Here is a 57671-nt window from a genome sequence, read left to right as displayed (position 1 = left end):
AATGTTTCAGCTTGGTCTGAGCCAAGGCAAAGATATTCTTCGAATCGAGGAAGAGCTGCTGCACGTCAAGCATTATATGACTCTTCAGCAAAAATGCTATGAGGGTAAGTTCGATTTCATTATTGATGCCGAGGAAGAATCAATCTTAGAGCTGGAGATCCCTAAGCTAATTTTGCAGCCTCTGGTGGAAAACTGTATTCTTCATGGATTTAAGGATCGTGAGGAAGGCGGTCTTATTCGGATAGTGCTGAGGAGAACGGAGCAGGTATTGTACTTTTCGGTTGAGGATAACGGCATGGGTATGGATGTGAGCAGCTTGAAACGTTCTATAGAGCAGCCTCTAGTCTCCAACAAGGGCTACGCGCTGCGGAATATCGCTCACCGGCTTCAGTTATTTTACGGGGAGGGAGCAATGATTGAATATGACAGCAAACCGGGGATTGGCTCCAAGGTTCAACTGATCATTTCGCTTCGGGAGGGGGAGAAGGTGCATGCAAGCAGATAACTCAATGTTCAAACTATGTGTGATTGACGATATAAAAAGCACGGTGGAAATGATTGCTACCAAAATTCCATGGGAAGCTTATGGGATTGAGGTTGCAGGTACCGCAAAAAACGGAGAAGAAGGACTTCGCCTTATTCAAGAGGTTCGGCCTGATATTATTCTTACCGATATCCGTATGCCCCGAATGGATGGACTGGAGATGATTGGCCGCATTATTGAGCAGCTTCCTAATTGTAAAATTATAATTCTCAGTGCTTATACGGATTTTGAATATGCGCAGCAAGCGATCCGTCTGGGGGCTTTGGATTTTATGAAAAAGCCGTTCTCCATTCAGGAGATTACGAAGGTAGTGCTGAAGGCTAAGCAGGCATTAGAGAAAGAACATAATAAGCATGAGCAGTTTCAGAAAATGGAGAAAAGGGTTCAGGAAAGCTTACCTTTATTGCGTCAAGAATATTTCAGCCGATTGCTGCAACACCAGACCCGGAGAGAGGAGACTGAGTCATACTGGAATGAGCTGAAAGTCGATATGGAGCTGGAGCGGTTCGTAGTTCTGATCATCGAAATCGATCAATTTATGGACAAATACGCCACACAGCCCATTCACGAGATCGAGCTCGTCCGCTTTGCTTTACATAATATTATCGAGGAAACGATTAGGGGGACTACCCAAGGCATTGTATTCCGTGATGGACAGAGCTATTTCACATGTATCATAAACAGTGATCATTTGGCGGATGTGGAGCTTCTTGCCCGCGAATGCTGCGCTAACATTGCTGGTTGTACACGGTTTACCATCTCAATAGGTATTGGATCCATGGTCCGTGAAATTCACGAGCTGCCATTCTCTTATAAATCGGCTTTATCTGCGCTGGCGTATCATTTCTATACAGGGGGGAACGGTGCATTCAGTTTTACCGATGTGCCGAAGGAGCGGGAAGTTTTCCCTCGGTACTCACCGGCTAAAGAGCAGGAGCTGCTCATTTCCCTTCGGGCAGGCAATCTGGACAAGTCGTTACAAGAGCTGGAGTGTATCTTCGAGGAAATGAATCATTTAAGTCCTCTCCCTGATCCGAATTATATTCGTAGTCTGTATTATGAGCTTGCCTTCATCATGCTGCGTGTTCTCTACGAGCTGGTTCCATTCTCCAGCTTACAGGAATATGACCGTAAAATCCGAGACCGCAGCAATCAGGAGCTGATTATGATACAGGAATTTCAGCAGGTGCTTAAGGATATCAGTAGGGTAGGATGCGCTTGGATTGAGAAGGAGAAAGTAAGCGATTCTACCAAGCTGATCTATCGGGCTATAGAGTATATTCGCACGAACCTGCACTTGGATTTATCAGTGGAGCACTGCGCGAGGTTCATGAATATAAGTGGAGGGCATTTTGCCAATCTATTCAAAAAGGTAACGGGAAATACGTTCAATCAATTCGTGACTAACGAGCGGGTTGAGAGGGCGAAGAGACTGCTGATTGATAACTATCAGGTGCAGGAGATTGCCCAGTCTTTGGGATATGAGCATAGGCGCTATTTCAGCGATGTATTCAAAAAGCACACCGGCCAGACCCCCTCGGAATTTAAGGATGCATATTTAGGGCAGAAATGATGGATTTCTGCCCTTTTTCTTCGTTTTGCCGCATTATGCCGTATCCTTTTATCCACTACAATAAACAGCAAGAGCTAGACAATTGCTTAACAAACGAGAGAATAGGGAGGTCTTCGGGGATGAAAAAGACGGCTGTAACGGCAATGAGCGTGCTACTATCGATGAGCCTGGCTGCATGTGGAGCAAGTCCGGAGGAAGGGAAGAAGGAAGCAGCGGCGGGAAGCAAGCCGGGAGAGAAGACGAAGATTACGTATTGGACCCTCGATCGTCACGATGCAGATTATATCAAAGAAGTGATAGAAAAATTCAACACGACGAATAAGGACAATATCGAAGTGGAGCTGGTCGTGAAAGCGGACGATTATGCGCAGGCGCTCGATTTGGCTTTTGCGGCTGCACAGGCACCAGACGTTTTCAGGGTGAAGGAAGGCTCAGTGATTCAAACGTTTTATAAAAAAGGATATATGGCTCCGATAGATAGTTATTTGACGGATGAGCAGAAAAAGAAGTACCCAGCTATGCCCGATCAGAATTTGTTCGACGGTAAATTGTACAGTCTGCCTAACTATGGAAGCACTATGAGGCTTGTATACAATAAAGATTTGTTCGAGAAGGCAGGAATCGCGAAGCCGCCGACCACGTTTGCAGAGATGGTGGAGGATGCCAAGAAGCTGACGGCAGCCGGTAAAGCAACAGGGGCATATGGCTTTGCATTGCCGTTCAAAACACCTGCAAGCGCTTGGAACCGTTCAGCGAGAGTTATGGCCGAGCTAAGCGGCTATGGTGGCTTCGGCTATGACTTCAAAACTGCGCGTTTTGATATGAGTGGATTCAAAGAAGTTACGAAGGCATTCAAACAAATGCGCGATGATGGGAGTACTTTGCCTGGAATGGAAGCGCTTGATATTGATCCGCTGCGCGCTCAGTTCGCAGAGGGTAAGATTGGCATGTACTTGTCCTATTCATCTGAGCCCGGCGTCTATAAGAGTCAGTTCCCTGCCAAAATCAATTGGGCAGCAGCCCCTGCGCCAACTATCGATGGCACAGTGAAAGGTGCATCCGGCTTCCTTGGAGGTCAATGGCTTGCGATTAATAAAGACTCGAAGAAGAAGGACGCCGCCTGGAAGTTCATCAGCTATATGAATGGTGATGACATTTTACAGACTTACCACGAGAAGGGTTACGGTATTTCAATGGTTCCTTCTATTATTGCCAAGGCGAAAAAGCCTGAAATTAACGGAATCGAAGGCTTCCTGCCCAATAAATACGATGGGGTATGGCCGACTCAACCGACCGTGAACGTACAGGGAGTAAAATACGAAGATGCCTTTTGGAGATATATTCTGGAGGGTGGAGATTTGGATAAAATCGTGGCTGATCTGAACAAGCGCTATAACGAAGCACTGGATAAAGCCGTTGCAAGCGGTGATGTAAAAGTAACGCCGGATCCAAGCTTTGATCCTGCCAAAATGCAAGGCTCGTTTGCGAAATAACGAGAGTCATGGAGCCTGTCAGAGTCAGTCAGATTCATTCTGCTGCTGCAGGCTCCCCTTTTTTAAATATCAGACTTTATAAGTTTCAGCGGAGCTGAGCAAGTCTGATATAGCAAGAAAATCTACATTTATATCGCGGTCGCTCATCCTTGAATGGCCTCGATATAGGTTTTCTTATCAACAAGAGAAATTAGGAGGAGGGCTGACAGATGAGAAAATTGCGGCTGCAGCTAGCAGGTTACGGGTTTACATTACCCAGCTTGATCTTAACGCTCGTATTCGGAGTATACCCCATAATATGGGCGATGAGGTATATGTTCTATGATTACAAAGGCTACGGCAAAGAGCGTTTCGTCGGCTTAGATAACTTTACCCAATTATTGAAGGATCACTCCTATTGGGATTCGGTCGTAAATACCTTCGTGTACGCAGGAGGGAAGCTAATCATTACGCTGCCGTTATCGCTTATCTTGGCTGTGATCCTTAATAAGGGGCTGAAGGGTAAGCATCTGCTTCGGGCTATTTATTTTATGCCAACCATCGTAAGTACTTCGGTCATTTCCATTGTGTTCTTCATTATTTTCAACTCCTATAACGGTATTCTCAATCAATATTTAACCCGATATCATATCATCTCCAAAAGCATCGACTGGCTTGGACCCAATCATGCAATGCTTATCGTCATTATTATTGCGGTATGGGGTGCCGTAGGGAATTATATGCTTCTTTTTATTGCCGGGCTGCAAAACATTCCGAATGATGTCTACGAGAGTGCTTCGCTGGATGGGGCCAATGCGGTACAAAAGTTTTGGTATATTACGATTCCGATGCTTGGTCCGGTGCTGCAGATGGTCATCATGCTCGCTATTATCAACTCCTTGAAAGGCTATGAAAGCATTATGGTGTTGACTGAAGGCGGCCCAATAGGCAAAACAGAAGTGATGTATCTGTACGTTTACAAGCTATTCTTCCCGCTTACGTCCTCAGGCTCAGCTGTGGAGCAGCAGATCGGCTACGGTAGTGCCGTCGGCTTTGTAACGGCTTTAATAGTAGGGATCATCACTCTAATGTATTTTTATGCATCCAAACGGATGAACAAGGTGTACTAATCACTGCTTACAAAAAGCCTAAACTCATAGGAGGTGTGCAGATGGAAACGGAAGCAGCAGCAAAGCTCAACTCCACAGTCAATGGATGGTCGGTCAGCTCCGCCGCTAAAAGATTGGCTTTATGGGTCTTTCTAATTATCATAGCCGCAATGACTTTATTTCCTATTTTGATGGCATTGTTAGGCTCATTCAAGTCTAATGCGGAGCTAACGGCAGGAGCAACGATTCTACCGGATATTTGGCACTATAAAAATTATGCTGAAGTTTGGGAACAAGCCCATTTTTCCACCTACACGTGGAACAGCCTGTATGTTAGTATCATTACGACTGCCGGGACCCTTATAGTTGCTTCCATGGCAGCCTATGCCGTAGATCGGCTCAATTATTTCGGGAAGAGCTTTTATGTCGCCTTACAAGCTTCGACGATGTTTATTTCTATTGGGGCGGTGGTGCTTCGACCACAGTTTGAATTGATGGTTAAGCTTCAGCTGCATACGTCTCTGACAGGTGTCATACTAATTCTGATCAGCGGCCATGCCTATATTTTCTTTATCCTGCTTAGCTTCGTTAAGGCGATTCCGAGGGAATTGGACGAAGCAGCGATGATCGATGGATGCTCTAAGGTGTGGATTTTTACTAGAATTATTTTTCCTTTATTAAAACCAGGGCTTGGCGTGGCAGCGTTGTTTACCTTCCGAAATGCTTGGAACGAATACATATTGCCGCTGGTGTTCACGATGAGCCAGCCGAAGCTGCAAACCTTAACGGTTGGTTTGGCGGGCTTGCGGTATGGCATTGCTTCTGCGGCCCAAACGCATTATATGATGGCAGGTGCATGCCTGTCGATTCTACCGCTGCTAATCGTTTATGTGTTGGCTAATAAGACATTCATGCAGGTTACATCGGGATCTGTCAAAGGTTGACTCAAGGGGGAGAGCTTCCTCCTATTAATATTTTAGGAAAGAAGGGAAATCCATGGATGTTCTCCGATTGGAAAAGCTGCTGAGTAATGCCGCTAATCCCAGCTATAGCAAGGCGTTGGAGCAGCTTCATGTGCTCTCCATAAGAGCGCAGGAGATCGACTATAAGATCACCGAAGGGGAACGTGGTAATTGGACTCATTACTATTACTGTCATCATGACGGTGCACGACTTCACTTCGATTGGAGCTGTCCCAAACAGCATGTATGTCCCGTCTGCTCTAAGACATGGACAGGGGAGCCGTTCGATGCGGCTTGGGTGACGCTGGCTCACTCGCAGCTCGGCATTGGGATGAAGCATCTCGCATTAAGCTGCTTGATTGACGATGATATAGAAGCATCGGGCAAGGTCAAGGCAGTGCTGCTCGATTATGCCAAATATTACGCCAATTATGAGATTCACGGAGATATTCCATACAACGGACCGGGAAAGCTGTTCGCCCAAACGTTGGATGAAGCCCATTGGATTATCGATATTTGTTATGCGTACCGCTTTGTCGAGCGCATGCTTACTGACGAAGAGAAGCAGCTGATTCACAGCGGCTTGCTGCTGCCCTGTGCGGAATTTCTTATCGAGTATAAAGAAAAGCAACTGCATAATCATGCGGTTCTGATCACTTCCGCGATAGCGATGCTTGGTTTTCTTCTTGAGGATGAAGCCATTCATCTGGCCGGCTTGAAGGGAGAGTATGGCCTCCTTGATCAAATTGACCGCGGTGTATTAGCAGACGGGATGTGGTATGAAGGGGCTTTTCAATATCATTTCTATGGATATCACTCGCTTCTGCAATATGCCATTTTGGTTGAACACACGGAATGGGATCTTAAGGCGCACCCTACCCTTAAGAAAATGTTCGATTTTCCTCTTGGATATATTTTACCGGATGGTACACTGCCGAATCTCAATGATGCGAGTCATACGGCAAACATTCAGAGGCTGGCGCCCTACTATGAAATCGCTTTGGATTGGTACGGAGATACCCGATATGGCGAGCTTTTGCGGTTGGCATATGGACTTGATAAAACGAATGAGGAGCAAAAGGATTCTGGTGAAAGTAATTGGCAACAAATCTGGAAGATTCCTTCAGATGCTCCTGCAGATCGTGATTCTCTTGAAGCGCTTTGGTTTGGCGAAGAATTGGACAACGGGCAGCATGTGAAGGCCTCCACAGCTCATGTTGCGGGTACCGGAGATCGTTCTCTGACTCAGATCCTCATGTCAGACACCACCTCAGATGCCAGCGGGTTGACCAAGCTTGTAAACCGCAAGGGCTGGCATTTGCTGGTTAAGCACAGCAAGTTTAGCGGAGAGCATGATCATATGGATAGACTTGGGTTGTCATTCGGAGCCGGGAGCGTGCCGTTGTTCATCGACCCAGGCACCACGGCGTACGGGGTTCCAGCGCATTACGGATGGTTCAAGCATACGTATTCCCATAATACCGTGAGCATTAATGGTAAGGACCAACCACCGGCTGACGGAAAGCGGCTTCAATATCATAAAGAGGACTGGGGCTCTTGGATCGAAAGTGCAGTGGACTGGAACGATTCGCCCTATACGGTCAAGGACTCCATTATTTTGCCCAAGGAGATGTGCCCCTGGGATGATCAAGCCTATGACGGGGTTAGCCTGCGGAGAGTGAACATTGTTACTGAGCACTTGCTGCTGGATATGGTTAAGATGACGGTACCGGATGAACGGACCATCGATTTGTTATATCATTTGAGCGGCGAACTGGCGGATAACAGCTTATGGCAGTCTTCCGATGCTGAACTTAGCGAGCTGGGAGAGCATTGGCTTCAAGATAAATGGAGTAAGCAGCTAGTCGCTGGGCAGCACTTGGAATGGAAAATGAGAGAAGGTGTGTTGCAGCAGGTAAGCTGGTGCTCGAGCCCAGTTCAGCTGATTACTGCACGTACAGTTGATAACCCGCCGAACCGGTCCAGGCAAACACTCGTTCAGAGGGTTAGCGGCTCTAGGGAGCGGGAAGTCTTGTTTATTAATGCGTTCTCTTATGACAATGAGATGGATCGACAGCAAGGACAGATTTCGGGACACTTGAAGCTGAATGTTGGGACAAAAAGCGCTGGCAGCTTGCTGCTGGAGCTGACTGCTGCTGCTGTGGAGTTAAGTTTTACATTGGATTGGAAAGGGGAACAGGCAGTACTGGAGCAGGTGAAATAGAGTCTTTGCCAAAATGATTGCTTCCGCTGTGAGGGGCGTTAAGCTGCCAAATCATTTTAAGACGACAGAGTAAAGGAAGGGGGATACTACTATGAAGCCCAATATACTGCTAATCTCAGTAGATCAGATGCGCGGGGATTGCCTCAGTATATTAAATCATCCAGTAGTAGATACGCCTAATCTGGATCAGTTGACTCGCAGCGGCGTCTTGTTCCGCAACGCCTATTCCGCGACGCCAAGCTGTATTCCGGCTCGTACGGCGATGCTCACAGGGATGAGTCAGCGCAGTCACGGAAGGGTAGGCTATCAGGATAAGGTTGCATGGGATTATAAGCATACGCTTCCCTCGGTTTTGGTTGAGGCAGGATACCATACTCAATGCGTAGGCAAGATGCACGTATACCCAGCGCGCAATCTGTGCGGGTTTCACAATGTTGTGATGCACGATGGATACCTGCACCACAACCGGATTCGTTCGGCGAATACGGTGACGGAGTCATTCGACAGCTGTGATGATTATTTGCCATGGCTCCGAGAGAGGGCAGGGGCGGACTGTGACCTGCTTGATCTTGGGCTGGACTGCAATGCCTCAACGGTGGCCCGTCCATGGCATTTGCAGGAGGCATTGCATCCTACCAATTGGGTTGTGACCCAATCTATTGATTTTCTCCGCCGCCGAGACCCCCGGAAGCCTTTTTTCTTAAGTATGTCATTTGTTCGGCCGCATCCGCCGTTCGATCCGCCGCAGGCATTTTTGGACATGTATGTGGACGCCGATATACCGGATCCAGTTATTGGAGTATGGGCGGAAGCGATGGACCCGGACCGTAATGGGCTCAACCCCATTACTAGCAAAGGAATCGTACCTAGAAATAGGCTGAGAAGAGCTCAAGCCGCATACTATGCTCTGATTACACATATTGACCATCAAATTGGAAGGTTTTTACAATCAATGACCGAGTATGGGGTGCTACAAAATACTATCATCTTATTTACTTCGGATCACGGAGAACTTCTCGGCGATCATCATCTGTTTCGTAAAACATTGCCTTATGAAGGAAGTGCCAAGGTTCCTTTTATACTTGCCGATCCCGGTGACCTATTAAAAATGAACAAGAATACGGTCAATGATCATGTGATAGAAATAAGAGATATAATGCCGACACTGCTTGATGCTGCCGGTGCGTCTATCCCTGATAGTGTTGATGGTTTAAGCCTGCTACCTTTGGCCAGAGGTGAAAGCGTAAAGTGGCGTGATGCTATTCATGGAGAGCATGAGTGTAAGGACATGTCTAATCATTACATGACGGACGGTGTTCAGAAGTATATCTGGTTTTCCCAAACAGGTCGTGAGCAGCTGTTTGATCTAAGCAAGGATTCCCAGGAGACAACGAATCTGATTGAGGATACACGGTATAAGGTTAGCCTCGAGAGCTGGAGAGGACGGCTCGCGGCAGAATTGGCCGATCGAGAGGAAGGCTACAGTGACGGGAAGCAGTTATTTGTCGGACGCCTTGCGCAAACTGTGTTGAAGAACCTTCCAAACAGAAGTAACTGAATATACGGATGGATTGGAATTTGTTTAGCGAATAGTCCGAAACTATGTGCTCAGCTAACGCCGGGTTGACTTTTTAATGGACTTGGTGTAAAAATAAATTAATTGAATCTCATTATAAATTCATTGACGAGAACGAGTACGTTAAATCCTTGTCCCCCAGAGAGTTGGCCCTGTGCTGAAAGCCAATGTTCAAGACTTAGCCGAAGATCCTCTCCGAGAAGGAAAGCTGAAGCAAGTAAGTAAGCTGTCCCGGGATCCCGCCGTTACAAGGGCCGCGTATGACGGTACGCAGAATGAGGAGTCGTTAGATCATATGGAATATGATCGTTACGGAATTAGGGTGGTATCGCGAGAGCTAATCTCGTCCCTTACGGGGCGGGATTTTTTGTGTTTTATTCAGCGCACTTAAAATGTTTTTATTTGAAGAAGGGATTGGTCAGCATGAGAAAAGTGGATGTGAAGGAAAAAGCGAGAACACGCGAGCTGCGCGTTCTTGAGCAATGGAAACAGAATGATACGTTCAGTAAATCGATCCAAAACCGTGTAGGTAAGCCGAACTTTGTCTTTTACGAGGGTCCTCCGACTGCAAACGGAAAGCCTCATATCGGGCATGTGCTTGGCCGCGTTATTAAAGATTTCATCTGTCGTTACAAAACGATGTCCGGATATCGTGTTGTCCGCAAAGCCGGTTGGGATACGCATGGCCTTCCTGTTGAGCTTGGTGTTGAAAAGGAGCTGGGCATCTCCGGTAAACAAGAGATCGAGAAATATGGCGTTGCCGAATTTGTGGAGAAATGCAAAAGCAGCGTGTTCGAATATGAGAAGCAGTGGCGTGAGCTGACTGAGGCGATTGGATATTGGACGGATATGGACAATCCGTATATTACGTTAACCAACGGTTATATCGAGAGTGTGTGGCATATTTTGTCGGAAATCCATTCCAAAGGATTGCTGTACAAAGGCCATCGTGTTAGCCCGTACTGTCCGTGCTGTCAAACAACGCTTAGCTCCCACGAAGTGGCACAAGGCTATGAAGATGTGAAGGATTTGAGTGCTACAGTGAAGTTCAGAAGCAAGAGCGGGGACGAAGTCTTCCTTGCATGGACAACAACTCCATGGACGCTTCCAGCAAACATAGCTTTGGCTATGAATAAAGATATCGACTATGCCAAAGTAAAACACAATGGTGAAGTATACATTGTCGCGAATAATCTGGTTGAAAAGCTGTTCAAAGAAGATTACGAGATTGTATCGACGCATAAAGGAGCCGAATTTGTAGGCACTTCTTATGAGCCTCCTTTTGAATACCTCAGCGTGAACAAAGGGCATATCGTCGTAGATGCGGACTATGTCAGTGATTCGAGCGGAACAGGTATCGTTCATATCGCTCCGGCTCATGGGGAGGACGATTATCGTACGGCTCGTCAGCACGAGCTGGATTTCGTTAACGTAGTTAACCTAGCTGGATGCTACACCGATCAGATCACCGATTTTGCAGGACGTTTTGTTAAGGATTGCGATGTCGATATCGTGAAATATTTGTCCGGGCGCGACCTACTGTTCTCCAAGGAGCGTTACGAGCATAGCTATCCGTTCTGCTGGCGCTGCAAGTCGCCTCTGCTTTATTACGCGATGGAGAGCTGGTTCATCCAAACGACAGCGGTCAAAGAGCAGTTGATCGAGAACAACAGTAAAGTTGCCTGGTACCCCCCGCACCTGCGCGAAGGTCGTTTTGGCAAATTTCTAGAGGAGCTTGTCGATTGGAACATCAGCCGGAACCGTTATTGGGGCACGCCGCTTAATGTTTGGGCATGCGAGGACTGTGGCTGCGAATATGCGCCGGGAAGCTATAAGGATCTTCAGGAGAAATCAGTGGAGCCGATCGGTGAAGATCTGGAGCTGCATAAGCCTTATGTGGATGAAGTGAAGCTTCGCTGCTCTTGCGGCGGAATCATGACAAGAACACCGGAGGTAATCGATGTTTGGTTCGACAGCGGTTCGATGCCATTCGCACAGTATCATCATCCGAGAGGAGATGAGAAGCAGTTCCAGGAGCAATATCCGGCTGATATGATCTGCGAAGGAATTGACCAAACGAGAGGCTGGTTCTTCAGCTTATTGGCCGTTTCCACTCTATATAATGGTCAATTGCCTTATAAAGCGGTGCTTTCAACGGGACATATCCTTGATGAAAATGGGCAAAAGATGTCCAAAAGCAAGGGGAATGTCATCGATCCTTGGGAGATCATCGAGGAGCTGGGAACAGACGCGTTCCGTTGGGCCCTGCTGGCTGACAGCGCGCCTTGGAACAGCAAACGTTTCTCCAAGCAAATCGTGGCCGAAGCAAAATCAAAAGTAATCGATACGATCAATAATACGCATGCATTCTACGCGCTGTATGCGACGATTGATCAATATAAGCCTGAAGAGCATCCGCGGCAGACTTCTACGAACCTATTGGATCGCTGGATTTTGTCTAGATTAAACAGTACCTTGAAAAATGTAGTCACGGGGCTGGAGGTCAATGATTTCCTGAATCCGGCGAAGCAGATCGAAGCGTTTATTGAAGAGCTGAGCAACTGGTACATCCGCCGCTCTCGCGACCGTTTCTGGGGCAGCGAAATGACTGCGGATAAAGTGTCAGCCTACCAAACACTGCATGAAGTGCTGCTAACGCTCGCAAGCATGATCGCGCCGTATGCTCCGCTAATTGCAGATGATCTTTACAATAACCTCGGGGGCGAGGGAAGTGTGCATCTCACGGACTATCCATTGGTGAACGATGCTGCTATCGATGGCGCGCTTGAGAGAGACATGGAAACGGCAAGGCAGATTGTTGAGCTGGCGCGCAATATCAGGAATGAGACCAGCATCAAAAATCGCCAACCTCTGTCAGAGCTGGTTGTTTCGCTTACGCGGGAATTCAATCTGAGCCAATACGAGGATATTATAAAAGATGAAATTAATGTCAAAGAGATCCGTGTGGAACAAAGTGACAGCGGCTTCGCTCAATACAGCTTGAAGCTGAATCTTAAGGTTGCAGGTAAAAAGTACGGTAAATTCGTGGGTCCGGTGCAAGGCCATCTGAAGCAAATGTCTGCCTCCGAATCCAAGCAAGCGGTGGACAGCGGATTCCTGGATGTAATGATTGATGGAGAAGCGCTCCATATCACGCTGGATGAGCTGCTTGTGGAGAAACAAGCCAAAGAGGGCTTTACTTCCGCATCCGGGTATCAAATGATAGTCGCTTTAAATACAGCAATCACCGAGGAGCTGGAGCAAGAAGGTCTTGTTCGTGAGGTCATTCGCGCCATCCAGGATTATCGTAAAAAGCTGGAGCTGCCTATCGAAAAGCGGGTTAACCTCGTTCTCAATGTCGATTCAGAGCTGAAAGTAGCCCTAGAGCGGTTTGATCATGTTTTACAGGACAGCGTATTGCTATCGAGTGTCCGTTATGCTGAAGAAGCAGGCATGGAAGCTGTTGCGATTGGAGACAGAACACTTCGATTGCTAATTGAGGCTTAGAAATAAATTTATAGTGGGGCTATCCCAAAAGGGCAAACCCAAGTGAGTGTATCTCATAAAATGTGCAAATGAACCTTCAATCCTACTGTTAAAGTGGAATTGAGGGTTCTTTTTTATAACCCATATTATGGATAAGGTAATGGGGGATTCTCATAAATACCTACCGTTTTATCTATTGTGCTCCTTTGCAGGCATAGGGAACGTGGATTCGCTATTTTGAATTGCACACGTGATCATTCAAGTGAAACGGAAGTACGATCACTTATTTGCTTGAATGGAGGGGGATTTACCCCAGTTTTGGTGAAATAGCGCCTCGTACTTCCTCGAATTCATGAATTCGAGGAGTGCGAGGCAAATAAGGGATTGACGTTCCGCAGGAGCAGGCAAGAGCATAAAGTAACTTCTTCCGGAAGCTCACATCCTTCCCTTGAAAACGCACAAATGTAAGTGGTACAGATTAGGCAGCTCTTTTTTTATATCAAGGAGTCTTATCCCACAAGCTCGCTGCCCCAATGGAAAGTTCCTGGCAGGGAAATCAGGCTTTTTATGCGTTGCAGCGCTGCGTATGGTATTATCACGAGAACGGATTTGTCATGCTTAAGGAGGCATTTATGGAAACGGGATACCGCAACCAAGTACTTATTATTGAAGATGATAACCATATCAGACGTTTTGTGGCCATCAATTTGGAAAGAAACGGATTTGAAGTCTCTGAGGCTGCTCTAGGCAGGCAAGCCCTTCAACATATAGCCTTAAATCGACCTGATGTTATCGTGCTTGATCTCATGCTTCCGGATATGGATGGATTTGAAATTTGCAGGATGCTGAGGGAAATCGATCCCGACATTGTCATTATTATTATAACTGCACGCGGCCAGGATATGGATAAAATAAAAGGTCTTGGACTCGGTGCCGACGATTATATCGTTAAGCCGTTTAATCCTTTAGAGCTTGTAGCCCGAATTCGAACGGTGCTGCGCCGGACGCAATATGTGGAGAAACGGCACAGAAAAGTGCTTTGGTCCCGTCCGATCCGGATAGATCTGGATTCGAATCAGTTATTTAAACATGACTGTTTAATAGAAGTAACGCCTAAGGAATACCAACTGGTCAGAGTATTTGTAGAAAATCCAAATATAGCGTTATCCAGAAATGAACTGCTCAACCTGGTATGGGGAGAGGATTTCGTCGGTGACACTAAAACGGTGGATGTCCATGTCCGCAAACTGCGGGAGAAGCTTGAAGACGACAGCTCCAAACCGCAGCTGATCGAAACCGTCTGGGGTCTGGGATACCGTTGGAGAAAGGACGATTGAATTGCTTGGAATCCAGAAAAGATTAGTCGGAAGCTATCTTATAGTCATTTTGATCACGGTGTTGATCTTAGAGCTATTTCTTATCTTTTTCGTCAGGTACTATTATTATCACAATATAGAACGGATTATGATGAATCAAGCGGAGCTGTCTGCTACTTTTTTTAATCAATATTTTGCAGATGAGGACTTGGAGAAGCAGTCGGAAAGGTTATTAAAAGGATTTTCGCAGCATTCCACCGCGCAGGTTCAGATCATCGGTTCATCCGGGCAGCTACTTCAAGACTCCACGGGTTTGCGCGCTGATGTCCATGAAACGGCTTTTCAGGATGTGCAGGAAGCATTTAGCGGACATACAGGATCTTGGAGAGGATATGATCCCCTCACGCATGAAGCTATTCTGGCCGTATCTTATCCGTTACAGGCAAACGATACCATTGTTGGGGTTGTTCGGTTCATAACCTCCCTAACCGATACGAACACAACGGTCAACCAAATTTCGGCTATTTTTATTGCGGCCGGTCTTGTTGTTGTAGTAATCGTCGCCGTTCTCGGCATCCTTGTTTCAAGAACGATAACCGGCCCGATCACAGAGCTTAAGCTAGCGGCGGAAAAAATGGCGGAAGGCGACTTTACAGTATCTGTAAGGAAACGGTATCAGGACGAGCTTGGGACATTAGCGGATATTTTGACGATGATGGCAGCCAAAATCCGGCGCAACGAGCGACTTAAAAATGATTTTATTTCATCGGTCTCCCACGAACTGCGCACCCCGCTGACTTCAATTAAAGGCTGGGCGATAACACTGAAATCCGACTCCGAGGACGGGAAGGTCGATCTCATGGAAGGGCTGGATATTATCGAGGCCGAAAGTGACAGGCTGACACGGCTTGTGGATGAGCTGCTTGATTTTTCCAAAATCGATAACGGACGACTGATGCTAAGCTGCGCCCCTCTTCAGATCGGAGATTTGCTTCACCATATCGGCAAACAATTAGCTCCAAGGGCTGCGCGTCAGGGTATTTCATTGGAGGTCCAGACCGACGCTCCCCTCCCTCTCCTTCAAGCCGACGAAAACCGTTTGAAACAGGTGCTCATTAATTTGATCGATAACGCGCTTAAGTTTACAGAACCTGGTGGAGCCATTAAGCTTCATGCCTGCTCAACTCAAGAACAGATCATGATAACCGTTGAGGATACAGGATCAGGCATTGCGGAGCAGGATTTGGAGCATGTTTTCCAAAAGTTTTTCAAAGGAAGCAGCCATACCCCAGGAAGCGGCATTGGTCTGTCCATATCTGAGCAAATTATTAAGCTGCATGGCGGGCAGTTAAAAATAGACAGCCGTGTTGGAAAGGGTACAATAGTCGAAATTAGGATTCCAGTATAAGGCTTGGAGCTAATTTTAACTTTTTCATAACCCTTTCTGCTTCTTAACCCTATAGAATAAAAAACAGGCTCGTGACAAGAGAGGCGAAACGAATGCTCAGCAAACCGCTTAGGGCAGGAATGATCTTAACGGCATTATGGATAACAACCGGGTGCGGAATGCCAGCAGCTCCCATCGATTTGATCAAGCCCCCAGCCACAGAAGGAAGCTTCCCGAAGGACAATTTCCGCACAACGCTCCAAGCCTTACTTCCTGACGGAGCCCGGCTGCTGATACCGCACCATGGCAATGAAAGTCAAGTCGCTTCATTCGGAGACGTGGACGGTGACGGAGTCGATGAAGCTGTGGTTGTGTATGAGGAAAGCTCTCTCCACGAAAAAATGATTAAGGCTTCGCTGTTGAAGCAGCAGAATGCGGTATGGAGGATCGTTGGCGATGCAAATGGCCTTGGTTACGGAGTCGATTATGTCCAGCTTGCTGATCTCAACGGGGACGGTACTTCCGAGATTATGTTAGGGTGGTCTCTGGGTGCTGGAGGCACTGGAATGGACATTTATGAATGGAGAAATAACGCATTAAAGCTAAGGGGCAAAAAAGGGTACGACAATCCCCTCCAATTGGACAAAATCCCGGGCCAAGCGCATAAGTAGCCGGATCACCTAAGACAGGACCGGCAGTAGATCGCCCAGCTATTCGGTGATGCTGCTTTTAGGAGGTGCCTCACAAATATGAATGGCAAAAGAGGGCGCTTGGATTTTTTGTTGCTTATCGTAACCGTGATGCTAGTCGGCTTTGGTCTTGTTATGATATTTAGCGCTAGCTCGCCATTGGCTGTATTTAAATACAATATACCTACGTACTACGTTTATAAGCAGAGCCTATTTGCGTTTATCGGATTAGGCTTTATGTTTTTGTTTATAGGCATCCCGTATCCGTTTTGGCAAAAAACAGCACCTTACCTTTTGCTGATTTCGCTACTGCTGCTCGTTTCTGTATTAATAGTCGGAACGTCCGTCAATGGAGCGAGGAGATGGTTTATGGTGGGCGGACTCACCCTTCAACCGGCTGAATTCACCAAATTGTCGCTCATCATCTATTTGTCTGCGCTCATTAGCAAAAAAGGTGACAAGACCCGCCTATTCAAGAAAGGATTACTGCCCATCCTGATCGTGGTCGGTGTTATCTTCCTGCTTATCATGCTGCAGCCGGATTTTGGGACCGCGCTGATCTTGCTTTTTATAGTGGGGACGATTATTTTGATTGGCGGTTTTAATTGGCGCCACCTGCTCATGCTCAGTTTGGGACTGGTTCCGCTGTTCATTTATTTGGCTGTAAGTAAAAGTTATCGGCTGAAACGGATTACTTCATATATGAATCCTTTCGATAACCCTACCGATTCTGGCTATCAGCTGGTGCAGTCGCTCTATGCTTTAGGGCATGGCGGGCTTATGGGCACAGGGCTTGGGGGAAGCGTTCAGAAATTTTTATACTTGCCGGAAGCGCATACTGACTTTATTTTCGCCATAATTGGAGAGGAATGGGGATTTGTCGGGTGTGGGCTGTTCATCCTGATCTTCATACTCTTTGTATGGCGTGGGTGTTTGGCGGCCGTCCGGTGTCAGGAAGCATTTGGCGTTCTGCTGGCGATGGGTATCGTTGCGATGATCTCCATTCAGGCACTGCTTAATCTCGGTGCCGTTACCGGTAGTTTGCCAATTACGGGAGTTCCGCTTCCATTTACAAGCTATGGCGGTTCCTCATTAATTCTTTGCATGGCAAGCACCGGTATGTTATTAAGTATTTCCCGAGATCAACAGTAATGACATCAGCTTGCAGCATGGGCTTAAACTAACCCTAGATGAAAATTGATGTACTTTAACACAAGTGAAGGAGCGCAGATTCATGTTAACGGAAATCGACTACCGAATCTTTCAATTTATCAATCTAACAGCTGGTAAAGACAGCTTCATCTACCTGCTGATGCGTTTTTTTGCGGAGCAAGCGGTTTACCTATTCGTTCTCGGTTTGCTGGCGTACGGGCTTACACGATCGGAACGAAATCGACTGATGGTTCTGGAAACGTTCGTGGCGTCCTGCGCAGCGTTTGGCGTCAGCAAATTGTGTGGAATTTTCTTATTCCGCGAGCGCCCTTTTGTGGAGCATGATGTGATCCAACTGATTGCTCATCAAGCTACCGCTTCTTTTCCGAGCAACCATGCAACCGGCACATTCGTTATTGCAGCAGTCCTTCTGCTGTACCGTAAGCCGATGGGATTGGTTCTGTTCCTCTTGGCATCCTGTGTGTCGTTCTCCAGAGTATGGGTCGGGGTCCACTATCCGCTGGACATTGTAGGTGGCATGATTAATGGCATTTTATGCGCGATTGTCATTCGTATAATTGTCAGCAGATGGGCTTGGGCCCAAAATAAGCTGGTTTCGCTTGTTCGCTTGTATGAACGGCTTGAGACGAGGATACTCACACGTATTGGCAAGAACCCGCGGCAGTTAACCAAATGATGCGGTGTATAACGATCATAAAAGTGTTCTCCATATGCAGTGTTACAAGCTAGAGAGGATTTGAATATCTTGCTTTATAAGCTCAAACAACTGGATGTGCCGATCCTGTTTATTTTAATCATTTTTTTAGTTCTCAGCACGGTTGTTATTTACAGCGCTACCTTTGAAACTAGTTATGAAGGCTTGTATAAGAACAATCTGATCACTTTTGGAATTTTATTCATCCCCATGATCGGATTGAGTTTGCTGGATTACCGTGTTCTGATTCACCGTTTTTCCTATATTTTTTATGGCATCGGCATTTTGCTGCTGCTCCTTGTTTCCTTTAATGGTATGCAAATTAACGGGTCTCAGCGCTGGCTTTCACTAGGAGGACAGGCTTTTCAACCATCGGAGATCATGAAGCTATTCCTGATTATGGCTTTGTCCAATTGGCTGAAAAAACGTGACGGACAGCCGATTCGGATATGGAATGAATTGATTCCCGCTGCGCTCATAGTAGGAATCCCTTTTTACATGGTGCTGAAGCAGCCAGATTTGGGCACTTCCATCGTATTTATATGTGTGTTTGTCGGGATACTGTGGGTTGGAAATATGCAGTGGAAGCATATCCTCACAGGCATTTTATTTGCATTTGCGGCGATTGCAGGAATTGTCTTGCTCTATTTCTTCCATTTTGAGATGTTTTCCGCAATTGTTAAGCCTCACCAGCTCCAGCGCATTCAAACGTTTCTTGATCCTCTGTCAGATCCAGATCGAAGCTGGCATGTCGTTAACTCCATTCGTGCTATTGGCACCGGACAATTAAGCGGAGAGGGCTACCTTAACGGGTTATTTATTCGTGGAGGCTTCATACCGTATAGCTATGCGGATTCCATTTTTGTCGTGATCGGAGAGGAATTCGGATTTTTGGGCTGCTCCGTATTGCTGATGGTTTATTTTTTCTTCATCTACCGGATGGTTCGGATTTCCATTGATACTAAGGATATAGAAGGGCGATATTTAATTATTGGCGTCATTTCGATGTTCTCCTTGCAAATATTTGAAAATATAGCGATGCATATCGGCCTCATGCCCTTAACGGGGATTGCGCTACCTTTCGTCAGTTACGGTGGCAGCTCGCTTTTGACGAACATGCTGGCGGTGGGGCTCGTTTTGAGTGTAAAGCTGCATCGACAGTAACTATCTAATTTGCCTGCATGAGCGCTGTGTTCAACTAATAGGGTTGGAAAAGACGAAATAAAAAGAACGGCTCTGTCGCAATGGATGCGAACAGAGCCGTTCTTTTATTAGATTAAAAAAACGTCAATAGCTGTTTCTTTATTTCTTCGTTAGTTCCGTCAACTACGATTTGGTTTTGCGGTTTATCAAACAGAGCTTGGATCTGCTCCGGATAAGTCTGGCTAATGTTGCGGAGCTGGATGGACTCGTCGAACTTGGCCGGATGGGCGGTCGAAAGTGCGACCGTTACTTCACCGTCAGCTGCAAGCTTATCGGATGCTGCTACGCCGCAGGCGGTATGAGGATCCAGCAGATAGCCATGCTTCTCGTAGTATTCTTGGATTGTGTTTAGGCAATCCTCGTTGTCCACACTGTAAGCGGAGAAATCAGCTTGTACGCGTTTCAACAGATCTTCTGGAATAACGATGCGGCCTTCTGCCTTGAACTGTGACATGAGAGAAGTTACAGTAGCGGCGTCTCCTTCATACAGGTAGAACAAGTAACGTTCGAAGTTGCTTGCCACTTGAATGTCCATGGATGGACTGTATGTTCCTCGGAAAGCCCCCGGTTGATACAAGCCTTCGTTCACGAAGCGCGCCAAGATGTTGTTCTCGTTAGTCGCCAAAATGAGCTTGTGAATGGGAAGACCCATTTTCTGAGCTAGGTAACCGGCAAAAATATCACCGAAGTTGCCTGTCGGTACGCTGAAGCTGATCTTCTCGGCTTGCCCTTTGTTTGCCAACTGGAAGTAGGCATAGAAGTAATACACAGTTTGTGCGAGAATTCGGGCAATGTTGATCGAATTGATGGCGCGCAGATGGTACTGATGCTTAAAGTCTACGTCAGCGAACAATTCTTTAATGATACGCTGGCAGTCATCGAAGGTTCCTTCTACAGAGAGGTTCAGCACATTGCTGTCGCAGACTGTTGTCATCTGAAGCTCCTGTACCTTGCTCACCTTCTGGTGAGGATGCAAAATACAAATGCGGATTCCTTCTTTGCCGCGCACGCCCTCGATCGCTGAAGCGCCGGTGTCACCTGAGGTCGCTCCAAGAATATGAATGATGGAGTTATTTTTACGGGAGATATATGAATACAGATTGCCTAGAAATTGCAGCGCTACATCCTTGAAGGCGAATGTCGGGCCATGGAACAGCTCCAACACATATAGACCTTCATTGATCTGGTGTACCGGCGTTACTTCCTCGTGTCGGAATGTTGAATAGCTGTCATCGACAAGCTTCTTCAGATCCTCCCGCGGAATTTCATTATTTACAAATAAGGAGAAAATCTCAAGTGCAAGCTCCTGATATGTGAGCTGCTGCCATTGTTTAAGGGTGTCGTCCGACAGCTGAGGCAACTGCTCAGGTACTAGCAAGCCGCCGTCATCGGCAAGTCCCATCAGAATCGCGTCGATAAAGCCTATAGGGGCTACCTGTCCCCGTGTGCTGATATATTTCATTTTATGCGCTCCTTGTGCAACTGAATTATTCCCATTGTAACAAATTTAGAGGCTAGTGGTCGACCCCTAAACTTGACGCTGTAGTCATCATGAAGAAGTGTATCACAAAATGTCACCAATACTTAATTAAAATGGATAGCGTCGAATAGGCTCGCATTAACTACTGGGCTCTGAAAGGGAATTCGGATTATAGAATGGATTGTACATTTTTTTGAAAAACGGTGAAAAAGAAAGAAATCGTAAGAAATTCATAGCCGATCACTTTCTCAAATAGGCATCATTCCATATCCTGTAAGTAGCTTCGGGTTTATCTATAAGGATGGAATCAACGGGCACAGCGTTTGACTATGGAACACCAGTTCTATAAAATTTTGAGGTGAGCGCTCAAACTTTTTAAGGCTATACGAATTCATTTATCCATATGGAAAAAGGTGATCCTTAAATGACAAGCGTTGTTGAAGCCCGTGTTACGGATGATTCTGAGGTGAGGGAAGAAGTATTCGCGCATTTAGCCGAGTTATTCAGCTTGCGAATTTACAGCTATATACCCAATTTTTTAGGTTTATATAATATGAAGTGGATCGTTACAACCAATGCTGGGGAGTTGTTCGTTAAATGTTACCACCCCAAGCGGTATCAACTGACAGATACGGACCGCCGTGCCAAAATCGGACGCTCGCTATCGTTCCAGCAGCAGCTGCATGACCAGGCGAGCTTATGTCCTGGAGTGTGGAGCCAGGATGGAGAGTACATTTTCCAATCCCCATCAGGTCATTTCTATGTGGTCATGCAGCGCGTTGCGGGTCATCCGCTTCAAGCTGGCTTAGTGGACACAGAGACCATGCATAAGCTGGGGAAGGCTACCGGTCGAATGCATGTCCTGCTTTCAAGCTTTCCAGCAGAGGGCGTGATCTGGGTACCTTCAATGACGACAATGATAGACAAATGGCGGTCCAATCTGGAGAAAGTGATGGATCTAGCCATCCCGAATGAGAAAGCTATCCGCGCTATCAAGAAGCAAGGAATGCTACTGTCGTGCTTGGATTTATCGATATTTAGCGAACTTGAACCAGGCTGGGCGCACTGGGATTTATGGGTCGATAATATGCTTATCGAAGAAGACAGTGAGGTTCACTTCGTAGATTTCGACACCATCCAATTCGGATATCCGGAGATAGATATAGCTCGGGTGCTTCTGTCCTGCGCTTTGCACATGGGAGAGCTTCGTATTGAACCTGCTTCCGCTTTTCTTGCTGGCTACAGGGAGGAAAGACCTTTTCCGAGAGGTCGATTGCCGCTAGCCTTGAAGCTTTTATGGTGCCGTGAGGCGCATTGGTGGTTAAAACCAGGCATGGACGATTTCAGTGCACCGCCCAAACGTTTTGCTGAGGAAATGATCTGGCTGACTGACAATTGGCATGATCTTGAAGAGTTGTATGCAGGATGGTAGCCAAGCTGCTTGAGCAGTAGCACTTCTGAATGGACGAAAATGGAAAAAACCACAGCCTACCTAAAAACAACCGCTACCCCATGCAAGTGTACTTGTAGGATAATTGCAGTACATTTGTATGAGGAGGCATAAGCTAATGAAAAAATGGAATCGTGCATTATTACCGCTTTGTATTGTAATCGCTTTCTCGACTGCTCCCACAGGAGCTTCTGCTGAGACGCCAGGAGTGAAGGTATCAACGGTAGACGAAATCGCAGCCGCGATGAAGAAAGCCCAGCCTGGTGATACGATTGTTATGAAGAATGGGGTCTGGAAGGACGCAGCTGTTGTCGTAGAAGGTGAAGGCAAGGAGAACAAGCCGATTACCCTTCGTGCGGAAACGCCAGGACAAGTATTTTTGACCGGTTCCTCTACATTAAATATCGGAGGTTCTTACCTAACCGTAGACGGCCTAGTATTCAAAGACGGGGGAGATATCGACGATTCGGGCGTTATTGAGTTCAAGGTTGGCGATGTGGAAGCTTCACACTCTCGCCTTACCAATATTCAGATGATCGATTATAACCCAGCGAGCAATGAGACGAATACGAAGTGGGTAGGTTTATACGGTGATCATAACCGGGTCGATCATTCCTACTTTAAGGGCAAGAAGAATATTGGAGCAACAATGGTTGTATGGAGAGAGAAGGTAGGCGAGAACTATCATCAGATCGATCACAACTATTTTGCCGGACGTCCTATCCTGCGGGATAATAAAGGACAAGTTGTGAGCAACGAAGCGGAGACGCTGCGAATCGGCACGAGCACGCATTCCCTTACGGATTCGTATACTACGGTTGAGACTAACCTGTTCGAGAATAATGACGGCGAGATCGAGATGATGTCTATTAAATCTGGCAAGAACGTTATCAACGGCAATACGTTCTTGAACAATGCGGCTACTGTTACGCTTCGTCACGGCAATGGCTCACATATTGAGAATAACTTCTTCCTCGCTAATGGAAAAGCCAATGCCGGGGCCATTCGCGTTATCGGCGAGGATCATGTCATTGCTAACAATTACATCAGCGGTATTGTTGGCTCCAACGCGACTCGTGGAGCTATCACGATGACCAATGGCATCCCGAATTCTGATCTGAACAAATATTTCCAAGTTAAGAACGTTACTATCGCTAATAACACTTTGGTTAATAATGAGAACAACATTATTGTGGGTGACAAGAAGAGCGCTACGAATTCACTTGCGCCAGCAGGTACGGTGCTTATGAACAATCTAGTAGTAGCAAGCGGGAAAGGTACGTTGCCTTTAATTAAGGTGCTCGATGATTCCGCTGAGCTTAAGTACGAAGGCAATTTCATGTATGGTGCAGAGCTAGGCATTGAGCCTGTAGAAGGCATTACGGTACAAGATCCAAAGCTTACTCTAGCATCGGATGGAATCTATCGGACTAGTCCGCAAAGTCCTGCAATAAAAGCATGGAATAGTGAGTCTCAAGCTGCTGTAACGAACCAACCATTACAACCTAAGGATGTAGGGCCCGAATGGTTGAAGGGATTTGAATACGGCAAAATTTATTTAGAAGCGAACGGCAAAGCGGTTACAGTGGAAAAAGAGCCATTCATTGCCTCAGAGCGTACCATGGTTCCAGTCAGTGTCATCCAGCAGACGCTGGGCGCTGAGATTAAAGGTGATGCTAAATCATCCGAAGTTACTATAAGCCTCAAAGGAAAGACGATTGTGCTGAAAATATCGGATACTCCTGAGGCGGAAGCGCAGGTTAAGCAAGGAACGGTATTTGTTCCGGTTCGTAAGGTAGTGGAATCATTGGCTGCAAAGGTGGAATGGACTCCAGACTACAAGCAGATTGCCAACCTGATCACAATTACTCCTTAATGCTTAATGCGTAATCTATAATCCATCCTTTCCATAGTCCGTCCTAACCCAGATTGCTCGCCTCAAACTCCCACATATGGAGTTATAACATAAAGCAAATACAGTAAGCAGCTCACCTTCCAGGGTGGGCTGCTTTATTTATTAGATAGCTTACGGGAAAACCTCGGAGCTTGAACGGTTGATTCGTCCAGAAAGTGCATAATTCATAGCGATTAATGGGAATATATATAGAAATTGCCTACAGAGGTGAATCATGTTCTTCTCCAAATGGTTCAAGAAGCAGCGTAAAGGGCTAATTCGCAATTCATCGAACCTGACTTCTTCAGCGCCAATAACGGAAGTAGGGAGTGATTTATCCTCAAAGCTTATTTGGTTCCGTGAAAAGCTGAAAAATTGCACGGACATTAAGTTTCATGAGGTCCGCGTTCCGGGGGACATTCCTTGCGTATTTATATACATAGAGGGCATTACTGATCAAAAGCTGCTGCAGGAACAGGTTTTATCGCCCCTGATGTTTGAAGTGACGGGTTTAACCGGTGCCGAGCTGGTGCTGAAAATCGCAGGTTTGAAGCAGCTGCCTGTCTCCTACGTGGAAATCAGTACGGAATTGGAGGCTGCACTAAATTCGTTATTTGAAGGTACGATAGTCCTTCTCGTTCATAACGAGCCGCAGCTCATCTTGTTTCCGATGAAATCCATAGAGAAAAGGGCGATCCCCCAGGCAGAGAACGAAACTGTAATCCGAGGGCCGAAGGAAGCCTTTGTCGAAGATATCTCTACCAACCTCACAATGATTCGCAGAAAAATCAAGCATCCCGCCTTAAAGTTGGAGCATTTTCAGTTCGGCTCTTACACTAGAACAGCTGTTGTACTCTGTTATATCGAAGGCATATGTGGGCAGAAGTTAGTTGATGAAGTGAAGAAACGATTATCACGGATTGACATTGACGGGGTGCTTGGCAGTAGCTATATCGAGGAATTTATTGAAGATAACCCCTACTCTCCATTTCCTCAGGTTCAATATACCGAGCGACCGGATGTCGTAAGCGCAGGACTGCTGGAGGGCAGAGTCGCTATTATAGTGGACGGAACGCCGATCCCTCTTATTGTTCCTGTTACCTTTTATATGCTTCTTCAGTCACCTGAGGATTATTATCAAAGGTTTGTTGCTGCTACTTGGATCCGTTGGATTCGGTACATGTTTTTATTGATCTCTTTTTTGCTGCCTTCAATTTATATAGCGGTTAGCACCTTTCACCCGGAAATGCTGCCTCCCAATCTATTGCTTACAGTAGCAGCAGCCCGTGAGGATGTTCCATTTCCCGCCATTATTGAAGCCTACATTATGGAAATCACGTTTGAGGCGCTTAGAGAAGCGGGGCTGCGGATCCCCAAGCCTATCGGACAAACCGTTTCTATTATTGGAGCATTGGTAATCGGTCAAGCCGTGGTTCAGGCAGGAATCGTTTCCGCTCCTATGGTTATTGTTGTTTCCATTACGGGAATTGCTTCTTTTATTATCCCTCATTTTGATCTGGGGCTAACCTTTCGGCTTTTGCGTTTCCCGGTTATGATTCTTGCTGCGAGCTTCGGCTTGTACGGTGTTATTATTAGTGTTTTGCTTATTTATTTGCATCTGGTGTCGTTAAGATCATTCGGTACACCTTATCTTTCACCTACGGCGCCAATCGCGTTTAGTGATTGGAAGGACGTACTGATTCGGGCTCCATGGTGGATGATGAAGAAGAGGCCTCTGCTTTATGGAACCAATAATGGTAAGCGGCAAACCTATCGGAAACGGCCGCAAATTCCAGAGGATGATGGAGATTAATGATGCTGCTTAAGCGAACAACAGGAGTAGGACTTTTATTGGCCTTGTGGTGTTTGCTGATTTTAACCGGATGCTGGTCCAGGGTTGAGATTAACGATCGGGCCTTCGTGACAGCTATGTACATAGACCGTTTGGAGGATGGGGACTATGAGTTGTCCTTGGGCTTTCCTCTGCCAAACCGAATGGGCTCACGAGGAGGCTCATCCACGGGATTAGGCAGCGGCGGTGGTAATCCATACACCATAGTGACCAAAAAGGCTGAGAGTATAGTCATTGCGCTCCGCCTGATTCGCTCAGACTTAAGCCGGGAAATCTCATGGGGGCACTGCCGGGTTATTGTAGTAGGGAGGAAGATGGCAGAGTCGGGGGTGAAATCTATCTTGGAATTCGTAGCCCGAGAACCGAACTTTCATACCAAGAGCTATTTAATGGTCGCTCCGAAGCTAGCGAAGGATATCTCCAACTTAACGCCTGTATTTGAAAGGCTTCCAGCAGAGGTGCTCCGAGAATTTGCTAAGAGGAGAGTGACGCTGGATACGAGCGTTAAGGACTTCTTGGAATCAGCGGCAACAGATGGGGATACGGCTGCAGCAATGATGACTGTAGGTGAAACAGAAATGCTGAGTGAACAAGGGAAGAAAAGCAAGTGGGTTGGGACAGATGGGGCAGCTATCTTCAGGAAGGATAAAATGATTGGCACATTTGACGTTAAGGAGATGAGAGCCTGGCTCTGGTTAAAAGGAAAAATGAAAAACGCGATGATTTCACTAGAATCTCCAACGGACGGCAAAACGGTCAGTTTTATTATCCTGAGCTCCAAAGCTTCTATACATCCCATGGTAAAAGAAAATAAAATCAGTTTTGATATTCGCATAGAAGCGGAGGATGACATCATGGCATCGGAGTCTAACATTGATTTGACTAATCCTGAACAAATACTCCTATTGCAGGAAATGCTTTCTCGGCAGTTGAAAGAAAGAATTCAAAAGGCCATTCGCAAGACTCAAAATATGGAAGCAGATGTGTTTGGATTCGGTCGGTTTCTGGATTGGAATTATCCCCAAGTATGGGAAAAGCATGAGGAACACTGGCTGAGCACGTTTAAAAGTGTTGAATTTAATGTGGATGCCAAGGTAAATGTAAAAAGAACCGGAACAGAAAAAAACCCCATCATACGTCAGTTTCATCGCTAAGGTGGCTAAACCATGACTGCTATCACGATAGTTTTTATAGTGATCTCTTTACTGGAGTGGGATTATCTAAGGCATCGCCAACGAAAGGTACGAACTTATTGGATGGTAGGATGCTGTTTGCTTGTGGCTTATGTGTACGTAATGCTGGTTTATTCTGTTAAAAGCTTTCCGAGTCCTAACCATTGGATTGAATTAGTGTTCGGTAGTTAGATTTGCTACAAGGGTTAAGGAGATGGCAGTTATGCAGCGCATATCCCAGCTAGAGCTTGGACTATTATTCATCCTGTTCCATTTTTCTACGGCAACGGGATTTTTAATGACCCTACTTTTTTCTACGCAGGCTTATCAAGGTTGGTTGACTATTATTGTTGCTGCTGCCGGAGGGCTTCTCATTACCTATATATCTATTGTACTTGCCAAGCAGAGGGCTGGTGAATTCCTGGTTCATTACGGAAAGGAGCTGGTCGGCCGATGGCTTCACATCATCCTGATGATAGCATCCTGTTTCTTTTTTATTCATCTTGCGGGCATAGTGCTGCGACAGGTAACAGATTTCATGGTGCAGGTGTATTTACCTACTACCCCGTCATGGGTCGTTGCCGCGTTATTTACATTTGTTGTTACGATGGCAGTAAGGATCGGGATTGAGGCTATTTTCCGCTGCGCCGCAGGCTTTTTTCTCATTACATTCTGCGTAGTAGTAATCACCCCCTTTTTGGTTGCTAATGAGCTTAATTATGATCGTTCTATTGCGCTATTGACTCATTTCAATGCTGCAAGTCTGTTCAGCAAATCCTATCCGTTCATTCCTTGGTTCGGTGAAATGTATATGGTAGTATTTATTTTTCCTTTTATAGCCAAGTCACAGAAAACGTTTCGTTCATTGCTGTGGTCGACGGTAGTCAGTGCTTTCATTATTGAAATCAATTTTGTATTATGTTTTCTGTTATTCGGCTCAAACTTATCAGGGCAAATGAATTACCCTATATTGGAAATGCTCCGCTTTATACGAATCGGAGATTTCCTTGAAAATTTAGACCCCATTTTTGTAGCAATCTGGTTGGCCAGCTTATTTATAAAAGTCAGTATTCTGTTGTATATTCCCGTATTGATCTCTACACAGCTTATGGGGCTTAAAGATACTAGGCCGTTTTCTTTTTCATTCGGTGCGATCATGCTCGGAATATCTATACATTTGGTTAATAACTCGATAGAGCTGAATCAATTTATTTTAAAGTCTTGGCCTAACTTTGCCCTGTTTGTGGAATGCCTTCCATTGATATATTGGATCATGTCACTGATTAAAAAGCATCGAGCTAATGTTTCTTAGAAAAAGCCTGCAATCCCTTATGATTATTAGATCTGCCGTATTGATTATGAATTCACCCAACAGGTGTATATCCGGCTTCTATAACCATTCAATGGCAATAATATGCCGTGGTGATTGTAGACATGAATCCGTAAGACGTTTAAGTTAGGAGTATCCCTGGTGAACATAAACAGATGGGAAACTTTGGAGGGATGTGTGATGCAGGCCGATTCTGCAAAAATTCAAACGCTTACAGCTTCTAAAATGGTCATCTTCAACCGCCGGCTTAAAAAGCAGAAATGGTTTTATCTCATGCTGCTTCCCGGACTATTGTACTTCCTTATTTATAAATATGTGCCAATGTGGGGCGTTCTAATAGCCTTTCAGGATTATCAGCCATTCCAGGGTTTTTTTGGGAGTAAATGGGTTGGTTTTAAGCACTTCGAAACTTTTTTCAATGACGAGACCTTCTGGGTGTTGTTTCGGAACACCTTTATATTAGCTGTTTATAACATTGTATTCTTTTTCCCATTACCCATTATTATTGCCCTCATGTTAAATGAAGTACGTAAGGATGTATTCAAACGATTAGTTCAGACCCTCATCTACATTCCGCATTTTGTTTCCTGGGTTGTGGTAGTTGGAATCAGCTTCCTGTTTTTTTCAACGGAGAGCGGGATCGTCAATAATATGTTGAACAGTTTCGGCAAAGAGCCTGTCAACTTCTTACTTAGCCGCGACTGGTTTCGGACCGTTATTACCTCTCAAGTGATGTGGAAGGAGACAGGCTGGGGTACAATAATTTTTCTGGCAGCGCTTGCTGGTGTTGATCCGCAGTTATATGAAGCAGCTCGAATTGACGGAGCCAATCGGTGGAGGCAAATGTGGCACATAACGCTTCCTGCTATTCGAAGTACCATTATTATTCTGCTCATCTTGCGAATTGGTCATTTTCTAGATTCAGGCTTTGAGCAAATTTTCCTTATGGTTAATCCGATGAACCGCGATGTAGGGGAAGTGTTCGATACTTATGTATACAGCACAGGTATTTCTCAGGGTAAATTCAGCTATAGTACCGCAGTAGGCATGTTTAAATCAGTTGTTGGATTAATTCTGGTCGTAGTTGCCAACCGTTTGGCTAAGCGGTTCGGTGAAGACGGAATTTACTAACGGAAGGAGGACATCTGTATGGCTGACAAAAGTCTATCCAGCAGATTGCTGGATGGAATCAATTATTTGCTGCTGCTGCTTATTGCTGCAGTCTGTGTATTGCCGTTCATCTATATATTGGCAGCTTCCGTGACGGCTCCGGAAGAGTTGATCATGAAAGGATTTATTTTATTCCCAACTAAATTTTCTCTTGTCGGTTATCAGTATATTTTGTCGACCGATGTTATTTTATCGAGTTTAGCTGTTTCTATAGGTATAACAGTAGCAGGGACATTGGCCAACTTGTTTTTCACCGCACTAATGGCATACCCGCTGGCCCAAAGAGATTTAATGGGCGTAAGTTTTTTCATGAAGCTGATCGTGTTCTCCATGCTGTTTAGCGGTGGGATGATCCCCACCTTCCTGGTCGTCAAAGAGACGGGGCTTCTCGACAATCCAGCAGCATTAGTTGTTCCGGGCTTGATAAGCGCATTTAACTTAATTATTATGCGCAGCTTCTTCCAGCAGCTTCCGGATGGACTTGAGGAGGCCGCTCGGATTGACGGCTGCAGCGATATAGGGATTTTATTCCGTATTGTGCTTCCGTTATCTGCGCCAGTTCTTGCTTCACTCGCTTTATTTTATGCGGTAGGACATTGGAACGCTTACTTTAATGCAATTTTATACATCAATGACAGTACGTTCTGGCCTATTCAAGTATGGCTAAGACAAATTGTTATATTATCTCAAGGGGGGATCGGCGATTCTACGCAATTCGGTGAGAATTTTGTTCCACCGCCGGCGGAAACCATCAAGATGGCGGTTATTGTGATCTCGACATTACCTATCTTGATCGTCTATCCGTTTTTGCAAAAGCACTTTGCTAAAGGCGCACTATTGGGGTCAGTGAAAGGCTAATTATAGAGGCAGTTTAAAAAGTCCACTTTAATAATGAAGGAGATTTAATATGAAAAAGAATGCATCCCGCAAGTCTGCAAAATTGCTCACTGTCGTCTGCGTCACTTGCTTAACGGCTTCGATGCTGGCGGCGTGTACTTCCACTAAGAAAGAAACCCCAGCGGCTCAACAACCAGCGGGCACTCCGGTAAAGCCGTTGGAATTGAAAGTCATGATGATTCAGCAATCCCCGGAGCCTCCGAAAAAGGATAGCCCTTTTCTGAAGAAAATCGAGGAGTATACGAATACAAAGCTGGATATCACGTGGGTACCGGGAGCGGGAACAGCTTATGACGATAAAGTAAGCGCCACGATTGCTTCTGGAAATTTACCTGATCTGATCTTACTCCGGAAAACAAAAGAGACGGCAAATTTGAATGCGCAGCTGTCAGGTGTATTCTGGGAGCTTACTCCTTTCTTGAAAGATTACAAAAATTTAAGCAAGATGAGCCCGGTAGCGGTGAAGAACGCAAGTATAAGCGGGAAGCTGTATGGTATTCCGCGTGAGCGTGTGCTTTCCCGTTATGGAATGATTATCCGTAAGGATTGGCTGGATAATCTGGGGCTTCAGATGCCGAAATCGGCAGATGATCTTTACAAGGTTGCTAAAGCGTTTACCGAAAACGATCCGGACAAAGATGGTAAGAAAAATACGTTCGGCATTCAAGAGGATGCCACCATGGAATTGCTTAAGCAACTGGCCATTTACAACGGCGCGTCAAGCGGTTGGGGACTGAAGGATGGCAAGGTTATCCCTGATTTTATGGCTCCGGAATTCAAGCCCGCATTGGATTTGTATAAGAAAATGGTTAGCGAAAAAATAATCGCTGCGGATTTCCCAATTGCTAAAAAATATGATTACTTCAATCAAGGAAAAGCCGGCATTTATTTCTCTGTTATCGATGACGGCTACGGCCGCCATATAGATATGATTAAGCAGGATCCTAAAGTAGTGGTTGATGTCGCGCAAAACTTCGATGGACCACAGGGACAACGTGTAAGGGGCACTAATGGCTATGATTCATTGATTGCAATTCCTAAATCAAACGTGAAAGATGAAACGAAATTGAAGCAAGTTCTGGGGTTCTTGGATAAAATGGGCGATGAGCCGATGCTATCTTTGATCAATGCAGGAATAGAAGGAACTGACTATAAGACAGAAAACGGAACGGCAAAGAAAATCGACGGATCAAAAGGATCTGACGATTGGCAAAACTTTAGATGGGGCAATCAATACGCCGGCGTGAAACTCATGAAAACACCGATTGAACAAAAGATCGATAAGCTGTTTACGGATAACGAAAAAATCGGGGTTGTTGACTTAAGTGCTGCCCTACTTTCAGACATGAACACACAAAAAGGAGTTGACTTGAAGAAAGCCGTTACGGATGCACAAGTTAAATTCGTTCTGGGCGAGCTGGATGATAAGGGTTGGGAGGCTGTTGTAGCCAAATGGCGTTCAAGTGGCGGCGACAAAATCATCGAAGAATTTACCGCTGATTACAACAAGAGCAATGGTAAATAAATAGGATCTCTAAAGGAATCCGCCGACCTTCGGCGGAATTCCTTTTAGCATCTATGGAATTTTAACTATTCATGCGAGGTAATGATGATGACAAATAATCTACGTTTACCGCAGCTACTTGAGCCGTTGTTCGATTATCCGATTCGCGATACCTCTATTTGTCTTGGAGATGACGGTTATTATTATTTGACGGGAACAACAGGAGCTCCTGATTGGTGGGCCGTAACAGGAGATATTCAGGTGTGGAAATCAGTAGACCTGATTCAATGGAGCCCCGTTATAACGGAACCGCGCAGACGCTCCATTGTATGGAATGTGGATCGTGACGGTACTTGGCAGAAGGAAACAGGGCTTCGAGACGGCGTGCCATTTCGACCGCTTTGGGCGCCCGAAATACACTCTATCAAGGGAACCTTCTGGCTCACGTACAGCATTCCCAGACTAGGGAATGGTCTGTTAAAGAGCATCAGCGGACGCGCAGAAGGGCCTTATGTAGATGCTATCGCTGTGAACTCACCGCTTAGTCCGCATATTGACGCTTCACTCTTTGAGGACGATGATGGGGCCGTATATTTTCTGTGCGATAACGGCAAGATTGCTCGGATGAATGAGGATATGACAGGCTTGGCGGAGGAACTGCGGCTGCTATGTCCGGCTAATGCCGAGCATGTTGGTTTTGAGGGAACGTTTCTATTCAAGGCGCTTGGTAGATACCATCTAGCCGGTGCTGAATTCATTGATGGTGATTATCATTGCTTCGTTGCGAGCTCAGAGCATGTATATGGTCCTTATGGTGATCGTTATCTGGCGGTTCCGTATGGCGGACACAATATGTTCTTTCAGGATAAGGACGGGCAGTGGTGGAGTACGTTCTTCGGTAACGACTCCAATGCCCCGTTTCGGGAACGGCCGGCCATACTGAAGGTTGAGTTTGATGAGGACTTACGAATACGGCCGGCAGTTATTCTTTCGGATCAAGATTGATGGATGGGAGGGGCAGACTTGAACGCATATAATCTGAACCATATTCAGTCACCCATAGTGCTTCAAGGCAGTAGTCACATCGCGTATCGGGACCCTACGGTTCACTATTATGCAGGTGTTTTCAGGCTGTACTATACCTTGGTCGAGACAGAGCCAGACGGACAAGTATATATGTATACGGCAATGAGTGAAAGCCGGGATCTGGTGAATTGGAGCGAATCGAGACGTTTGACTCCGAGAGACAACGGCTTGAACTTCTCAAGCCCAGGCAACATAATCCGTCACAACGATCGCTGGGTTATGTGTCTGCAAACTTATCCAAGGCCTAGTGGGGAAAAGTATGGCAATGCGAGCTCTCGGATTTGGAGTATGGAAAGCATGGACCTCGTTCATTGGACAGAGCCGGAACCGCTCCTGTTGAAGGGAGAGGAAACTCCAATCGAGCAGCTAGGACGAATGATAGACCCCTATTTGATCGAAAGTAAGGATGAACCGGGTAAATGGTGGTGTTTCTATAAACAGAATGGCGTAAGTCTTTCGTACTCGTATGATTTGAAGCATTGGACCTATTATGGGAACGAAAGCGCTGGAGAGAACGTTTGTATTTTGAATGAAAAGGATCAATACGTAATGTTCCACTCTCCGGAGAATGGCATCGGAGTAATGAGATCGTTCGATTTGAAAAATTGGGTTCATGACGAGGGCATATTGACTTTTGGACAGCAGGATTGGGACTGGGCTAGGGGAAGAATTACGGCCGGTTTTGTATTAGACTGCAGATTTGTAAAGGGGATCGGGAAGTTCCTTATGTTCTTTCACGGAACTGGCCCGGAGGATGAACGCACTATTTTCGACACTTATGCATGCATTGGGATTGCGTGGAGTGACGATCTTGTCGAGTGGCAATGGCCGTAATACTAATAAATACTTTCCACACATTATGGATAAGAGCATCGAGGTAGCGAAAGTTTGGGGAAACGGAACTCGAAATCGTCATGCTCAATTTTGAAAAAGCTGCATGGAGGTCATTCAGGACCACCTCCGCAGTTTTTTTATTCCTTAAGGGGTACCTTTTGAGCTTTTGTGCTAAATATACTACAATATAAATATTGCTTATTTTTCACACTGTATGGGAGGGGACCGTATGTCAAGGCTGTTTACATCCAAGTATTTGGTACGACTCCTCATATTTAGTCTCCTTATCGGCACAGTTCCAGTGGTTACATTAGGCACCTTATCTTTTATTCGGGCGAAGGACAGTGTTCAGCAGAAGGTTAATGATAGTAATATGCAACTTCTGCAGCAAACACAAAAGAATGTGGAACAAGTGCTGCAGCTATTTGAGAACCTCATGACGCAGTATGTGAGCACCACACTCGTAAGGGAAGCACTTCAAACGTCCATCACCGAGCGTAATTTTGAAATGTTAAATGAGCTGACGGCGGGGCTGAACAAAATGCAGCCGTTCGAGCTGGGTGCGAAGAACGTGTATCTAGCCAATCTGAAGCATGGATGGATCATATCCAACCAAGGCTACTCAAAGCTGGAGGACTCGAGCATGAGCAAGGCTGTCCAGAGCTACTTTCAATCTTCGGCTGCTTCCTATTGGACAAGTGTCACCTTACAGGATCAGAAGGACAGCCCAACTGCACAAAGCGTATCTCATGACCCAGCCTCAGGTGTCAGACTTATAAAGAAGCTGCCGCTTAACTCGCCGAATACCACCGGGGTGATTATTGGCGAGCTTCCTGCCTATTCGTTGGAGAAGCTTGTTTTCAATGAGTCTGCAGACCGCGAGACTGTCATTCTGGATCGAGATAACCGGTTGTTAACGCAGCCCGAGGGACGAGTAATCCAATCTTCGGAAGAGCTGAACCACGCCATAGAAAGCATTAATAAATCCGATAACAAGGATAGAGGTTACTTAACGTTTAAGACACATAATGAGACGATCGGTGTCATGTACCTCAGCTCTGAATACAACGGTTGGAAGTATTTATCCTTCTCCTCTGTAAGCGATATCACCAAGGATTCTCGAGCTATAGGCTGGTATACTCTGTATGTGTCGCTTGGAGTTTTCTTAGTAATCTTCTTCCTGTCCTGGGCGGGATCCAAACGTATGTATTCACCGATTCAACGTATACTGTCCTTTGCTGTCAGCGATCAATCGTCCAATGACGGTCACATCAAGGATGAGCTTCAATTTATCGGAGATCATATTCATTCGCTGCGAAGTTCTCAGACGGAGCTGCGTGATCAGCTGCGCAAGCATTCCAAGCAGCTGGAGGCCTTCTTTATTCGCAGGCTTCTGCAAGGGGAAATCCGACCTGGAGAAACGCGGGAGCGTTGGATGCAGTTCTCTTATGATTCAGAGCCTGCTCAGTTCGGCGTTATGACAGTCCAGATCGATACCATAGAGAATACAAGATACACCGAGGGTGATTTTGATTTATTGATGTTTGCCGTTAACAATATTGTGGGGGAGCTGATTCCTGCAACACAACGTTTGGAGCCTGTTGTTATGGTGAATAATCAAGTAACCATATGCCGCAGCGGAATAGAAGAAGGCAATGATTATGGGAATGACTTATATCGGTTTGCCGAACGTATTCAAGCAACAATCCGGGAGCTGCTAAACCTCAAGATCAGCATCGGCATCAGCCGTCTCTATACAGATATCAATGATACGCCACATGCCTATAAGCAAAGTCTGGAAGCTTTAACCTACAGAGTGCGTTTCGGCGAGCAAGTGATTCTGCCTTTTGACAGCGTATTACCCGACACACGAATTGCCGCGGCCTATCCGGATTGGCTCGAGAAAGAGCTGATCGAAGCGGTTAAGATGGAGGAAAGGGATAAAGCGCGGGATATTTTAAAAGAATTTATTCAAAAAGTGTTGGGCGATTATCCACGTTACTATGATTTTCAGATGGCTATGACGAGGCTGTTAATCGATTTAATTCGGGAATGGCAGGAAGCAGGGGAGACCATGAATTCACTCCAGGCATCCGGTAAACCTATTAACGAGCATCTGCTTGAGCTAAAGACGGCCGAAGAGATCGAAGAATGGATCTTCCATGATGTTATCGAACCGATGATGGCCGCGCTGCACCAACGCTGGGAAAGTCAGAATAAGAAAATATCCGAACGGATGCTGGACATGATTCATAAGGAGTTTGAAAGCGAGCTTACTTTAGAGCTGTGCGCATCCAGGTTGAATTACCATCCCAATTATATAAAGACGGTATTCCGCAAGGAGACCGGTAGTAATTTCAGCGACTACCTATCGAAATATAGACTGTCCGTAGCAAAGCAATGGCTGGTTGAGACGGATATGAAGATTAACGAAATTGCTGAAAGGCTCCAATACCATAATTCACAAAATTTTATCAGGTATTTCCGCAAGCTGGAAGATATGACGCCTGGTCAGTATCGTGAAAAGCACCGGTAATGAATAAATACACGTGATACGAATGAAACAGAGTGAACTACGTGTACGGCATGAAGCTGCGTGAACCGCGCGTGAAATGCTTGAGCAGCGTGCACCGAGTGAATCGAGTGAACCACGTGAATGGCGTTAATCGCATGAACTGTATGAGCCATCATGTCAGCTGCCCTTTCAATATTAATTGAAAAGGGCGGCTTTTTTTGCGCTGTAATGATTATAAGGTCTGCCCCGATGATTATTCCCATTGATAGATGCTATTGGGATTGTCGACAGGAATCCGGCAACTTAGTACGCTGTTATATATTGAAAGGGGATTGTTATGAGCGCTATTAACATTAAAGATTTTGGTGCGGTTGGGGATGGAATTGTACTGGACACTCGAGCTATACAAGCAGCAATCGACTCTTGCACTGAGCAAGGAGGCGGGACGGTAATTGTACCGAAGGGCAATTATTTATCAGGCACGATCATGCTGAAATCGAATGTGAACCTTCATTTGGAGGCGATGGGTAGAATTATCAGCAGTATGGATGAGAAGCACTTTACCCCCGACCCCAATGTGGGAACCTGCGGCTTAATTAGTGCGCGTCATGCCAGCTGTGTGTCAGTGACGGGTCCAGGAACTATTGATGGCCAAGGAGAGAGATTTTTGCAGGCGGATGATGGTCAAGGCGATCACGTGCTACTGCCGCTGCAAGATTTTCGTCCGAAGCTTGTGGATTTAGAAGGCTGTACGGATGTGCTATTCCGGGATGTTACCCTATTCCGAGCTTCGTCCTGGTGTCTTCACATGACCGGATGCCGTCGGGTTAATGTGCAGGGAATTAAGATTCTTGGTCAATTGCGCGGTCCTAACAATGATGGCATCGATCCGGATAGCTGCTCGGATGTACATATCTCGGATTGCCACATTGAAGCCGGGGATGACTGCATTGTGTTGAAGACAACGAAACATGGGGCCGCTACATATGGAGCCTGCGAAAATATTACGGTTACTAATTGTACGATGATTTCAAGATCCTGCGCTTTAAAGATAGGAACAGAAACGTTCGCCGATATTCGGAATGTTGTGTTTCAAAACTGTGTGATCCGTTACTCGAATCGGGGAATGGGCGTTTGGGCCAGAAACGGCGGTACAATCGAAAATATATTATTTTCCAATATCATTGTTCAGACGCGGCTATTTAGCGACGAATTCGAGCAGCAGCGCAAACGTAAATGGTGGGGCAAAGGTGAAGCAATCTTCGTAACGGCGGAGCGCAGACGCGAGCATGGCTTTCCCGGGATTATCCGTAACATCCGGTTTGAGCATATACTAGCCGAAGCAGAAAATGCCGTTTATTTGGAAGGCTCAGAGGAGAGTATCATCGAAGGCATCTCGATTCATGGTTTGAAGCTGAAGATGCGTGATGAGAGTGGATATCCGGGTGGCGTGTTCGATTCGAATCCATCCTACCGCGGGGTTTTTCATCATCATATTCCAGCGGTCTTCTGCCGTTACGGGAAGCGTATCACGCTGAAGGACATCGACATCGAGTGGCAGAGCCCACTAAACAAGCATTGGTCCAATGCGTTGTATGGGGAACACCTCGAGCAATTATCATTGAGTGAATTCCGAGGTGGACCGGCCATAACAGGTGGTACGGCTATCGAGCTTAAGCATGCGGACGGCATATCCGTTCAAAATTCGAAAGCAGAGCCGGGAACGGGTACATTTCTACTGCTGGATGATGTGGTTGCAAGTGGTTTGTTCTTGGTTGGCAATGACTTGCAGGAGGCAGAAATGGCAGTACGGTTTGCCGATGGGTCGAGCCCACACTATTATGCCGCTGCTAACCGTTTGCCTGATTAATCTTAGTAGACCTCGCATGGGAGAAGACTAGCAGGAATACCTCAAGCTATTCTTCTCATTTGTTTAGAAATGGCCGAAACTGAATCAATTAGCGGTAGCTTATCGAGCTAAACAGACAAATAAGCTTGTCGGATGGAATTAGCTGGATGTTTTCTTGTTGGTTTATTGAATATTTAAATTGACTGAATGAGGAGGAACTATCTTATGTCTGCCATTATAGCCAAAACTCCTCCAATGGGCTGGAACAGCTGGGATTGCTTTGGAACCAGCGTGACGGAGGCGGAGGTCATCGCCAATACCGATTATATGGCTGCTCATCTAAAGCCATACGGTTGGGAATATATCATCGTCGATATTCAATGGTATGAGCCTGATGCAGAATCATCGCACTACCGTCCTTTCGTTCCATTGGAGATGGATGAATATGGGCGGTTGCTTCCCTCGGTGAAGCGATTTCCTTCAGCAGCAGAGGGGAAGGGCTTTAAACCGTTGGCCGATTACGTCCATAGTCAAGGCTTGAAATTCGGTATGCACATCATGAGGGGGATTCCGAGGCAAGCTGTTCATAGCGATACGCAAGTACTCGGCTCAGCGGTGACAGCTAGAAAAATAGCCCATACCAATTCGATCTGTCCGTGGAATACAGATATGTACGGCGTAAACCCGAACAAGCCGGGGGCACAGGAGTACTACAATTCGCTATTTAACCTATATGCCGAATGGGGCGTCGATTTCATTAAGGTTGATGACATTGCACAATCCAAGCTGTACGGTTATCACAAGGGAGAGGTAGAGCTCGTGCATAAGGCTATCGGCCAATGCGGCCGAGATATCGTGCTGAGTCTCTCGCCGGGACCTGCTCCAGTTGAAGAAGGCGATCACCTCCGCAAGCATGCCAACATGTGGCGGATGACGGATGATTACTGGGACGATTGGAAGGATCTCATCGTCATGTTTGACAAGTGTCACAGCTGGGCGCCTTATGTGGGACTCGGGCATTGGCCGGATGCAGATATGCTTCCGCTCGGCCATTTGGCTATTCGTTCGCGGGAACGGAATGCGGGTAACCGGCTTACGCGCTTCACCAAGGACGAACAGCGCACCATGATGACGCTATGGTGTATGTTCCGCTCTCCGCTTATGTTTGGAGGCCATATGCCGGACAATGATGAATGGACGTTATCCTTGCTGACCAATGAAGAAGTGCTGCGAATATTGAGTCACAGCTACTGGAACCGCCAACTATTTCGCGATGGGGATCGGGTAGCCTGGACGGCTAAGGATGAGGGCGGTGACGTCTACCTCGCTCTATTCAACCTTGGAAGTGAAGAAATCTCGGTATCCGTTGACCTTGATTTACTAGAGCTGACGGGGAGCATGGAGCTAAGGGATTTATGGGAGCAAAAGTACCTGCCCGCTGTGATAGGTAGGGTTGAGGCTGTAGTACCGTCCCATGGCTGCGTGTTATACAAGCTAAGCCAGTAAACGCGAAAAGCACCGGAAATTGATGAATTCATACAGATCACAACCACCGCCCTTTCAGGATTTATTCTGAATAAAAGGGCGGTTTTATAGTTTAAAGTGAGAGTTCAATAAGTCAGCTTTTCAGCACGGTTTTCGATGGTGAATGCAAGATTCGACGCCGAGTAAGCTTCCTGGGAAACTTCGTGATCAAAAGGAGGGCTTTTTGAACAACCTCTTAAAGTAAAAAAAAGATAGGTATTTCTTAAATTATTACTATATAAAGCGACCTCGGTTTCCGCGTATCATTAGTTCTAAGCATTGCATTGTGTGGTTGTTCAGGCGGGCAGGCGAGAAGGTGAACATTGATAAGCTTGCTCGTGATTTGGAGGTAAGCAATATACCGATTAGAGAAGCGCTATCCAGACTTTCTTCTGAAGGTTTCGTGGGTATGATCCCTTATTAAGGCATGTTCGTGACCCCCATGTCGCTTAAAGATTTGAATGAATTGTTCGAGCTTTGCATTCACCTGGAAACCCTTGTGGTTGAAAAAGCGGCCACACTCATTCCAGAGCAGGAACTGCTTCAAATCAAAGAGAGGATGGATTCGTTCTCCAAAGTTAAGCCTGTCAGCGATAGCGAATTTTTGCAGTATGTCTTTGAAATGAACGAGCTTCTTCACGGTGTAACCCTACAATATTGCGGTAATGATATGCTGCAAAATGTAGTCTGCGGTTTTATTGAACGAATTCAAAGCTACCTTGTCTTTTTGCAAAAAAATATGAATATTGATCACAGTCAGCTGGAGTGGGAGGAGAACGCTCAAATTTTACATCACCTGATGCAAGGGAATGTGCAGGAAGCCTCCCGGGCATTACGTCTTCATCTACAAAATTCATTGGAAAGAACGAAAATTTATTTTCATGAGGCTTTCCTTTTTTGTGATTAATCATACACGATATATGATATTTCTAAAACCATGAAAGGAGGTGAGGGCTACGACTTAATTGTTATCGGCAGCAGCTCAAAAAGACTAAATACTTAATCTAAAAAAGCAAACCACGAGGAGAGATAACGATGAAGATCACAAAAGTAGAAAGCTTTATCCTGCATATTCCTTTGAACCCGCCTATTACGGATGCCATCAACGCACCGACTCATTGGGGGCTGCCCGGAGTTAGAATATTCACGGACGAGGGAATAACGGGCTACGGCTTTACAGGCACATGCGCCAATGGCGATGAAATGATAGCCGACACTATAGACCGTTACTATGCCCCCGTTTTATTAGGGAAAGATCCGTTTATGGTAAAAGAGATATGGGACGAGCTGCGCTTCGGCAAAATGCACTGGATCGGGCGCGCCGGCATTACTCATATGGCACTGGCAGCAGTGGACATTGCACTTTGGGATATCATGTCCAAGGCTGCGAATAAACCGCTATGGCAATATTTGGGTGGCCATAAATCGAAGAAGATCAAAGCCTACAACACTAATGGCGGTTGGCTCAATTGGCCAAAGGAGCGGTTGCTGAAGGACATTACCTCCTTTGTCGAGCAAGGATTTACGGGGGTCAAGATGAAAGTAGGCAAACCGGATTCGCGCGAGGATTACGATAGGGTGAAGGCGGTCAGAAAAGCGATTGGCGACGACATTACTTTGATGATCGATGTCAACCAAATGTGGAATATCAATACGGCGATGACATGGGGTAAGAAGCTGGAGGAATTCGATTTGTATTGGCTTGAAGAACCTCTTAATCCCGATGATATTCTTGGGCATAAGAAGCTGGCGGACGCATTAAACGTGCCGATTGCATTGGGGGAGCATGTCTATTCTAAATATGCATTCCGCGATTACATCCATCAAGGCGCTGTAGAATATGTGCAAGTTGACGTTACCCGGGTGGGTGGGATTACGGAATGGCTGCAGGTAGCGGGATTAGCAGCTTCCTACGATCTTCCAATCGTCCCTCATGTCGGGGAGATGGGGCAAATACATCAGCATCTGGTTGCTTCTACCCAGAATGCAATTATGCTTGAATATATTCCGTGGATTCGGGATATTTTCATAGAGCCCGCCACCGTGAAGGAAGGCTGTTATGTGCTGCCTCAAATGCCCGGCGCCTCGACGGAGATTATTCCCGGCTGCTTTGAGAAATTCCGTGTGAAATAACTAAGTAAATGCGAAAAGTAAAAAAAAGATACAGAATTCTTTAATATTTACCATATAAACCGTTACCGTTTCTCTTTATGATAGAAATTGAAATGATGTTAGTCCAACTATTGCTAGTATAGGGAGGTTTCATATGTATAAGCATGTAAAGAGAAGTGTTGCAGCATTGCTGACTGTTGGATTAGTCGGTACAATGGCAGCGTGCGGTGGACAAGCAAGCACAAACACTGGTGCAAGCACCGATCCCGCGAAAGCGGATACAAAATCTGCACAGCCGTTTGCAGGAAAGAAAGTCACTGTTTTTGCTTTAAATCATCCTTGGAGCGATACAATCAAAGCTTCGCTGAAAGAATTTGAGGCAGCATCCGGGATGAAGGTTGATTTTCAATTGATCGGTGAAGACCAGTTGTCACAAAAGCTCGCTGTTCAAATTGCCTCGGGCGCAGCCGACCCGGATATTTTCATGTACCGCCCTTATATGGATAAGATTCTTTATCACAAAAATGGTTGGACAACACCGTTGAACGATTATGTCAATAAAGATCCGAAATATGATTTTGCCGATTTTGCGAAATCCTCTATTGAAGCAAGCACGATTGACAACAAAATAACATCCATACCGGTTTATACGGATCAATTTGTCCTCTATTACAGAAAAGACATCTTGGAAAAGAACGGAATTGCGGTTCCGAAAACGATGGCCGAGTTAGAGGCGGCTGCCAAGAAGCTGCATGATCCGGGCAAAGAGTTCTACGGTTTTGTAGGCCGGGGGCAAAGAAACGCCTTGGTAACGGCGGTAGCCTCCTACGTGTTCTCTGAGGGCGGAGATTTTATGAAGGATGGCAAAGCGGCCGTCAATACGCCTGAAGCGATCAAAGGCTTTCAACAGTATGCCAATTTGATTAAAAATTATGGACCTCAAGGCGTTCTGAACATGTCGTGGCCGCAGGCAGCGGGAATATTTGCTCAAGGTAAGGCTGCCTTCTACACGGAGACCGCTTCGGTATATAAAAATACGACCGATCCGGAGAAATCATTGGTTAAAGACAAAATCGGGTTTGCCACGTTTCCCGCAGGAAGTGCAGGAGCTAAGCCTTACAGTATAGCGGCCTGGGCACTTGCGATCAATTCCAAATCAGCGAATAAAGATGCCTCATGGGAATTCATTAAATGGGCGACCAGCAAGGAAACTGTGTTAAAGACGCAGAGAAGCGGAGTTCCAGGCCCGCGTAATTCTGTGTGGGCTCAAAAAGAAGGTGTTGAAACCTTCCCTGCGGACCTTGCAGTTGCTATTCAAGAGACAATGAAAATCGGCGTTGGCCACAACGTACCGGAAGTAATCAGCGTAGGTGAAGCGCGGGATGCAGTTGGAGCCGTTGTTGTAAAAGCCGTACTGGGCGAGGACATCAAAGCAGCTGCAGATAAAGCTAATGAAGAGTTTCAGACGATTATCGACAAAGATAAGACCAAATAATTAATTCAACAAGGACGGCAAATCAAAGGGCGTCGTCCCTTGATTTGCCGAATACATCAGGAAGGAGCGGTTGTTTGTGAGTTATGGATGGATGGATCGGAATTTGAAATGGATATTTACTTTGCCGGCAGCCCTGTTTGTTTTACTTGTAGTTGCTTTCCCGATTGCCTATACGGTCCGGATCAGCTTCTATGAATGGAGCATGTCTGCAGTTACTGCTCCTAAATGGGTAGGACTGGAGAATTACTCCGTATTATTAGCGGATCCAAGGTTTTGGGGCTCTATCCTTCGTACCCTGTATCATTCGGTTCCGTCGATTGTTATTGAAACTGTTCTGGGTGTTGCCATTGCTGTTTTGTTCTCGCGCAGTTTTATCGGGAGTAAATGGGTCAAGTCATTTCTTATGCTTCCGATGGTCGCTACTCCTGTGGCAATAGGACTGGTATGGCTGCTTATTTATGAGCCTTCTATCGGGTTGGCTAACCAAATGCTGAGAGGCTTAGGTTTAAAAACATACTCTTGGCTAGGTTCTGTGGACGGAGTAATTCCTTCCCTCATCATCATTGACGTTTGGCAGTGGACACCGATGATTGCGCTGCTCGTCATGGCAGGCTTAACCACGCTGCCATCGGAGCCGTATGAATCAGCAGACGTAGATGGAGCCACTTCTATTCAGAAGTTTTTCCATATCACGCTGCCGTTGCTCAAGCCTACAATACTGATTGCCGTCATCTTAAGGACCGTCGATTTGTTGAAAACGTTCGATACGATCTATTCAACGACCCAAGGCGGACCTAACTTTGCATCGGAGACATTGAACATAATGGTCTACACGCAGGCCTTTCAATATTTGAAGCTGGGATCAGCCTCTGCACTGCTTATGCTCTTTTTCATGATTATCATGGTTTTCGTCCTAATTCTCGTCATGGTCAAGAAGAGAATGGAGGCTGCGCAATGAAGACCAAATGGTTGCCAAGTGCTTTTTATTCCTTATTAACTCTGATAGTGCTGCTGTTTTTTACGTTTCCTTTTATATGGATGCTGCTGGCCTCCTTTAAAACACAAGTGCAGGTCCTTTCGACGGATCACATGTTCATTTTTAAGCCGACCTTCAAAAATTACGTTGAAGTGTTCGAGCAGAACGATTATGTTCTTTATTTATGGAACAGTTTCTTGGTAGCGCTTGGTTCAACCCTCGTAGCCTTATTACTGGGCTTGCCGGCAGCATATGCGATTGCTCGTTACCGTCTGCATGCTTTCGCAACAGTCATTCTGATTGCCAAAATCATTCCCGGAATTTCCTACTTGGTGCCGTGGTATATTTTGTTCACCCAACTCCACCTCGTAGACACTATTACTGTCCTTATCCTCAGTCATATGGTGATTGGGCTGCCTCTTATTATGTGGATCATGATTCCGTTCTTTGAATCGTTTCCTATGGAGGTTGAAGAATCCTCATGGATTGACGGAAGCTCCAAAATTCGAGCCTTTGCTGCGATTGTGCTGCCGATATCCCTTCCGGGTATTGTGACATCCGGTTTGCTTGCGTTTATTTTCTCATGGAACAATTTCATGTTCTCTCTAATTCTCTCCGGGGAGAAAACGAAAACATTGCCGATTGCCGTGTTTAATTTCATTTCGTCCTCCAGCATTAATTGGGGAGGGTTGATGGCGGCGGCTTGCATTATCATTATGCCTGTACTGATCATGGCCTTGCTTACGCAGAAATATGTGGTGAGCGGCTTGTCGGCAGGAGCGGTCAAAGGCTAATCCAGGTTATGGCGCATAAAAGAGTACCCCTGTCAGTGAAATTAATATACACTATCCTTACCAAAGGAACATCAGGAGACGGGGGCACACAGTCATGCGCTTAAAGCTGAACATTTTCAAAAAAATAATGGTATTCATCATCGTTTTGCTAATCCCTATTGTTATCTTGTACAGCTATTCCAATCAGGTATCCGTAACTGTCGTTGAGGACGAAATACAGAATTCAAACTTAAATCGCTTATCATTCTTTACCTCGCAAATGGATAATGTAGTGAATCAGCTGTCCATTACTTCTATAATAGTAAGCAAGGACCAGAGCATTAAAGAATTGCTCGACTCTACGAATCAAAAGTCGACGTTCGAGCAGCTGAGATTACAGGAATCGATCGTTGGGAAATTAAATTTGCTAAGCGCCACTAGCAGCTGGTCCAACCGCTTAACGATTTATTTTCCGAAAATGAAGCAAGCGGTTTCAAACGATTATAACGGTGTGTATGATCCGGATTTTTTGCGTAAAAATTTGAAAACGTATTGGGAGTACCATCCGCAGGATTCGGGGGATTCCTATTTTGCTAAATTTATGGTGAGTCCTTTGATCTCTTATAAGGATCCTGAGGATGCCGACGCTATTATCGAAGTGAGGTTTTTTCAACAAAATTTAATCAATATGTTAAGCGACTTCGAACAGGTTGGAAAGGGTACCCCCTTTCTTTATTACCCGGGTGTCGAACCTATCATGAATACGGTATCGGACTCGACGTTAGTACGCGAATTGGTTGCACATTTGGACAACGAGCATTTGGAGCCGCTAGGTCATCTTATCGTCGAGCTGAACCACGAGAAATATTTGGTTGATTATGTGAAGTCGAAGAACCTAGGATTTTATCTGGTTGATTTTGTGCCGCTTCAGCAAATTTTATCGCCGATCGTCAAGAGCCGGAATTTATTTTATTTCTCGATAGGGCTGCTTCTGATCATGAGCATAGTGGTAGCGCTTCTGCTTTATAAGCAAGTGCAAATTCCAATAAAATGGCTGCTGCGGGGAGTACATGGAATCAGGTCCGGCCAATATGCGATGAGGCTGCATTATAACCCGAACAACGAGTTTGATTATCTTTTTTTGCGCTTTAATGAGATGGCGGGACAAATCCAAGAGCTGGTGGAGAAAGTATATATGGAAAATATCCGCTTTCGCGAAGCAAAGCTGAAGCACTTGCAATCGCAGATCAATCCCCACTTTTTGTATAATTGTTTGTTTTTCATAAAAAATATGATTGCCGTCGGAGATAAACAGGCTGCTACTGCAATGGTGTTGAATTTAGGAGACTACTACCGCTACATCACCAAGCTGGAAAATACAATGACAACCCTGGAAGACGAGATGAAAATGGTTCAAAATTATTTGAACATCCAAAATTTGCGGATAGAGCGGTTTCATTATGAAATCGACATTCCAGAATCGATGGCCCAGCTTGAAATCCCCCGGCTGATGATCCAGCCTATTGTAGAAAATGCGATTGTTCATGGAATAGGAAAAGTGGAGCATTACGGTATTATTACAATAGAAGGAAGACGGTCGGAAACCGGAAACAGGATCATCATTGATGATAACGGGAGCGGGATGTCCGATGAAAGGCTAACGGAGCTGCAGCAGCGGGTAGCGCTTCCTATGGAAGAAGAAATGAGCTGCGGACTATGGAATGTACATCAACGGCTTTTATACCAATTCAACAAAAGCTCCGGGCTCGTGTTTTCACATTCTCCGCAAGGCGGTATCCGTGTTGAAATCAGGTGGGAAGATTAACACATTTCTGCAAGAAGAGGGGTGTAGGCATGCTTCAATTATTGCTTGTAGACGATGAAATGAACGTGGTGGAGGCATTGGCCAGTGCACTGCCTTGGCAGGAAGTGGGGATTGACAAGGTTCATAAAGCATATTCTGCTACGGAAGCGCTGGATATATTGAAGACGAATGCCATTGATATAGTTATTACTGATATTTGTATGCCGGGGATGGACGGCTTGCAGCTAATTGAACAAATTCAATTGAACTGGAAGAAAACCAAGTGTATCCTGCTTACGGGCTTTGCGGAGTTTGAATATGCCCAAAAGGCGATTCAAAACCAAATTAGCGATTATTTGCTCAAGCCTGTCAGCGATGAAGAGATTTTATCAAGGGTGAAGTCTGTGGTCGAATTGATCCGCAAGGAACTAGAAACGAATGAGACCTATCAACGTGCAATGCAAGCTCTACGCGACCATCTGCCGAGGCTGAGAGGCGAGCTTCTTCAAGATATGCTGCAGGGTAAGCGGATTTCTCCCGTTAAACTGACGGAAAAAATGAGGCTGTTGGAAATTCCCAACGGCTTTCAAGAAGAATTCGTTTTACTGCTTATTCGCTTTAAAGAGCAATTCGCCGATTACGATCCGTTTGAAATGTCATTGATGGAATTTGCCATTGGCAATTTGGCTACGGAAACCTTCGAGGAATTTTTTCATTTATGGCTTTGTAAAGATGTACATGACTATTTGATCATCTTGATTACACCCAACGATAAGCTAAAAGGATTAATGGCTGAGAAAAGCAAAGGCGAGCTCAAGTATCAGCTGGAAAGGCTAGCCAACGAATTGCAATTAAACGTCCAGCATTTCTTGAAAGGTAGAATATCCGTATTGATCAGCCAGTGGGGTATGTTCCCAGATGACCTGACCAAACTTTATTATAATTCGCTCTCTATATTCAGAAAACGATTCGGCGATGAGAAGGACCTTCCGGTTTATACCGCTGACGAATCGGAGAGCGCGGATATGAATATACTGTACCGCCTGTATGAGCCCCCGATGCTGGTCCATCTAATGGATGCGGGAAATTGGGGGATGGTCCAGCAAAAACTGGAATCGATTTTGGAAGAGCTGGAGCTGTTTTGGCCGGAATCTTCGGAGCACCTTACCGAAGCTTTTTTCTCAATATTCGCGTCATTCTCCTTTATTGCTCATAAGAACGGGAAAATGCTGGGGGAGCTTATTGGAAATGAATACGCCCGTGGTAAAGAATTGGCCCCGTGCCGCACGGTCCAGTCGCTTCGTGCATGGATTTGGAACGTTATGGAACGGCTGCAAATCTATACGAACAGTGAAACGAAAAACGCCCGGGAGTCGGCCGTCCAACAAACCCAAAAGTTCGTTCAAGCTAATCTAACCGTAGATGTATCTTTGCAGGCAATCTCGGAAAGCTTGCAAATGCATCCCGCTTATTTATCCCGCATTTACAAGCTGGAGACCGGCGAAAATTTAAGCGATTATATATACCGATTAAAAATGGAGCAATCCGCCCATCTCTTGAAAACCAGTACAAGAAAGATTTACGAGGTTGCCATTGAAGTCGGCTATCAAAATCCTAATTATTTTATCAAAGTGTTTAAAAAGCATTTTGGTATTACTCCGCAGGACTATCGCACCTCCAGCAAGTAAATCGGAGTCAGTTTGTTAAAGCGCGTGGATTAAAAAGAATCGTTGGCAAGAGGTAAGATTGAATTCGAAATTCGATGCTGCCTGGTAGCCTAACGTAACTTTTTAACCACCGCATTCATTTTATATTAGTGGTAGTACCACAGTACCAATGTTTAATAGATCGATTATTATAAATAGGAGGCTAAAGGTATGAGTATTAAGTTAAAAGGAATTACTTGGAACCACAGCCGTGGGTTTCTTCCCATGGTGGCAACGTCTCAAAGATTTTCGGAAATGAATACGGAGGTGGAGATCAGTTGGGAGAAACGTTCCCTGCAGGAATTTGCCGACGAACCGATTCAGTATTTGGCGGAGAAATACGACCTTCTTGTCATCGATCATCCATGGGCGGGCTTTGCTGCGGATAAACAAATTTTAGTTCCACTAGAGCAGCATTTGCCAGTTGGCTACTTGGCCGATCAAGCCGCGCATAGCGTAGGCAAGTCTCATGAAAGCTATAATTTCGACGGATATCAGAGCGCGCTGGCGATTGATGCGGCAACGCCTGTAGCTTCCTTCCGGCCGGATTTGCTGGAAAGGTTTGAAGAAGCGGTCCCCAGGACATGGGATGATTTACTGACGCTAGCCAAGCGCGGGTTGGTGGCATTCCCCGGAATCCCGATCGACTCGTTAATGAATTTCTATATGCTGTGCAGCACGCAGGGAGAAGACCCTTGCCAGCAAGAGGATATCGTGGTTTCCCGGGAGGCGGGGCTGCGCACATTGGAGCAGCTTAGAGAACTGGCCGGCTATTGCACGAAGGAAATGTTCGACTGGAACCCGATCAAGGTTTACGAAGCGATGACCAGCCGTGATGATCTTGCCTATTGTCCGTTTGCCTATGGATACTCCAATTATTCCAGACCCGGATACGCGAAGAACATTCTGAAATTCGACGATATGGTCAGAATTGGTTCCTATGACAAGCTGCGAAGTACTCTAGGAGGTACAGGGCTTGCCATATCCGTCCGTTGCCAACATGTCGATACAGCACTGCAGTATGCGATCTACGCGGCAAGCCCTGGCTGCCAGAAAACATTGTACACGGAAAGTGGAGGCCAACCCGGCTATCGTGGAGCCTGGGAAGACAGCGAAGTGAACCGCAGAAACGGAGATTACTTCAAGAACACGCTTCCGGCATTGGATAGAGCTTATATGCGCCCCCGTTACAGTGGGTATTTGGATTTTCAGGATCATGCCGGTGATTTCGTACGTGATTATATGATGCGTGGCGGGAATGCCGACCGGGTGCTTGAGCAAATGAATCGTCTATACGGTGAATCGAAAAGAGGGAATGCATAGTGAAGCCTTTAGAAGGACTTGTGGTTCTAGAGTTTTGCCAGTTTTTGTCCGGACCGTCAGCAGGTTTACGTCTGGCGGATTTGGGGGCAAGGGTCATTAAGATCGAAAGGCCGGGTACCGGCGATCTATGTCGTCAGCTGATTCTGAACAACTTGGAGCTGAACGGGGAAAGCGCCTTGTTTCAAACCATCAACCGCAACAAGGAAAGCTTCTCCGCTGATCTGAAGAATACCGGCGACTTAGAGACGGTTAAGAAGCTAATTGCCAACGCGGACGTTCTGATTGAGAACTTTCGCCCGGGCACTATGGAGAAGCTGGGGCTGGATTATGAGAGCGTACAGCAGTTGAATCCCCGGATCGTCTACGCGAGTGTGACGGGCTACGGTAAAGAAGGCCCATGGAAGGGGAAGCCCGGTCAAGATTTACTCGTACAGTCCTTGTCAGGGTTGACATGGTTGAACGGCAACAGCGATCAGCCTCCGGTGCCTTTTGCGTTGGCGGTAGCGGATATTCTAACCGGCGCCCATCTGGTCCAAGGAATTCTGGCTTGTCTTGTTCGCAGGGGGATTACCGGAAAAGGAGGTCTTGTCGAAGTCAGCCTGCTTGAATCGATCCTTGACTTTCAGTTTGAGGTGTTAACGACGTTCCTCAATGACGGCGGTGAGCAGCCGGCGCGAAGCTCGATCAATAATGCGCACGCTTATTTAGGGGCACCATACGGTATTTATGAAACGGATGACGGATACATTGCGCTCGCGATGGGGTCGGTGATCCGGCTGGGGGAACTGCTGGAATGCCCGGAGGTAGCTGCATTTACGGACTCGAAGGAATGGTTTACCCGCAGGGATGAAATCAAGAGGCTGCTGGCTGCCCATTTGAAGAAGAAAACAACGGAGGAGTGGCTCAGCGTCCTGGAGCCCGCCGATTATTGGTCTGCGGAAGTCTATCAATGGGATCAATTGTTGAACCATGAAGGGTTTAAAGTGTTGGATATGATTTTGGAGGTCAGCCGTCCTGGTGAGACCGCCTTAAAAACAACCCGGTGCCCGATCCGAATTAATGGGGAAAGATTCAAGTCGCTCAAAGGGGCACCGCGTATCGGCGAGGACAATCAAGCCATCAAGGGCGACTTTGGCTTGCCGGAGTAATCTGGGAAAGGGGCAGCGATGTGAAAAGAAACGTTGCGGAAAGACCGTTAGAGGGTATCCTTGTTCTTGATTTCAGTCAGTTTCTATCCGGTCCTTCTGCGGCTCTCCGCCTGGCCGACTTAGGAGCAAGAGTCATTAAAGTCGAGCGGCCGCAAGGCGGGGACATTTGCAGAACGCTGTACATCTCCAATCTGGAGTTAGATGGAGACAGCACTCTCTTTCATTCCATCAATCGGAATAAGGAGAGCTTCGCCGCTGACTTGAAAAATCTCGAAGATATGGCTGACGTGAAGGAATTAATCCGCAAAGCGGACGTTCTGATCCAAAATTTTCGACCCGGCGTGATGGAAAGGCTTGGTTTACACTACGATGCAGTCAAAGCATTAAACCCGGGAATCATTTATGGAGAGATAACCGGTTACGGTCCAACGGGTCCATGGAAGAACAAACCGGGCCAGGATCTGTTGGTTCAATCTTTATCGGGATTAACTTGGTTAAACGGCGATCAGTGGCAGCCTCCAACGCCCTTAGGATTGGCTGCGGCGGATATGATGGCCGGTGCGCATCTCGTTCAAGGGATATTGGCAGGACTCGTCAGGAGAGGCATACACGGCGTTGGCTGCCAAGTGGAAGTAAGCCTGCTGGAATCTACGCTCGACCTGCAGTTTGAGGTGTTAACCACCTATTTAAACGATGGCGGTATGCAGCCGGAACGGGCATCGATGAACAACGCCCACGCTTATCTGGGAGCTCCTTACGGCATTTACGAAACGGCGGATGGTTATATAGCCTTGGCTATGGGCTCTGTCACGGAGCTCGGCAGGCTGCTGGACTGTCCAGCATTAAGCCGATTTGAAGACAGCAAGACATGGTTGGACCGCAGGGATGAAATAAAAGCCATTATAGCCGGTCATCTGATAACAGCCGATACCAGAGAATGGCTGGACCGGCTGGCACCTTCGGATTATGGATGTGCCGACGTTTTAAGATGGGATCAATTGCTGGGGCATGACGCATTTCAAGCTTTGCAGATGGTACAGACTGTATACCGCAGCAATGGAACTGCATTGAGAACAACACGATGCCCGATTCGCATCGATGGTGAAGTATATACTTCACAGAAAGGCTCCCCAACAATCGGAGAAGATAACGGGAGCATCAGAAGCATGCTGAGAGAGGTGGAAAACAAATGACACAAACCAATGGTAACCCTAGACCCCATCAAGACCTGCCCTTATTTAACACGGAGCAATGGATGTATGAAGAATTCGAAGTCGGGCAAAAAATACGTTCTATCCGCCGGACTATTTCCGAAGGAGAAAGTATGCAGTTCAACGCACTAGTGATGGATCTGCATCCTTATGTAGCTGATGAAATGTTTGCCAAAGAAGAGGGCGTGTTCGGGAGACGGTTGGTGGCGGGAGCTCTGGTATTCAGTATGGGACTCGGCTTAATGGCACACAACAATATCCATACGTTCAGCTACGGATACGACAAGCTGCGCTTCATCAAGCCGGTGTTTATCGGCGATACCATCTATACCGTCCGAACCCAGCTGGAGAAAAGACCGAAATATAAAGAAATGGGCTTGGTCCGGGTCTGCTATGAAGTGTTTAAAAATGAAGGAGAGCTGGCGCTCTATTGCGAGCATCTGCAAACGGTGAAATATCGTTACCCGGAGCAATGGAAGGATCAGATTGAAAAACAATAATACGACAAGTGGAGGCAGAAACGATGGGCAGCCAATCGATTTTTTTTGAGCAATACGAAACGGGTTCAAGCAGGGAGACAACCGGACGCACAATCACCGAAACCGATATTGTAATCCATGCGGGCCAAACCGGGGATTTTTATCCCCATCATATGGATGCGGAATGGTGTAAAACCCAGGAGTTTAAACAGAGGATCGCACATGGCACGTTAATCTTCAGCGTGGGGATTGGCATGACCGCAGGCGAGATGAATCCGGAGGCCCTTTCCTACGGGTATGACCGATTACGGTTCATCAAGCCGGTATTTATCGGTGACACGATCTATGTCAAAGCATCCATAAAAGAAAAACGGGATTACCCAAAGCGGCCGGACTATGGTGTTATCGTGGAACTGGTAGAGGCGTTCAACCAACACAGAGAATTAGTGATGGTTTGCGAGCATCTCCTTCTGGTCCGAAGAGAACCTTACTTATCTGACGAGGACGGAGCACCCAAAATTGTATCGTAAAATGTTTTGGAGCTTTGGAAAAACGTCTCGATCCTTTGTTGTACTAGCTTCAAATTTTTTGAACGCATAGCTTCATAGATTAAAAACCGGTTCTCAATGCTGTTATCGATCGCACCCGGTACATTCAACAGCTTGATGTTCGTTTCTCTGCGCAAGTGGATGATCGTTTGCATTAATTTACCGTAAATGCGGTTTCCAGAAATTTCACCCATGAACAAATCGTATTCATCCAGGTAGTTAAGGAACAGCTCAGGCGTTTTTTTATTATTGGCGTTCAGCATTGAGTTCAACATGGCTTCCATTGTAATGAAATGCTCAGGAGCGGCATTTTTAGCTGCCTCAAGGTAAACCTCGGATTCAATTAATTTTCTGGCAGCGTAAATTTCGTCCAGGTTGTGGATTTCATTATGAAAGAGCCACGTGATGGCATCCGCCGGAATGGGCTCCTCTTGTTTATTGACGAAGCTTCCTTCTCCGGCTTTTATTGTTATCATTCCAAGCAGCGACAGGGCTCTAAGAGCTTCACGGATTCGTCCCCGGGTTACTTGAAACTGTATGGCAAGGTCCCGTTCGTTGGGAAGCTTGTCCCCTGGCCTAATTTGACCTGAAGTAATCAAGCGGGCGATTTGCTCCATGACTTGTTCGGTGACGGTAATGCGTTTGACTGGCTTAATTTCCAACATGGAGGCCTCCTTCGTCCGGATCATCGATATTATAGCATAGTTTCGGCTTGCGGCTAAAAGGATAGGTTGAAAAAGCAGCGGTTTCTGCTCATTGCAGATGAATCGGGAAGGGTGATGAAAGTTGACGGATTGTAAGGTTGCGGTCAGGGCTATCATTCTGGATGGCAAGGATAACGTAGCAACAGCCTTGCAGGATATGTCCAAAGAAACAGCAGTTTCTTTCGCGGAGCGGGGATGCACCACTGTACGACTGCTGAACGATATACCATTCGGGCATAAATTTGCCTTGTCCGATCTATCGGAAGGGGAAACGATAGTTAAATACGGAGTGCCAATCGGACAGTTAATACGTCCTGTGAAAGCAGGGGAGCACATACATCTGCATAATCTAGTTACGCTGCAAAGGAGGGGAGACGTGCAATGAAAGGATATAAACGGGCGGACGGGCGATTAGGTATCCGTAACCATATCGCGGTTATCTATACCGTAGAATGCGCTCACCACGTTGCGGATACCATTGCCAGAAGCGTTCCGGGTGCAGAGGTTTTCGGCTTTGCCGGTTGTTATTCGGATCCGTATGCCTTTCGAATGCTGGTGGAACTGGGCAAACATCCGAATGTAGCAGGGGTCATTGTAGTTCGTCTTGGCTGTGAAAGCACTGACGTAGATGCTCTCGTGAAGCAAATTTCTGCAAGCGGCAAGCGGGTTGAGCTCATCATCATACAGGAGGCGGGAGGTTCCTTGGCTTCCATAAACCAGGGTAAAACGCTTGCTGCAGAGATGGTACGGTATGCCCAAGAAACACAAACGGTTGACATGGCTCTTAGCGATCTTATAATCGGCGTGGAGTGCGGCGGATCTGATGCCACCTCCGGTATATCAGCGAATCCCGCCACCGGCTGGGCGGTGGACTGCTTGGTTGATCAAGGGGCAACCGTCATATTCAGCGAACTGCCTGAACTGCTTGGTTGCAACGATTATCTGCTTGGGCGGATTGCAGATGAATCGGTTAAGCATCAGCTATTGAACGGTTTAGAACGGGCTAATGATCTTGGCAACAGGCTGGAGGCATTCGCCGTATCCACGGGCAATGAGAAGGGCGGATTAACCACCATTGAGGAGAAGTCACTTGGCGCATTGTGTAAAGCGGGAACCAAGCCGATCAGCGGCATTATTAAACCGGGGCAGCGGCCTTCCAGCTCCGGGCTTTATTTATTGGATAAAGTGGGACGTCTGGACACGCAGCAAATTACCCATTACGAAGAGAATGACAATGACGGGTTGATAACGTTAATCGGCTCTGGTGCCCATATTATCTTGTTTACAACAGGCAGAGGCAGCGTGGTGGGGTCAGTCGTTTCTCCTGTCATCAAAATTTGCGGAAACCCTGTCACCTGCCGCCGAATGGCAGATAACATGGATATCAAAGCGGGCGACATCATTGAAGGAACCCATACCGTGGCAGAGGTTGGGCAGGAGATCGTTGAGAGGATCGTTTTAGTGGCGGAAGGAAAACCGACTCAGGCGGAGCTGCTTGGACACAAGGAGTATTTCATTCCTTATAAGCCAAGTAGAGCCTGTGAGCTCGGATAAGCGGAATCATCAATAATGAGAACAGTGAAGAGAGGGAGCACCTATGGAGAATCAAGGGAAAGTCATTGAAATGGATGAAATGCTGGCACGATTTTCGAACATTTATAACGGAGCTATATCTGATACGCTGGACCAATTAGGCTACCGGGATCAGGTTCTTCCCAAAGAGCTGACAGGTTTAACGGCGGAAGCCACCTTCTGCGGGACGGCGCTTACCGTTAACGGCGAAGGAACCCATTCCAAGGATACGGATGTTGCATTTGTACCTTTGTTAAAAATGCTTGGCGACGTTCAAAAAAACAATGTCGTCATAGTACAGCCTAATGATGATATATGCTCGCATCTTGGAGAGCTGGCCTCCACAACGATTAAAGCCCGCGGAGGTGTTGGTGCGGTCATTTACGGCGGTGTTCGCGACACCGGTTACATCCAAAAGCTGGGGCTGCCCGTGTTTAAATTGTACTCCACACCTGTTGATATTGTAGGCCGCTGGTATGTGAAAGAATATAATGTGCCAATCCGCATCAAAAATGTGACCATTCAACCGGGCGATATCATAAGAGCAGATAAAGACGGGGTGGTCGTTATTCCTAAAAACATCGCCGAAGAGGTCTTAATCAAATCGGAAGAGATCATGAACACGGAAAATAACGTCCGCAATGACGTAATGAACGGTATTCATCCATTGGAGTCCTTTTACAAGCACGGGTGGTTCTGATTGTCAGCGTAAGCTTTGCCTTTACCTTATTGCCCCTAAGCATTAGCTGGTAAAGCTTCTACAAGCCTAACCGGCTGCGATATTTCATGGGACTTACCAACAGATGCTTGCTGAATATTTTGGAAAATTGCAGCGGGTCCTCGTAACCAACCGATCTGGCAATATCGCTGATGCTTAAGCTCGTGTCGGTCATCAGCTCACAGGCTTTACGCAGACGATATTGGACCAGCATACGATGCGGCGAGTGGCCCAAATGCTGCTTGAAAATACTTGTTAAATATCGCCGATCGATATTCAAATGCTGAGCCATATCCTGAATTTTAATATTACGGGTGTAGTGGGTATACATATACTCCAGCGCTTGCTCCATGTACGCATCCTGCTTGTTATAACTGCCGGTATGCTGCGGGGAGACCTCCTGTTGACCGGATGCAAGCAGCAGAGAGAGGAGGATGAATAGGTAACCCGTTCGTCTCATCTGGATGCCCGGTGAAAGCTCCTTCTTCGTTCGATTTAGCTCAGTAAAGCATTCTATTAATTGTTCATCCGCATCATAGTGGAATATTGGGTTATTCCGGCTCAGCCCCATGAGCTCCAAGCTGCGGTCTATTCCTTCTCCCTTAAAGCCAACCCATGAATAATGCCACGGATTGTCCAGGTCCGCCTTATAATAAAACCGAACCCCCGGAGTTATTAGGAATCCGCATTTGCCGGAGAGGGAGTAGGTTCTTCCTTCTGTCTCAAAAGTCCCTTTTCCACTATGGATGTAATGGATCAGATAGTGATCGCGCAAGGCAGGCCCATGAACATGACCGGGTTTGCATGCGGATTCTCCACTGTAATAATAATGCAGTATCATCCCGTTATTAATTGATGGATCCAGCATGTCAACACCCCTCAAGACCATGATTAGTTATTCCAATTTACCATAAATATGCGACAAATTGCCATATGTGTATTTGATGGAAATCCTTATAATATGGATCATAACGAGTTTAAGGGTATGAATTACTTTGACCTTTTTGACATATTGAAGGGAGATTACGGAATGACAGTGCTGAATTGGCAGGAGCTAGGCTGTGGTATATGGAAAACAGTGGTTGGAGAGCAGCAGGACTTTACCCCTTTGTCATGGATGTCTCGTGAACCGATCTA

48 protein-coding genes and 1 other annotated feature (2 of these 49 running past the window's edge) are annotated in these 57671 nt (G+C 46.2%); of the genes, 45 read left to right on the top strand and 3 right to left on the bottom strand.

Going from position 1 to position 57671, the window contains the following annotated elements; all coding sequences use genetic code 11:
• The 14 genes from GC093_RS15485 to rodA form a co-directional block, all read left to right on the top strand.
• Positions 1-505 carry the end of a sensor histidine kinase gene (locus GC093_RS15485; RefSeq protein ID WP_171652787.1) on the top strand. The gene continues 1268 nt to the left of window position 1, outside the view, so the window shows 505 of its 1773 coding nt (coding positions 1269-1773); its start codon lies beyond the left edge, outside the window; its stop codon occupies positions 503-505.
• Positions 492-2117 carry a response regulator gene (locus tag GC093_RS15480; RefSeq protein ID WP_171652786.1) on the top strand — a complete coding sequence of 542 codons (1626 nt, stop codon included), beginning with the start codon at positions 492-494 and terminating at the stop codon, positions 2115-2117. Before GC093_RS15485 ends, GC093_RS15480 begins: the two co-directional genes overlap by 14 nt.
• 119 nt (positions 2118-2236) lie before the next feature.
• Positions 2237-3610, top strand: coding sequence for an ABC transporter substrate-binding protein (locus GC093_RS15475; RefSeq protein ID WP_171652785.1), 1374 nt, complete (start codon positions 2237-2239; stop codon positions 3608-3610).
• A 209-nt stretch (positions 3611-3819) separates the two neighbouring features.
• A complete protein-coding gene (locus GC093_RS15470; protein WP_171652784.1) occupies positions 3820-4719 on the top strand; it encodes a carbohydrate ABC transporter permease in 900 nt (299 codons plus the stop codon).
• A 149-nt stretch (positions 4720-4868) separates the two neighbouring features.
• Positions 4869-5642 carry a carbohydrate ABC transporter permease gene (locus GC093_RS15465; RefSeq protein ID WP_246314477.1) on the top strand — a complete coding sequence of 258 codons (774 nt, stop codon included), beginning with the start codon at positions 4869-4871 and terminating at the stop codon, positions 5640-5642.
• Positions 5643-5694: 52 nt separating this feature from the next.
• Positions 5695-7884 carry a heparinase II/III domain-containing protein gene (locus tag GC093_RS15460; protein WP_171652782.1) on the top strand — a complete coding sequence of 730 codons (2190 nt, stop codon included), beginning with the start codon at positions 5695-5697 and terminating at the stop codon, positions 7882-7884.
• A gap of 91 nt (positions 7885-7975) precedes the next feature.
• The gene (locus GC093_RS15455; protein WP_171652781.1) at positions 7976-9442 is read left to right on the top strand and encodes an arylsulfatase; all 1467 of its coding nucleotides are present in this window, start codon (positions 7976-7978) and stop codon (positions 9440-9442) included.
• Positions 9443-9556: 114 nt separating this feature from the next.
• Positions 9557-9814: a binding site (T-box leader), on the top strand.
• A gap of 69 nt (positions 9815-9883) precedes the next feature.
• On the top strand, positions 9884-12967 hold the full coding sequence (ileS, locus tag GC093_RS15450; RefSeq protein ID WP_171652780.1) for an isoleucine--tRNA ligase: 3084 nt from the start codon (positions 9884-9886) through the stop codon (positions 12965-12967).
• Between the two features lie 512 nt (positions 12968-13479).
• Complete coding sequence (locus GC093_RS15445) at positions 13480-14283, top strand: response regulator transcription factor (protein WP_376768655.1); 804 nt, start codon at positions 13480-13482, stop codon at positions 14281-14283.
• 1 nt (position 14284) lies between these two features.
• Positions 14285-15670: a sensor histidine kinase gene (locus GC093_RS15440; protein WP_171652779.1), complete on the top strand. Its 1386-nt coding sequence runs from the start codon at positions 14285-14287 to the stop codon at positions 15668-15670.
• Positions 15671-15762: 92 nt separating this feature from the next.
• Positions 15763-16320, top strand: coding sequence for a hypothetical protein (locus GC093_RS15435; protein ID WP_171652778.1), 558 nt, complete (start codon positions 15763-15765; stop codon positions 16318-16320).
• Positions 16321-16398: 78 nt separating this feature from the next.
• Positions 16399-17490: a putative lipid II flippase FtsW gene (gene ftsW / locus GC093_RS15430; RefSeq protein WP_171652777.1), complete on the top strand. Its 1092-nt coding sequence runs from the start codon at positions 16399-16401 to the stop codon at positions 17488-17490.
• Positions 17491-17572: 82 nt separating this feature from the next.
• On the top strand, positions 17573-18187 hold the full coding sequence (locus tag GC093_RS15425) for an undecaprenyl-diphosphatase (RefSeq protein WP_171652776.1): 615 nt from the start codon (positions 17573-17575) through the stop codon (positions 18185-18187).
• A 60-nt stretch (positions 18188-18247) separates the two neighbouring features.
• Positions 18248-19369: a rod shape-determining protein RodA gene (gene rodA / locus GC093_RS15420; RefSeq protein ID WP_246314417.1), complete on the top strand. Its 1122-nt coding sequence runs from the start codon at positions 18248-18250 to the stop codon at positions 19367-19369.
• 112 nt (positions 19370-19481) lie between these two features.
• Here the strand turns inward: rodA and thrC are convergent, their stop codons facing one another.
• Positions 19482-20870 carry a threonine synthase gene (gene thrC / locus GC093_RS15415; protein WP_171652775.1) on the bottom strand — a complete coding sequence of 463 codons (1389 nt, stop codon included), beginning with the start codon at positions 20868-20870 and terminating at the stop codon, positions 19482-19484.
• A gap of 442 nt (positions 20871-21312) precedes the next feature.
• On the opposite strand from thrC, the gene GC093_RS15410 reads away from it, so the two are divergent.
• The 27 genes from GC093_RS15410 to GC093_RS15280 all read left to right on the top strand — a co-directional run bounded on the left by GC093_RS15410 (position 21313) and on the right by GC093_RS15280 (position 53522).
• Positions 21313-22320 (top strand): phosphotransferase, encoded by a 1008-nt coding sequence (locus tag GC093_RS15410; protein ID WP_171652774.1) that lies wholly within the window; start codon positions 21313-21315, stop codon positions 22318-22320.
• 136 nt (positions 22321-22456) lie between these two features.
• Positions 22457-24214: a chondroitinase-B domain-containing protein gene (locus GC093_RS15405; RefSeq protein WP_171652773.1), complete on the top strand. Its 1758-nt coding sequence runs from the start codon at positions 22457-22459 to the stop codon at positions 24212-24214.
• Positions 24215-24467: 253 nt separating this feature from the next.
• Positions 24468-26045, top strand: a complete 1578-nt coding sequence (locus GC093_RS15400; protein ID WP_171652772.1) for a spore germination protein — start codon at positions 24468-24470, stop codon at positions 26043-26045.
• Complete coding sequence (locus GC093_RS15395; protein WP_171652771.1) at positions 26045-27238, top strand: Ger(x)C family spore germination protein; 1194 nt, start codon at positions 26045-26047, stop codon at positions 27236-27238. Before GC093_RS15400 ends, GC093_RS15395 begins: the two co-directional genes overlap by 1 nt.
• Before the next feature lie 12 nt (positions 27239-27250).
• Positions 27251-27448 (top strand): hypothetical protein, encoded by a 198-nt coding sequence (locus GC093_RS15390; protein ID WP_171652770.1) that lies wholly within the window; start codon positions 27251-27253, stop codon positions 27446-27448.
• 31 nt (positions 27449-27479) lie between these two features.
• A complete protein-coding gene (locus GC093_RS15385; RefSeq protein WP_171652769.1) occupies positions 27480-28568 on the top strand; it encodes a GerAB/ArcD/ProY family transporter in 1089 nt (362 codons plus the stop codon).
• A gap of 243 nt (positions 28569-28811) precedes the next feature.
• Positions 28812-29717 (top strand): ABC transporter permease, encoded by a 906-nt coding sequence (locus GC093_RS15380; RefSeq protein ID WP_246314475.1) that lies wholly within the window; start codon positions 28812-28814, stop codon positions 29715-29717.
• Between the two features lie 18 nt (positions 29718-29735).
• Entirely contained in the window at positions 29736-30614 is an 879-nt protein-coding gene (locus GC093_RS15375; RefSeq protein ID WP_171652768.1) for a carbohydrate ABC transporter permease, read from the top strand.
• Between the two features lie 49 nt (positions 30615-30663).
• Positions 30664-32178 carry an extracellular solute-binding protein gene (locus GC093_RS15370; RefSeq protein ID WP_171652767.1) on the top strand — a complete coding sequence of 505 codons (1515 nt, stop codon included), beginning with the start codon at positions 30664-30666 and terminating at the stop codon, positions 32176-32178.
• Positions 32179-32265: 87 nt separating this feature from the next.
• Positions 32266-33162: a family 43 glycosylhydrolase gene (locus tag GC093_RS15365; RefSeq protein WP_171652766.1), complete on the top strand. Its 897-nt coding sequence runs from the start codon at positions 32266-32268 to the stop codon at positions 33160-33162.
• 18 nt (positions 33163-33180) lie between these two features.
• The gene (locus GC093_RS15360) at positions 33181-34077 is read left to right on the top strand and encodes a family 43 glycosylhydrolase (RefSeq protein WP_171652765.1); all 897 of its coding nucleotides are present in this window, start codon (positions 33181-33183) and stop codon (positions 34075-34077) included.
• Positions 34078-34306: 229 nt separating this feature from the next.
• On the top strand, positions 34307-36613 hold the full coding sequence (locus tag GC093_RS15355; RefSeq protein ID WP_171652764.1) for a helix-turn-helix domain-containing protein: 2307 nt from the start codon (positions 34307-34309) through the stop codon (positions 36611-36613).
• 316 nt (positions 36614-36929) lie between these two features.
• Positions 36930-38462: a glycoside hydrolase family 28 protein gene (locus GC093_RS15350; protein ID WP_171652763.1), complete on the top strand. Its 1533-nt coding sequence runs from the start codon at positions 36930-36932 to the stop codon at positions 38460-38462.
• Positions 38463-38666: 204 nt separating this feature from the next.
• Positions 38667-39947 (top strand): glycoside hydrolase family 27 protein, encoded by a 1281-nt coding sequence (locus tag GC093_RS15345; protein ID WP_171652762.1) that lies wholly within the window; start codon positions 38667-38669, stop codon positions 39945-39947.
• Between the two features lie 304 nt (positions 39948-40251).
• Complete coding sequence (locus tag GC093_RS36420) at positions 40252-40389, top strand: GntR family transcriptional regulator (protein ID WP_312886541.1); 138 nt, start codon at positions 40252-40254, stop codon at positions 40387-40389.
• Positions 40390-40407: 18 nt separating this feature from the next.
• A complete protein-coding gene (locus GC093_RS15335) occupies positions 40408-40872 on the top strand; it encodes an FCD domain-containing protein (protein ID WP_171652760.1) in 465 nt (154 codons plus the stop codon).
• Positions 40873-41000: 128 nt separating this feature from the next.
• Positions 41001-42098, top strand: coding sequence for a mandelate racemase/muconate lactonizing enzyme family protein (locus tag GC093_RS15330; RefSeq protein ID WP_171652759.1), 1098 nt, complete (start codon positions 41001-41003; stop codon positions 42096-42098).
• Between the two features lie 133 nt (positions 42099-42231).
• Entirely contained in the window at positions 42232-43572 is a 1341-nt protein-coding gene (locus tag GC093_RS15325; RefSeq protein WP_171652758.1) for an ABC transporter substrate-binding protein, read from the top strand.
• A 91-nt stretch (positions 43573-43663) separates the two neighbouring features.
• Positions 43664-44530 (top strand): carbohydrate ABC transporter permease, encoded by an 867-nt coding sequence (locus GC093_RS15320; protein WP_216624648.1) that lies wholly within the window; start codon positions 43664-43666, stop codon positions 44528-44530.
• Positions 44527-45342, top strand: a complete 816-nt coding sequence (locus tag GC093_RS15315; protein WP_171652756.1) for a carbohydrate ABC transporter permease — start codon at positions 44527-44529, stop codon at positions 45340-45342. Before GC093_RS15320 ends, GC093_RS15315 begins: the two co-directional genes overlap by 4 nt.
• A 94-nt stretch (positions 45343-45436) precedes the next feature.
• Positions 45437-47146 (top strand): sensor histidine kinase, encoded by a 1710-nt coding sequence (locus tag GC093_RS15310; protein ID WP_171652755.1) that lies wholly within the window; start codon positions 45437-45439, stop codon positions 47144-47146.
• A 29-nt stretch (positions 47147-47175) separates the two neighbouring features.
• Positions 47176-48813 carry a response regulator transcription factor gene (locus tag GC093_RS15305; RefSeq protein WP_171652754.1) on the top strand — a complete coding sequence of 546 codons (1638 nt, stop codon included), beginning with the start codon at positions 47176-47178 and terminating at the stop codon, positions 48811-48813.
• Positions 48814-49002: 189 nt separating this feature from the next.
• Complete coding sequence (locus tag GC093_RS15300) at positions 49003-50154, top strand: extracellular solute-binding protein (protein ID WP_171652753.1); 1152 nt, start codon at positions 49003-49005, stop codon at positions 50152-50154.
• Positions 50154-51302: a CaiB/BaiF CoA transferase family protein gene (locus GC093_RS15295; RefSeq protein WP_171652752.1), complete on the top strand. Its 1149-nt coding sequence runs from the start codon at positions 50154-50156 to the stop codon at positions 51300-51302. Before GC093_RS15300 ends, GC093_RS15295 begins: the two co-directional genes overlap by 1 nt.
• Positions 51303-51322: 20 nt before the next feature.
• Complete coding sequence (locus GC093_RS15290; protein WP_171652751.1) at positions 51323-52495, top strand: CaiB/BaiF CoA transferase family protein; 1173 nt, start codon at positions 51323-51325, stop codon at positions 52493-52495.
• Positions 52492-53013 carry a MaoC family dehydratase gene (locus GC093_RS15285; RefSeq protein WP_171652750.1) on the top strand — a complete coding sequence of 174 codons (522 nt, stop codon included), beginning with the start codon at positions 52492-52494 and terminating at the stop codon, positions 53011-53013. Before GC093_RS15290 ends, GC093_RS15285 begins: the two co-directional genes overlap by 4 nt.
• A gap of 8 nt (positions 53014-53021) precedes the next feature.
• Positions 53022-53522 carry a MaoC family dehydratase gene (locus GC093_RS15280; RefSeq protein WP_312886540.1) on the top strand — a complete coding sequence of 167 codons (501 nt, stop codon included), beginning with the start codon at positions 53022-53024 and terminating at the stop codon, positions 53520-53522.
• Here GC093_RS15280 and GC093_RS15275 read toward each other — a convergent pair.
• The gene (locus GC093_RS15275) at positions 53480-54205 is read right to left on the bottom strand and encodes a FadR/GntR family transcriptional regulator (protein WP_171652748.1); all 726 of its coding nucleotides are present in this window, start codon (positions 54203-54205) and stop codon (positions 53480-53482) included. The genes GC093_RS15280 and GC093_RS15275 overlap by 43 nt on opposite strands.
• 121 nt (positions 54206-54326) lie before the next feature.
• Between GC093_RS15275 and GC093_RS15270 the strand changes: the two genes are divergently transcribed.
• The 3 genes from GC093_RS15270 to GC093_RS15260 are packed head-to-tail and all read left to right on the top strand — an operon-like array spanning position 54327 to position 56516.
• On the top strand, positions 54327-54629 hold the full coding sequence (locus tag GC093_RS15270) for a UxaA family hydrolase (protein ID WP_216624647.1): 303 nt from the start codon (positions 54327-54329) through the stop codon (positions 54627-54629).
• The gene (locus GC093_RS15265; protein WP_171652747.1) at positions 54626-55798 is read left to right on the top strand and encodes a UxaA family hydrolase; all 1173 of its coding nucleotides are present in this window, start codon (positions 54626-54628) and stop codon (positions 55796-55798) included. The genes GC093_RS15270 and GC093_RS15265 overlap by 4 nt, the downstream gene beginning before the upstream one ends.
• A gap of 43 nt (positions 55799-55841) precedes the next feature.
• Entirely contained in the window at positions 55842-56516 is a 675-nt protein-coding gene (locus GC093_RS15260) for an RraA family protein (protein WP_171652746.1), read from the top strand.
• Positions 56517-56574: 58 nt separating this feature from the next.
• Here GC093_RS15260 and GC093_RS15255 read toward each other — a convergent pair whose 3' ends face one another.
• The gene (locus tag GC093_RS15255; protein ID WP_171652745.1) at positions 56575-57402 is read right to left on the bottom strand and encodes an AraC family transcriptional regulator; all 828 of its coding nucleotides are present in this window, start codon (positions 57400-57402) and stop codon (positions 56575-56577) included.
• Positions 57403-57450: 48 nt separating this feature from the next.
• Between GC093_RS15255 and GC093_RS15250 the strand changes: the two genes are divergently transcribed.
• Positions 57451-57671, top strand: the beginning of a protein-coding gene (locus GC093_RS15250; protein WP_512699092.1) for a TIM-barrel domain-containing protein. It continues 2020 nt past the right edge of the window; 221 of the gene's 2241 nt are visible here — the first part of the coding sequence; its start codon is at positions 57451-57453; its stop codon lies off the right edge, out of view.

It is taken from the genome of Paenibacillus foliorum (genome assembly GCF_013141765.1).
Lineage (GTDB): Bacteria > Bacillota > Bacilli > Paenibacillales > NBRC-103111 > Paenibacillus_S > Paenibacillus_S foliorum.
This window is presented reverse-complemented; position numbering and strand designations above follow the sequence as displayed.

Coding starts and splice junctions, on each gene's coding strand:
- GC093_RS15265 (WP_171652747.1), top strand. CDS start 54,626: ATGAAAGGATATAAACGGGCGGACGGGCGATTAGGTATCCGTAACCAT.
- GC093_RS15480 (WP_171652786.1), top strand. CDS start 492: ATGCAAGCAGATAACTCAATGTTCAAACTATGTGTGATTGACGATATA.
- GC093_RS15355 (WP_171652764.1), top strand. CDS start 34,307: ATGTCAAGGCTGTTTACATCCAAGTATTTGGTACGACTCCTCATATTT.
- GC093_RS15365 (WP_171652766.1), top strand. CDS start 32,266: ATGACAAATAATCTACGTTTACCGCAGCTACTTGAGCCGTTGTTCGAT.
- GC093_RS15435 (WP_171652778.1), top strand. CDS start 15,763: ATGCTCAGCAAACCGCTTAGGGCAGGAATGATCTTAACGGCATTATGG.
- GC093_RS15470 (WP_171652784.1), top strand. CDS start 3,820: ATGAGAAAATTGCGGCTGCAGCTAGCAGGTTACGGGTTTACATTACCC.
- GC093_RS15445 (WP_376768655.1), top strand. CDS start 13,480: ATGGAAAGTTCCTGGCAGGGAAATCAGGCTTTTTATGCGTTGCAGCGC.
- GC093_RS15380 (WP_246314475.1), top strand. CDS start 28,812: ATGGTCATCTTCAACCGCCGGCTTAAAAAGCAGAAATGGTTTTATCTC.
- ftsW (WP_171652777.1), top strand. CDS start 16,399: ATGAATGGCAAAAGAGGGCGCTTGGATTTTTTGTTGCTTATCGTAACC.
- GC093_RS15475 (WP_171652785.1), top strand. CDS start 2,237: ATGAAAAAGACGGCTGTAACGGCAATGAGCGTGCTACTATCGATGAGC.
- GC093_RS15375 (WP_171652768.1), top strand. CDS start 29,736: ATGGCTGACAAAAGTCTATCCAGCAGATTGCTGGATGGAATCAATTAT.
- GC093_RS15325 (WP_171652758.1), top strand. CDS start 42,232: ATGTATAAGCATGTAAAGAGAAGTGTTGCAGCATTGCTGACTGTTGGA.
- GC093_RS15370 (WP_171652767.1), top strand. CDS start 30,664: ATGAAAAAGAATGCATCCCGCAAGTCTGCAAAATTGCTCACTGTCGTC.
- GC093_RS15255 (WP_171652745.1), bottom strand. CDS start 57,402: ATGCTGGATCCATCAATTAATAACGGGATGATACTGCATTATTATTAC.
- GC093_RS15395 (WP_171652771.1), top strand. CDS start 26,045: ATGATGCTGCTTAAGCGAACAACAGGAGTAGGACTTTTATTGGCCTTG.
- ileS (WP_171652780.1), top strand. CDS start 9,884: ATGAGAAAAGTGGATGTGAAGGAAAAAGCGAGAACACGCGAGCTGCGC.
- GC093_RS15285 (WP_171652750.1), top strand. CDS start 52,492: ATGACACAAACCAATGGTAACCCTAGACCCCATCAAGACCTGCCCTTA.
- GC093_RS15320 (WP_216624648.1), top strand. CDS start 43,664: ATGGATCGGAATTTGAAATGGATATTTACTTTGCCGGCAGCCCTGTTT.
- GC093_RS15330 (WP_171652759.1), top strand. CDS start 41,001: ATGAAGATCACAAAAGTAGAAAGCTTTATCCTGCATATTCCTTTGAAC.
- GC093_RS15260 (WP_171652746.1), top strand. CDS start 55,842: ATGGAGAATCAAGGGAAAGTCATTGAAATGGATGAAATGCTGGCACGA.
- GC093_RS15410 (WP_171652774.1), top strand. CDS start 21,313: ATGACAAGCGTTGTTGAAGCCCGTGTTACGGATGATTCTGAGGTGAGG.
- GC093_RS15425 (WP_171652776.1), top strand. CDS start 17,573: ATGTTAACGGAAATCGACTACCGAATCTTTCAATTTATCAATCTAACA.
- GC093_RS15350 (WP_171652763.1), top strand. CDS start 36,930: ATGAGCGCTATTAACATTAAAGATTTTGGTGCGGTTGGGGATGGAATT.
- GC093_RS15400 (WP_171652772.1), top strand. CDS start 24,468: ATGTTCTTCTCCAAATGGTTCAAGAAGCAGCGTAAAGGGCTAATTCGC.
- GC093_RS15315 (WP_171652756.1), top strand. CDS start 44,527: ATGAAGACCAAATGGTTGCCAAGTGCTTTTTATTCCTTATTAACTCTG.
- GC093_RS15335 (WP_171652760.1), top strand. CDS start 40,408: ATGTCGCTTAAAGATTTGAATGAATTGTTCGAGCTTTGCATTCACCTG.
- GC093_RS15275 (WP_171652748.1), bottom strand. CDS start 54,205: ATGTTGGAAATTAAGCCAGTCAAACGCATTACCGTCACCGAACAAGTC.
- GC093_RS15300 (WP_171652753.1), top strand. CDS start 49,003: ATGAGTATTAAGTTAAAAGGAATTACTTGGAACCACAGCCGTGGGTTT.
- GC093_RS15405 (WP_171652773.1), top strand. CDS start 22,457: ATGAAAAAATGGAATCGTGCATTATTACCGCTTTGTATTGTAATCGCT.
- GC093_RS15345 (WP_171652762.1), top strand. CDS start 38,667: ATGTCTGCCATTATAGCCAAAACTCCTCCAATGGGCTGGAACAGCTGG.
- GC093_RS15390 (WP_171652770.1), top strand. CDS start 27,251: ATGACTGCTATCACGATAGTTTTTATAGTGATCTCTTTACTGGAGTGG.
- thrC (WP_171652775.1), bottom strand. CDS start 20,870: ATGAAATATATCAGCACACGGGGACAGGTAGCCCCTATAGGCTTTATC.
- GC093_RS15455 (WP_171652781.1), top strand. CDS start 7,976: ATGAAGCCCAATATACTGCTAATCTCAGTAGATCAGATGCGCGGGGAT.
- GC093_RS15305 (WP_171652754.1), top strand. CDS start 47,176: ATGCTTCAATTATTGCTTGTAGACGATGAAATGAACGTGGTGGAGGCA.
- GC093_RS15465 (WP_246314477.1), top strand. CDS start 4,869: ATGACTTTATTTCCTATTTTGATGGCATTGTTAGGCTCATTCAAGTCT.
- GC093_RS15460 (WP_171652782.1), top strand. CDS start 5,695: ATGGATGTTCTCCGATTGGAAAAGCTGCTGAGTAATGCCGCTAATCCC.
- GC093_RS15310 (WP_171652755.1), top strand. CDS start 45,437: ATGCGCTTAAAGCTGAACATTTTCAAAAAAATAATGGTATTCATCATC.
- GC093_RS15385 (WP_171652769.1), top strand. CDS start 27,480: ATGCAGCGCATATCCCAGCTAGAGCTTGGACTATTATTCATCCTGTTC.